The sequence below is a fragment of the Salinarimonas sp. genome (assembly GCF_046292825.1).
Classification (GTDB): domain Bacteria; phylum Pseudomonadota; class Alphaproteobacteria; order Rhizobiales; family Beijerinckiaceae; genus Salinarimonas.
This window is the reverse complement of the sequence record NZ_JBKBQG010000026.1, coordinates 1-49,942: the sequence shown is the minus strand read 5'-3', so window position 1 is coordinate 49,942 and position 49,942 is coordinate 1. Positions and strand designations below refer to the sequence as shown.

At 71.0% G+C, this 49,942-nt stretch carries 48 protein-coding genes and 1 pseudogene; 29 read left to right on the top strand and 20 right to left on the bottom strand.

Annotated elements, in window-relative coordinates; translation table 11 throughout:
- The first annotated feature begins 455 nt into the window (after positions 1 to 455).
- The 10 genes and pseudogenes from ACK4UM_RS13555 to ACK4UM_RS13510 all read left to right on the top strand — a co-directional run bounded on the left by ACK4UM_RS13555 (position 456) and on the right by ACK4UM_RS13510 (position 12,222).
- Positions 456 to 1,760 carry a TIGR04295 family B12-binding domain-containing radical SAM protein gene (locus ACK4UM_RS13555; protein WP_409799924.1) on the top strand — a complete coding sequence of 435 codons (1,305 nt, stop codon included), beginning with the start codon at positions 456 to 458 and terminating at the stop codon, positions 1,758 to 1,760.
- Complete coding sequence (locus ACK4UM_RS13550; protein WP_409799921.1) at positions 1,739 to 2,857, top strand: glycosyltransferase family 4 protein; 1,119 nt, start codon at positions 1,739 to 1,741, stop codon at positions 2,855 to 2,857. The genes ACK4UM_RS13555 and ACK4UM_RS13550 overlap by 22 nt, the downstream gene beginning before the upstream one ends.
- A gap of 2 nt (positions 2,858 to 2,859) precedes the next feature.
- Complete coding sequence (locus ACK4UM_RS13545; protein WP_409799918.1) at positions 2,860 to 3,999, top strand: glycosyltransferase; 1,140 nt, start codon at positions 2,860 to 2,862, stop codon at positions 3,997 to 3,999.
- Positions 4,000 to 4,498: 499 nt separating this feature from the next.
- A complete protein-coding gene (locus ACK4UM_RS13540; RefSeq protein ID WP_409799916.1) occupies positions 4,499 to 5,596 on the top strand; it encodes a glycosyltransferase in 1,098 nt (365 codons plus the stop codon).
- Positions 5,593 to 6,729, top strand: a complete 1,137-nt coding sequence (locus tag ACK4UM_RS13535; protein WP_409799913.1) for a glycosyltransferase — start codon at positions 5,593 to 5,595, stop codon at positions 6,727 to 6,729. The genes ACK4UM_RS13540 and ACK4UM_RS13535 overlap by 4 nt, the downstream gene beginning before the upstream one ends.
- Before the next feature lie 70 nt (positions 6,730 to 6,799).
- Positions 6,800 to 7,846 (top strand): UDP-glucuronic acid decarboxylase family protein, encoded by a 1,047-nt coding sequence (locus ACK4UM_RS13530; RefSeq protein ID WP_409799910.1) that lies wholly within the window; start codon positions 6,800 to 6,802, stop codon positions 7,844 to 7,846.
- Between the two features lie 416 nt (positions 7,847 to 8,262).
- A pseudogene (locus ACK4UM_RS13525) lies at positions 8,263 to 9,153 on the top strand (NAD(P)-dependent oxidoreductase); the annotation flags it as partial.
- Between the two features lie 638 nt (positions 9,154 to 9,791).
- The gene (locus ACK4UM_RS13520; protein WP_409799908.1) at positions 9,792 to 10,292 is read left to right on the top strand and encodes a YbjN domain-containing protein; all 501 of its coding nucleotides are present in this window, start codon (positions 9,792 to 9,794) and stop codon (positions 10,290 to 10,292) included.
- A 38-nt stretch (positions 10,293 to 10,330) separates the two neighbouring features.
- The gene (gene proC / locus ACK4UM_RS13515) at positions 10,331 to 11,155 is read left to right on the top strand and encodes a pyrroline-5-carboxylate reductase (RefSeq protein ID WP_409799905.1); all 825 of its coding nucleotides are present in this window, start codon (positions 10,331 to 10,333) and stop codon (positions 11,153 to 11,155) included.
- The gene (locus ACK4UM_RS13510; protein ID WP_409799903.1) at positions 11,152 to 12,222 is read left to right on the top strand and encodes a threonine aldolase family protein; all 1,071 of its coding nucleotides are present in this window, start codon (positions 11,152 to 11,154) and stop codon (positions 12,220 to 12,222) included. The genes proC and ACK4UM_RS13510 overlap by 4 nt, the downstream gene beginning before the upstream one ends.
- A gap of 489 nt (positions 12,223 to 12,711) precedes the next feature.
- On the opposite strand, the gene ACK4UM_RS13505 is transcribed toward ACK4UM_RS13510, so the two are convergent.
- Positions 12,712 to 13,539, bottom strand: a complete 828-nt coding sequence (locus ACK4UM_RS13505) for an alpha/beta hydrolase (protein WP_409799900.1) — start codon at positions 13,537 to 13,539, stop codon at positions 12,712 to 12,714.
- Positions 13,540 to 13,657: 118 nt separating this feature from the next.
- On the opposite strand from ACK4UM_RS13505, the gene ACK4UM_RS13500 reads away from it, so the two are divergent.
- Positions 13,658 to 14,182 carry an RBBP9/YdeN family alpha/beta hydrolase gene (locus ACK4UM_RS13500; RefSeq protein ID WP_409799897.1) on the top strand — a complete coding sequence of 175 codons (525 nt, stop codon included), beginning with the start codon at positions 13,658 to 13,660 and terminating at the stop codon, positions 14,180 to 14,182.
- 70 nt (positions 14,183 to 14,252) lie between these two features.
- Here the strand turns inward: ACK4UM_RS13500 and ACK4UM_RS13495 are convergent, their stop codons facing one another.
- The gene (locus tag ACK4UM_RS13495; protein WP_409799894.1) at positions 14,253 to 15,173 is read right to left on the bottom strand and encodes a flagellin; all 921 of its coding nucleotides are present in this window, start codon (positions 15,171 to 15,173) and stop codon (positions 14,253 to 14,255) included.
- Positions 15,174 to 15,358: 185 nt separating this feature from the next.
- The gene (locus tag ACK4UM_RS13490; RefSeq protein WP_409799892.1) at positions 15,359 to 15,913 is read right to left on the bottom strand and encodes a Fur family transcriptional regulator; all 555 of its coding nucleotides are present in this window, start codon (positions 15,911 to 15,913) and stop codon (positions 15,359 to 15,361) included.
- Positions 15,914 to 16,052: 139 nt separating this feature from the next.
- Between ACK4UM_RS13490 and ACK4UM_RS13485 the strand changes: the two genes are divergently transcribed.
- The 9 genes from ACK4UM_RS13485 (at position 16,053) to ACK4UM_RS13445 (ending at position 22,084) form a co-directional block, all read left to right on the top strand.
- On the top strand, positions 16,053 to 16,424 hold the full coding sequence (locus tag ACK4UM_RS13485; protein ID WP_409799889.1) for a hypothetical protein: 372 nt from the start codon (positions 16,053 to 16,055) through the stop codon (positions 16,422 to 16,424).
- Between the two features lie 76 nt (positions 16,425 to 16,500).
- Positions 16,501 to 17,370, top strand: coding sequence for a class I SAM-dependent methyltransferase (locus tag ACK4UM_RS13480; RefSeq protein WP_409799886.1), 870 nt, complete (start codon positions 16,501 to 16,503; stop codon positions 17,368 to 17,370).
- The gene (locus tag ACK4UM_RS13475) at positions 17,367 to 18,191 is read left to right on the top strand and encodes a TrmH family RNA methyltransferase (RefSeq protein ID WP_409799883.1); all 825 of its coding nucleotides are present in this window, start codon (positions 17,367 to 17,369) and stop codon (positions 18,189 to 18,191) included. Before ACK4UM_RS13480 ends, ACK4UM_RS13475 begins: the two co-directional genes overlap by 4 nt.
- 81 nt (positions 18,192 to 18,272) lie before the next feature.
- Positions 18,273 to 18,437: a hypothetical protein gene (locus tag ACK4UM_RS13470; protein ID WP_409799880.1), complete on the top strand. Its 165-nt coding sequence runs from the start codon at positions 18,273 to 18,275 to the stop codon at positions 18,435 to 18,437.
- Positions 18,438 to 18,472: 35 nt separating this feature from the next.
- A complete protein-coding gene (locus tag ACK4UM_RS13465) occupies positions 18,473 to 19,270 on the top strand; it encodes a glycosyltransferase family 2 protein (protein WP_409799962.1) in 798 nt (265 codons plus the stop codon).
- On the top strand, positions 19,257 to 19,991 hold the full coding sequence (locus ACK4UM_RS13460) for an AzlC family ABC transporter permease (protein ID WP_409799877.1): 735 nt from the start codon (positions 19,257 to 19,259) through the stop codon (positions 19,989 to 19,991). The genes ACK4UM_RS13465 and ACK4UM_RS13460 overlap by 14 nt, the downstream gene beginning before the upstream one ends.
- The gene (locus ACK4UM_RS13455; protein WP_409799874.1) at positions 19,988 to 20,353 is read left to right on the top strand and encodes an AzlD domain-containing protein; all 366 of its coding nucleotides are present in this window, start codon (positions 19,988 to 19,990) and stop codon (positions 20,351 to 20,353) included. Before ACK4UM_RS13460 ends, ACK4UM_RS13455 begins: the two co-directional genes overlap by 4 nt.
- Positions 20,354 to 20,605: 252 nt before the next feature.
- The gene (locus tag ACK4UM_RS13450) at positions 20,606 to 21,007 is read left to right on the top strand and encodes a hypothetical protein (protein ID WP_409799871.1); all 402 of its coding nucleotides are present in this window, start codon (positions 20,606 to 20,608) and stop codon (positions 21,005 to 21,007) included.
- Between the two features lie 180 nt (positions 21,008 to 21,187).
- Positions 21,188 to 22,084 (top strand): sugar kinase, encoded by an 897-nt coding sequence (locus ACK4UM_RS13445; RefSeq protein WP_409799869.1) that lies wholly within the window; start codon positions 21,188 to 21,190, stop codon positions 22,082 to 22,084.
- Between the two features lie 10 nt (positions 22,085 to 22,094).
- Here ACK4UM_RS13445 and ACK4UM_RS13440 read toward each other — a convergent pair whose 3' ends face one another.
- Together ACK4UM_RS13440 and ACK4UM_RS13435 are read right to left on the bottom strand one after the other, a co-directional pair.
- On the bottom strand, positions 22,095 to 22,883 hold the full coding sequence (locus tag ACK4UM_RS13440; protein WP_409799866.1) for an FkbM family methyltransferase: 789 nt from the start codon (positions 22,881 to 22,883) through the stop codon (positions 22,095 to 22,097).
- On the bottom strand, positions 22,880 to 23,968 hold the full coding sequence (locus tag ACK4UM_RS13435; RefSeq protein ID WP_409799863.1) for a glycosyltransferase family 4 protein: 1,089 nt from the start codon (positions 23,966 to 23,968) through the stop codon (positions 22,880 to 22,882). The genes ACK4UM_RS13440 and ACK4UM_RS13435 overlap by 4 nt, the downstream gene beginning before the upstream one ends.
- A 181-nt stretch (positions 23,969 to 24,149) precedes the next feature.
- Here ACK4UM_RS13435 and ACK4UM_RS13430 point away from each other — a divergent pair, with 181 nt between their 5' ends.
- Entirely contained in the window at positions 24,150 to 25,445 is a 1,296-nt protein-coding gene (locus ACK4UM_RS13430; protein ID WP_409799860.1) for a hypothetical protein, read from the top strand.
- 24 nt (positions 25,446 to 25,469) lie between these two features.
- Here the strand turns inward: ACK4UM_RS13430 and ACK4UM_RS13425 are convergent, their stop codons facing one another.
- Positions 25,470 to 26,417, bottom strand: a complete 948-nt coding sequence (locus ACK4UM_RS13425) for a ring-cleaving dioxygenase (protein WP_409799959.1) — start codon at positions 26,415 to 26,417, stop codon at positions 25,470 to 25,472.
- 458 nt (positions 26,418 to 26,875) lie between these two features.
- On the opposite strand from ACK4UM_RS13425, the gene ACK4UM_RS13420 reads away from it, so the two are divergent.
- On the top strand, positions 26,876 to 27,235 hold the full coding sequence (locus ACK4UM_RS13420) for a hypothetical protein (RefSeq protein ID WP_409799858.1): 360 nt from the start codon (positions 26,876 to 26,878) through the stop codon (positions 27,233 to 27,235).
- Between the two features lie 106 nt (positions 27,236 to 27,341).
- Here the strand turns inward: ACK4UM_RS13420 and ACK4UM_RS13415 are convergent, their stop codons facing one another.
- The 5 genes from ACK4UM_RS13415 to ACK4UM_RS13395 form a co-directional block, all read right to left on the bottom strand.
- Positions 27,342 to 27,785: a helix-turn-helix domain-containing protein gene (locus ACK4UM_RS13415; protein WP_409799855.1), complete on the bottom strand. Its 444-nt coding sequence runs from the start codon at positions 27,783 to 27,785 to the stop codon at positions 27,342 to 27,344.
- 397 nt (positions 27,786 to 28,182) lie between these two features.
- Positions 28,183 to 28,923: an ABC transporter permease gene (locus ACK4UM_RS13410; RefSeq protein WP_409799852.1), complete on the bottom strand. Its 741-nt coding sequence runs from the start codon at positions 28,921 to 28,923 to the stop codon at positions 28,183 to 28,185.
- Positions 28,920 to 29,867: an ABC transporter ATP-binding protein gene (locus ACK4UM_RS13405; protein ID WP_409799849.1), complete on the bottom strand. Its 948-nt coding sequence runs from the start codon at positions 29,865 to 29,867 to the stop codon at positions 28,920 to 28,922. Before ACK4UM_RS13405 ends, ACK4UM_RS13410 begins: the two co-directional genes overlap by 4 nt.
- Positions 29,864 to 31,069 (bottom strand): ABC transporter permease, encoded by a 1,206-nt coding sequence (locus tag ACK4UM_RS13400; RefSeq protein WP_409799846.1) that lies wholly within the window; start codon positions 31,067 to 31,069, stop codon positions 29,864 to 29,866. Before ACK4UM_RS13400 ends, ACK4UM_RS13405 begins: the two co-directional genes overlap by 4 nt.
- 20 nt (positions 31,070 to 31,089) lie before the next feature.
- Positions 31,090 to 32,001 (bottom strand): ABC transporter substrate-binding protein, encoded by a 912-nt coding sequence (locus tag ACK4UM_RS13395; protein WP_409799844.1) that lies wholly within the window; start codon positions 31,999 to 32,001, stop codon positions 31,090 to 31,092.
- Positions 32,002 to 32,504: 503 nt separating this feature from the next.
- On the opposite strand from ACK4UM_RS13395, the gene ACK4UM_RS13390 reads away from it, so the two are divergent.
- The 4 genes from ACK4UM_RS13390 (at position 32,505) to ACK4UM_RS13375 (ending at position 37,894) form a co-directional block, all read left to right on the top strand.
- Entirely contained in the window at positions 32,505 to 34,133 is a 1,629-nt protein-coding gene (locus tag ACK4UM_RS13390; protein WP_409799841.1) for a peptide chain release factor 3, read from the top strand.
- Positions 34,134 to 34,347: 214 nt separating this feature from the next.
- Positions 34,348 to 35,271: an alpha/beta fold hydrolase gene (locus ACK4UM_RS13385; protein ID WP_409799839.1), complete on the top strand. Its 924-nt coding sequence runs from the start codon at positions 34,348 to 34,350 to the stop codon at positions 35,269 to 35,271.
- 39 nt (positions 35,272 to 35,310) lie between these two features.
- Entirely contained in the window at positions 35,311 to 36,876 is a 1,566-nt protein-coding gene (locus ACK4UM_RS13380) for a phytoene desaturase (protein ID WP_409799956.1), read from the top strand.
- Positions 36,848 to 37,894, top strand: coding sequence for a phytoene/squalene synthase family protein (locus ACK4UM_RS13375; protein WP_409799836.1), 1,047 nt, complete (start codon positions 36,848 to 36,850; stop codon positions 37,892 to 37,894). Before ACK4UM_RS13380 ends, ACK4UM_RS13375 begins: the two co-directional genes overlap by 29 nt.
- Before the next feature lie 243 nt (positions 37,895 to 38,137).
- On the opposite strand, the gene efp is transcribed toward ACK4UM_RS13375, so the two are convergent.
- Entirely contained in the window at positions 38,138 to 38,707 is a 570-nt protein-coding gene (gene efp, locus ACK4UM_RS13370; RefSeq protein ID WP_409799833.1) for an elongation factor P, read from the bottom strand.
- 126 nt (positions 38,708 to 38,833) lie between these two features.
- Between efp and epmA the strand changes: the two genes are divergently transcribed.
- On the top strand, positions 38,834 to 39,880 hold the full coding sequence (gene epmA, locus ACK4UM_RS13365; protein ID WP_409799830.1) for an EF-P lysine aminoacylase EpmA: 1,047 nt from the start codon (positions 38,834 to 38,836) through the stop codon (positions 39,878 to 39,880).
- Positions 39,877 to 40,932, top strand: coding sequence for a lysine-2,3-aminomutase-like protein (locus ACK4UM_RS13360; protein ID WP_409799828.1), 1,056 nt, complete (start codon positions 39,877 to 39,879; stop codon positions 40,930 to 40,932). Before epmA ends, ACK4UM_RS13360 begins: the two co-directional genes overlap by 4 nt.
- Positions 40,933 to 40,963: 31 nt before the next feature.
- Here ACK4UM_RS13360 and ACK4UM_RS13355 read toward each other — a convergent pair whose 3' ends face one another.
- A complete protein-coding gene (locus tag ACK4UM_RS13355) occupies positions 40,964 to 41,194 on the bottom strand; it encodes a DUF1674 domain-containing protein (protein ID WP_409799826.1) in 231 nt (76 codons plus the stop codon).
- Positions 41,195 to 41,366: 172 nt separating this feature from the next.
- Between ACK4UM_RS13355 and htpX the strand changes: the two genes are divergently transcribed.
- Positions 41,367 to 42,353 (top strand): zinc metalloprotease HtpX, encoded by a 987-nt coding sequence (gene htpX, locus ACK4UM_RS13350; protein WP_409799824.1) that lies wholly within the window; start codon positions 41,367 to 41,369, stop codon positions 42,351 to 42,353.
- A 16-nt stretch (positions 42,354 to 42,369) separates the two neighbouring features.
- Here htpX and ACK4UM_RS13345 read toward each other — a convergent pair whose 3' ends face one another.
- The 7 genes from ACK4UM_RS13345 to ACK4UM_RS13315 form a co-directional block, all read right to left on the bottom strand.
- Positions 42,370 to 43,668, bottom strand: coding sequence for a TRAP transporter large permease (locus ACK4UM_RS13345; protein WP_409799822.1), 1,299 nt, complete (start codon positions 43,666 to 43,668; stop codon positions 42,370 to 42,372).
- A complete protein-coding gene (locus ACK4UM_RS13340; protein WP_409799820.1) occupies positions 43,668 to 44,177 on the bottom strand; it encodes a TRAP transporter small permease in 510 nt (169 codons plus the stop codon). Before ACK4UM_RS13340 ends, ACK4UM_RS13345 begins: the two co-directional genes overlap by 1 nt.
- Before the next feature lie 302 nt (positions 44,178 to 44,479).
- On the bottom strand, positions 44,480 to 45,607 hold the full coding sequence (gene alr / locus ACK4UM_RS13335) for an alanine racemase (protein WP_409799817.1): 1,128 nt from the start codon (positions 45,605 to 45,607) through the stop codon (positions 44,480 to 44,482).
- Positions 45,608 to 45,617: 10 nt separating this feature from the next.
- A complete protein-coding gene (locus ACK4UM_RS13330) occupies positions 45,618 to 47,111 on the bottom strand; it encodes a replicative DNA helicase (protein WP_409799815.1) in 1,494 nt (497 codons plus the stop codon).
- Between the two features lie 165 nt (positions 47,112 to 47,276).
- A complete protein-coding gene (gene dprA, locus ACK4UM_RS13325; protein ID WP_409799812.1) occupies positions 47,277 to 48,491 on the bottom strand; it encodes a DNA-processing protein DprA in 1,215 nt (404 codons plus the stop codon).
- Positions 48,488 to 49,099 carry a glycerol-3-phosphate 1-O-acyltransferase PlsY gene (plsY, locus tag ACK4UM_RS13320; protein ID WP_409799809.1) on the bottom strand — a complete coding sequence of 204 codons (612 nt, stop codon included), beginning with the start codon at positions 49,097 to 49,099 and terminating at the stop codon, positions 48,488 to 48,490. The genes dprA and plsY overlap by 4 nt, the downstream gene beginning before the upstream one ends.
- Positions 49,096 to 49,476 (bottom strand): endonuclease domain-containing protein, encoded by a 381-nt coding sequence (locus ACK4UM_RS13315; RefSeq protein ID WP_409799806.1) that lies wholly within the window; start codon positions 49,474 to 49,476, stop codon positions 49,096 to 49,098. Before ACK4UM_RS13315 ends, plsY begins: the two co-directional genes overlap by 4 nt.
- Positions 49,477 to 49,942 lie beyond the last annotated feature (466 nt).

Here is a 49,942-nt window from a genome sequence, read left to right as displayed (position 1 = left end):
CCCCGGCGCCCCCCCCCCCCCCCCGCCGCCCCCCGCGCCCCCCCCCCGGGGGGCGCCGCCCCCCCCCCCGCCCCCCCGCGGGGGGGGGGGGGGCTCGTCGAGATGGCACCGACACGCCAGATCCTGCACGACCCCCACCCCCGGCCCCTCCCCCAAGGGGGAGGGGAGACCGCCGAGTTCGTCGGAGACCTCGAGATCGTCCGACAATCCGATCGAAAGCAACGCGTGAACCGCGAAGCCGCGCGGGGAAGGAGAGCGGAGGCGCTCCCTACGACAGGCGATCCGAGACCCGTACCCCCGACATATCAGTCGCAGCCTACAGGCAGCGTTTCGCCGACGAACGACGCGGCGAGGTGGTGCGGCGAGCGCGGCATGCGCGCTCGGACATTCGTCGCGTTCATGGGTCCCGGGTCCGCTTCGCGGCCCGGGATGACAGCCTGGAGGAGACCCTCCTCATGAGAGTCGCGCTCGTCAATCCCGCCTGGAGCTACGAGGGCTCGATCTATTTCGGCTGCCGGGAGGAGCATCTGCCGCTCGAGCTCGGCTATGCCGCCGCGCTCTTGCGCGCACAGGGGCACGAGGCGACGATCCTCGACGGGCAGATCGAGGGGCGCGACAATTCGGCGCTCGCGCAGGCCGTGGCCGATCTCGCGCCCGACATGACGGTGGTGACCACCGCGCCAACCTATCTTTTTTGGCGCTGCGCGCCCCCCGAATTGCGCGTGCCGGCCGATTTCCTGCGCCGGCTCGACGGGCGCGGCGGGCGCACGGTGGCGATCGGCCCGCACGGCTCGGCGACGCCCGCGCCGACCCTGCGCAAGCTCGGCATCGACGTCGTGGTCCGTGGAGAGAGCGAGGAGGCGATCGCGGAGCTCGCCCGCGCCGACCACCCGCGCGAGGTCTCCGGCACCGCCTGGCTCGAGTCGGACGGGAGCCTCGCCACGCACGGGCCGAACCGCGCGAGCGCCTTCGTCGACCACGCGCCGCTCGCCTGGCCCGACCATTTCCTCGCCGGCCACCCCCATCACCACCATCGCTTCGACGATCGCCCGCGCGTGGGCTTCGGCGCCGAGGTCGAGGCCTCGCGCGGCTGCCCCTACGAGTGCTCGTTCTGCGCCAAGATGGATTATCGCGACAAATATCGTCGCCGCCGCGTCGAGCACGTGATCGCCGAGATCGACGCGCTGATCGCGCAGGGCGTCGGCTACGTCTATTTCATCGACGAGATCTTCCTGCCGCAAAAGCCGCTGCTCAAAGCCCTCGTCTCGCGAAACGTCGTCTTCGGCGTGCAGACGCGCATCGATCTGTGGAAGCCCGACATGCTGGAGCTCCTCGGGCGCGCGGGCTGCGTCTCGATCGAGGCGGGGCTCGAGAGCCTCACGGTCGAGGGCCGCGAGATGCTCGCCAAGCGCTGCCGGCTCGACACGCCCGAGCTCGCCGCCCTCCTGATCGAGGCGCGCCGGCACGTGCCCTTCGTCCAGGCGAACCTGATCGGGACGACGACCGACAGCCCCGAGCTCGTCGCCCATTGGCGCGGCCACCTCATCGACAACGGCGTGTGGGCGAACGACCCCGTGCCGCTCTATCCCTACCCCTCCTCGCCCGATTACCGCGCACTCTGGGGCCTGCCCGACGACGAGGCCTGGGAGCGCGCCCACGCGCATTATCTCGAAGCCTTCGACCGCTTCTCCGACATTCAGGACGAGCGCCCCCGCCCCTTGCGCGATTTGGAGGCGTCATGTTGCGGCCCGAGCGCGTGACGCCCCGCCGCGTCCTGATGACGCTCGATGCCGTCGGCGGCATCTGGCGCCAGGTGCTCGATTGCGCGCGCGGCCTCGCCGAGCAGGAGGTCGAGACGGTGCTCGTCGGCTTCGGGCCGCGCCCGTGCCGCGCGCAAATCGCGGAGGCGCGGGCGATTCCCGGCGTGCGCCTCGTCTGGCGCCCCGAGCCGCTCGATTGGATGGTCGAGGACGATGCCGCGCTCGACGCCATCGCGCCCGCGCTCGACGAGCTTGCCGCGCGTCACGCGGTCGATCTCCTCCACCTCAACCTGCCCTCCCAGGCGCGCGGGCTGACGACGCGGCGCCCGGTCGTCGTGACGAGCCATTCCTGCCTGCCGACCTGGTGGGCGGCGGTGAAGGGGGATGCGCTGCCGCCGGTCTTCGCCCGCCACCGGGCTCTCAACGCCGAAGGTTTTTCGCGCGCGGACCGGATCCTCGCCGTCAGCCGCAGCCATGCCGAGGCGCTGTCGCGCGCCTACGGCCCCCTGCCCCGGCTCGACGTGATCCACAACGCGGCGGCGCCTGCCGAGCGGGCCGATCGCGTCGGCGCCGTCCACGCGCTCGCGGTCGGGCGCTGGTGGGACGAGGCGAAGGGCGCGCGCGTGCTCGACGCCGCGTCCGCCGCTGCCGCGACGCCGATCCTCGCCATCGGTGCGACCGAGGGCCCGAACGGCGCCCGCGCCGGCTTCGCTCATGTCCGCCATCTCGGCCGGCTCGGCGGCGAGGCGACGCGGGCGGCGATGGCGCAGGCGGGGATCTTCGTCTCGCCCGCCCGCTACGAGCCCTTCGGCCTCGCCGCGCTCGAGGCGGCGAAGGAGGGCTGCGCGCTCGTCCTCGCCGACATCCCGACCTTCCGCGAATTGTGGGGCGGAGCGGCGCTGCTCGTGCCCGCCGAGGACGCGCACGGTTTCTCCCGCGCGGTCGATGCGCTCGCGCGCGACGAGGGCGCCCGCGCCGCGCTCGCCGCCCGCGCGCGGGCGCGTGCCGCCCGCTTCACGCCCGATGCGCAGATCGCGCGGCTCTTGGCGTCCTATGCCGCGCTCGGCGCGCAGACGCGGCCCCTCCTGGTGGATTGACGATGCGCTTCCTCTTCTACACCCACGCTCTGTCCTCGGACTGGAACCACGGCAACGCCCATTTCCTGCGCGGCACGATGCGCGCGCTCCAGGCCCGCGGCCACGAGACCCGCGCGCTCGCCCCCTTCGATGCCTGGAGCCGCGCCAACCTCGCCGCCGACCAGGGCATCGCCGCGCTCGACCGCTTCTCGCGCGACTTCCCCGATCTCGACGAGGCGCTCTACGGCCGCGATTTCGACCACGAGGCGGCGCTCGCGCAGGCCGACGTCGTGATCGTGCACGAATGGACCGAGCCGGATCTCGTCGCGCAGATCGGGCGCGCCAAGCGGGCGGGAGGGCGTTTCGCGCTCCTCTTCCACGACACCCACCACCGCGCGGTCTCCTCCGAGGACGACATCGCCGGGCTCGATCTGTCGGATTACGACCTCGTGCTGGCTTTCGGCGAGACGCTCGCGGAGCGCTATCGCGCGCAAGGCTGGGGGCGGCGCGTCGTCGTCTGGCACGAGGCGGCGGACGTGCGCCTGTTCCGGCCGATGCCGGAGGTCGAGAAGACGCACGACCTCGTCTGGATCGGCAATTGGGGCGACGGCGAGCGCGACCGGGAGCTGCGCGACTACCTCCTCGACCCGGTCGCCGATCTCGGCCTGTCCGCGATCGCCCACGGCGTGCGCTACCCACCCCATGCGCTCGAGGCGCTCGCGCGGGCGAAGATCCCCTATCGCGGCTACATCGCCAACGCCGACGTGCCCGCCGCCTTCGCCCGCGCGCGCATGACGGTGCACGTGCCCCGTCGGCCCTATGTGGAGAGCCTGCCCGGCATCCCGACGATCCGCGTCTTCGAGGCGCTCGCCTGCGGCCTCCCCCTCGTCTGCGCGCCATGGGAGGACGTCGAGGGGCTGTTTCGGCCAGGCGAGGATTTCTTGCGCGCGGAGGATCCCGACGGGATGCGCGCGGCGCTCGCGCGGCTTCGCGACGATTCCGACCGCGCCGCCGCGCTCGCCGCATCCGGCCTCGAGACGATCCGCGCCCGCCACACCTGCGACCACCGCGCCGACGAGCTCCTCGCCGCGCTGGCCGAAATCGACGCCGTGCCGTTCCCCAAGGACGAAACGCCGGAGCCGGCGTTGCAGGTGGGAGCATGAGCGCCGCGATCGCGCCATCCCCCTTCTCCCGAACGGGAGAGGAGCCGGGGGTGAGGGGATACGGGCGGGCAATAGAACGCCATTCCGTTCGCACATCTCCCCTTCACGCTCGTGACGAGGGCCACCCTTGTCCTTCCCCCTTGGGGGAAGGTGGCCCGGCGGCGAAGCCGACGGGTCGGATGGGGGTCGTCGTGAAGGCACCCTCACGTCAAATCCTGCACGACCCCCACCCCCGACCCCTCCCCCAAGGGGGAGGGGAGACCGTCGAGCTCGTCGCAAACCCCGACATCTCTAAGGAATCCGATCGGCCGGCATGTGTGAATGTCGTAGCCCGAACGAGAGAGGGGCCGGGGTTGGGCGCGTACGGGCGGGGATGCACCACCACCCCGCCGACGACGTCGCCGCCAGACCGCGAACCGTATTCCCTCACCCCTGCCCCTCTCCCATACGGGAGAGGGGGAGAACGCCCACGCACCCGAACCCGCCGGGAGACCGCCCGATGAAGATCGCCTTCTACGGATCGAGCCTCGTGTCCTCCTATTGGAACGGCGCGGCGACCTATTATCGGGGGCTCTTGTCGGCGCTCGCGGGGCATGGGCACGAGATCGTCTTCTACGAGCCCGACGCCTTCGACCGCCAGGCGAACCGCGACATCCCCGATCCGGACTACGCCCGCGTCGTCGTCTACGAGGCGAGCCCGGAGGGGCTCGCGCGGGCGGCGGCGCAGGCGGGGGAGGCGGATGTCGTCGTGAAGACGAGCGGGGTCGGCTATGCCGACGACGCGCTCATCGAGGCCGTGATGGCCGCGGCCCGGCCCGGCGCGATCCGGCTGTTCTGGGACGTCGACGCGCCCGCGACCCTCGCCGAGATCGCCGATGCGCCCGATCACGCGATCCGCCGCGCGCTGCCGTCGATCGACGCGGTGATGACCTATGGCGGCGGCGACCCCGTCGTCTCGCGCTACCGCGCGCTCGGCGCCCGCGCCTGCCACCCGATCTACAACGCGCTCGACCCCGCGACCCACCACCCCGTCGACCCCGATCCGCGATTCGCCTGCGACCTCGCCTTTCTCGGCAACCGCATGCCCGATCGCGAGGCGCGGGTTTGGGATTTCTTCCTGAAGCCCGCCGCCGGGCTGCCGGACAAGCGTTTCCTCCTCGGCGGGTCCGGCTGGAACCAGGCGGAGATGCCGGCCAACGTCGCGGCGATCGGCCATGTCGGCACGCGCGATCACAACGCCTTCAACGTCACGCCGACGGCCGTCCTCAACATCAACCGCGAGAGCATGGCCTCGATCGGCTTCTCGCCGCCGACCCGCGTCTTCGAGGCGGCCGGCGCCGGCGCCTGCCTGATCACGGATGCGTGGGAGGGGGTCGAGCTCTTTCTCGCGCCCGGCGAGGAGGTGCTCGTCGCCCGCGACGGGGCCGACGTCGCCGAGATCGTCGCGACGCTGACGCGCGCGCGGGCCGAGGAGATCGGCGCGCGGGCGCTCGCACGGGTGCGGGCGGACCACACCTATGCGCGCCGCGCTCTCGAGGCGGACGCCATTCTGCGCCGGCTCGCGGCGGAGAAGGCGGCGAAGGGGCAGGCGGCATGAGCGCGCCCCGCTCCATCGTCTTCCTCGGCCTCTCGCTCTCCTCCTCCTGGGGCAACGGGCACGCGACGACCTTTCGCGCGCTGATCCGCGGCCTCGCGAGCCTCGGGCACGCGGTCACCTTCCTCGAGCGCGACGTGCCCTGGTATCGCGACAATCGCGACCTCCCCGACCCCGATTTCTGCCGCCTCGTCCTCTACCCCGATCTCGCCGCGCTCGATTCTCACCGCGAGACGATCGCTACGGCGGATGCCGTGATCGTCGGCTCCTACGTGCCGGACGGGCCCGACGTGATCGCCCGCGTGCGGGACTGGGCGCGCGGCCCGCTCGCCTTCTACGACATCGACACGCCCGTCACCCTCGCGCGGATCGCCGCCGGCGAGCGGATCTCGATCGCCCCTGCGCAGATCCCCGATCTCGACCTCTATCTCTCCTTCACCGGCGGGCCGATGCTCGATCGGCTCGAGCGCGATTTCGGCGCGCGGGCGGCGCGGGCGCTCTACTGCTCCGTCGAGGCGGACCGCTACCAGCCCACCGGCGAGCCCTTCGAATGGGATCTCGGCTATCTCGGCACCTACAGCCCCGACCGCCAGCCGACCCTCGAGCGCCTCCTGATCGAGCCCGCGCGGCGCCTGCCGGAGAAAAGCTTCGTCGTCGCCGGCCCTCAATATCCGGCCGAGATCGACTGGCCGGACAACGTCGCGCGCATCGAGCACCTGCCGCCCGCGCAGCACCCGTCCTTCTATTGCCGCCAACGCTTCACGCTCAACGTCACCCGCGCGGACATGATCGCGGCGGGATGGTCGCCGAGCGTGCGGCTGTTCGAGGCGGGCGCCTGCGGCACGGCGATCGTCGGCGACGAATGGCCGGGCCTTGGCGAGCTCCTGCCGGACGGCGAGGCGATGCTCGTCGCCCGCGACGCCGACGACGTGGTGGCGATCCTCGCAGAGCTCCCCGCGATGCGCCGCGACGCGATCGCCGCCCGCGCCCGCGGGCGCATCCTCGCCGACCATACGGGCGAGGCGCGGGCGGCGCAGCTCCTCGATCATCTCGACGCGGCGCGCGCGCACGGCGCGTCGAGCGGGCGGAAAAAAGTCGTCGGGGAACGCGCCCGCCATGCATCTTCTTTCGGGTGAGCGCGTTTGCCCGCCGACGATGTTGCGCGCAGATGCGCGCTCTCCAATCCTCCAACGAAGGTTCGACGAGATGAGATCTGTTCGGTCTGCCAAGAACGGCGCAACCCGCTCGGTCCTCGTCGCCGGCGGCGCGGGTTTTCTCGGGTCTAATCTTTGCGAGCGACTCGTCGCTGAGGGCATGCATGTCTATTGCATGGACAACATGCTCACCGGCAGGCCGTCGAACCTCTCGGGCCTCTCCCGCGAGCCGCGCTTCACGCTGATCGAGCAGGACGTCTGCGATCCGGTACCCGCGCGGCTCGCCGTCGACCGGGTGATGAACCTCGCCTGCGCCGCCTCCCCGCCGCGCTACCAGGCCGACCCTGTCCACACGATGATGACGAGCGTCCTCGGCACGCGAAACCTCCTCGACCACGCCAAGCGCCACGGCGCCCGCTTCCTGCAGGCCTCGACGAGCGAGATCTACGGCGATCCCGAAGAGCACCCGCAGCGCGAGGATTACTGGGGCAACGTCAACCCGATCGGCCCGCGCGCCTGCTACGACGAGGGCAAGCGCGCCGCCGAGACGCTCTGCTACGATTATCGCCGCACCGAGGGCACGGACGTGCGCGTCGCGCGCATCTTCAACACCTACGGCCCGCGCATGCGCGCCGACGACGGGCGCATCGTCTCGAACCTGATCTGCCAGGCGCTCGCCGGCGAGCCGCTGACGATCTACGGCGACGGCGAGCAGACGCGCTCGTTCTGCTACGTCGACGACATGATCGCGGGCTTCCTCGCTCTGATGGAGGCGCCGCAGGCGCCGGACGGTCCGGTCAATCTCGGCAATCCGCACGAGTTCAGCATCCTCCAGCTCGCCGAACAGGTCCTCGACCTCGTGCCGACGCGCTCGCGCCTCGTGTTCGAGCCCCTGCCGCAAGACGACCCGAAGCGGCGCCGCCCGGACATCTCCCGCGCCGAGCGCCTTATCGGCTGGCGCCCGCGCGTCCCGCTCGCGGAAGGCCTGCCGCCGACGATCCGCTGGTTCGCGAGCGCGGAAGGCCGGGCGGGCGACGTCGCCACGCCGGAGACGACGCAGCGCACGCGCGCCGCGGCGGGCGTGTCGCCGACCCTCTGAGCCGTCCCCTGCCCCGCGGCGCCGCTTTCCTTCCCTCAGGGGCTGTCCTTCCCCCGAGAGCCTGTGAATCTTTCGGAGGTTGTCATCCCGGGCCGCGAAGCGGACCCGGGACCCATAGCCACGACGACCGTCCGAGCGCGCATGCCGCGCTCGCTGCTCGACCTCGCAGCAGCTTCGATCGTCGGAGAAACGCAGCCTACAGGCTGCGACTGACACGTCGTGGATATGGGTCCCGGATCGCCTTCGGCGTCCGGGATGACACCGCAACGAAAGATCTTCAAACTCTGAGGGGAAGGAGAGGGAGCCCGCGGCTTCCGACCCACGCCTACGAACCCTCCCTCGCGCCTGCCGTCGCGCTTCGGGTTTGACAAAGCCCGCCGCGACCCTAGAACGGGCGCTCGTCCGCGGCGCGTCGCGAGGGAGAGATCACCATGGCGAAGGTAGCGTTCCTGGGGCTCGGCGTGATGGGTTACCCCATGGCCAGGCACCTGAAGGCGAAGGGCCACGAGGTCACGGTCTACAACCGCACGCGCTCGAAGGCCGAGCGCTGGGTCGCCGAGAACGGCGGCGACTGGAAGCCGACCCCGCGCGAGGCCGCGGAGGGGCAGGATTTCGTGATGGCCTGCGTCGGCAACGACGACGACCTGCGCGAGGTCACCATCGGTGAGGACGGCGCCTTCAAGGGCATGGTCAAGGGCTCGGTCTTCGTCGACCACACGACCGCCTCGGCGGAAGTGGCGCGCGAGCTCTCGGCGCTCTCCTGGGAGAAGGGCTTCGGCTTTATCGACGCCCCGGTCTCCGGCGGCCAGGCCGGCGCCGAGAACGGGGTGCTCACCGTCATGTGCGGCGGCGAGGAAGCCGATTACGAGAAGGCCGAGCCGGTGATCGCCGCCTATGCGCGGATGTGCAAGCTGATCGGCCCCGCCGGCTCCGGGCAGCTCACCAAGATGGTCAACCAGATCTGCATCGCGGGCGTCGTCCAGGGCCTCGCCGAGGCGGTGCATTTCGGCAAGCGCGCCGGTCTCGACATGGAGGCCGTGCTCGACACGATCTCGAAGGGCGCCGCCGGCTCCTGGCAGATGGAGAACCGCTGGAAGACGATGGTCGAGGGCAAGTTCGACTTCGGCTTCGCGGTCGACTGGATGCGCAAGGACCTCTCGATCGTCCTCGCGGAGGCCCGCAACAACGGCGCCACTCTCGCGATGACCGCGATGGTCGACCAGTTCTACGCCGACGTCCAGAAGATGGGCGGCAAGCGCTTCGACACGTCGAGCCTCGTCGCCCGCCTCGAGCGCCAGGAGCGCTGAGAGAAGGACGCTCAGAGAAGGCGCACATCCCTCCCCGTAGGGGAGGGTGGCCCCTGAGCGAAGCGAAGGGGTCGGGTGGGGCCCGACGCATCACGCGCGCTCTCGACTTGCAGGTCCCCTGCGGTGTCATCCCGGACGCCGAAGGCGATCCGGGACCCATATCCACGACGTGTCAGTCGCAGCCTGTAGGCTGCGTTTCTCCGACGTTCGACCCTGCTGCACGGTGGTGCAGCGAGCGCGGCATGCGCGCTCGAACGGTCGTCGAGGTTATGGGTCCCGGGTCCGCTTCGCGGCCCGGGATGACAGCCCGCGAACTCTGAGCGGAAGGAGAGCGCCGTCGTCCCTCCCGCCCCCCTCCCCCGAGTCGTTTCGCCGCGGCGGGCCGTCCCGATCCCATGTGGACAAGCCTGGTTCCCGCGATTGTCAGGCAGGAGCGAATCTTCGACGGTGAAACCACTTTGCAGGAGGGGAGTCGGGCGGGATAAAGTCGTGTTGCAGGTGATTCGCGCCGACGGGGTCCGCATGAACCCTCATCGACGCCGTCTCCCTCGTCCACGTCGCGTATTCGCCGACCGTCCTCGCGTTCTCCTGTGGTCGAAATCCGTCACGAGCCCGCGTGTCGCGCAATCCGGAACGTCATGACTGAGCTTCTCCTCGATCACGAGCGTCGCGAGCACCCCCTCGACATGGTCGAGCGGATCGCCGCATCGCGGGACTGGGCCTTCGACCGCGGCGAGGTCGACGAGATGTCCATCTGCGTCGACGGCGTCTACGCGTCCTATCAGGTCGCCTTCACCTGGATCGAGGACGTCGAGGCGCTGCACATCGCCTGCGCCTTCGACCTGCGCGTCCCCGAACGCCGCCGCGGCGAGGTCCTGCAGCTCGTCTCGATGATCAACGAACAGCTCTGGGTCGGGCATTTCGACCTGTGGAGCCGCGAGAGCGTGGTGATGTTCCGCCACGCGCTCCTGCTCACCGGCGGCGCCGAGCCGAGGCGCGAGCAGTGCGAGATGCTGTTCAAGGCGGCGGTCGAGGCCTGCGAGCGGCATTATCAGGCTTTCCAGTTTATCGTTTGGGCCGGGAAATCCGCGCGCGAGGCCCTCGACAGCGTCCTCTTCGAGACCGAAGGTAACGCCTGACGCCGTCGAATGGGGCGTCGGTCTGGGAGGCGTATGGAATGAGCGACGGACTTGTGCCGCGCAGCCTCGCGCTCGTCGGCGCGGGCAAGATGGGCGGCGCCATGCTGGAGGGCTGGCTCGCGACGGGCCTGCCGGGGCCGGAGATCACGGTCGTCGATCCGGGCGTCTCGGACGCGATGCGCGCGCTCTGCGAGCGCTCCGGCGTCGTGCTCAACCCGCCGGTCGCCGCTCTCCCCGCCCCCGACATCCTCGTGCTCGCGATCAAGCCGCAGGCGCTCGCGGACGCCGCGCCCGGCCTCGCGCCGCTCGCCGGCCCCGGCACGCTCGTGATCTCCGTCCTCGCCGGAAAGACCGTGGCGAACCTGCGCGCGGCCCTGCCCGGCGCGGAGGCCGTCATCCGGGCGATGCCGAACCTGCCCGCGAGCATCGGGCGCGGCGCGACGGGCGCCTATGCCAGCCCGGAAGTGACCGATCTCCAGCGCGCGGCCGCCGACGGGCTCCTCTCGGCGGTGGGGCGCGTCGAATGGGTCGACGACGAGGGGCTGATCGACGCCGTCACCGGCGTCTCGGGCTCGGGGCCGGCCTACGTCTTCCACATGGTCGAGTGCCTCGCCCGCGCCGGCCGGGAGGCGGGCCTGCCGGAGGATCTCGCGATGCGCCTCGCGCGGCAGACGGTGGCGGGCGCGGGCGCGCTCCTCGCGGAGAGCCCGCTCGCGGCCGAGGAGCTGCGCCGAAACGTCACCTCGCCCGGCGGCACCACCGCCGCCGCGCTCGAGGTGCTGATGGGAGAGGGCGGTCTCGCGCCTTTGATGGAGAAGGCGGTCGCGGCGGCGGCGCGCCGGGCCGGGGAGCTGTCTGGATGAATTTCGCGAGCGACAACGTGGTCGGCGCGAGCCGGCCTGTGCTCGACGCGCTGATCGCGGCGAACGAGGGGGCGCGCGCCTCCTACGGCAACGACGACGAGACCCGCGCCGTCGAGGCGCGGCTGTCGGAGATCTTCGAGCGGGAGGTCGCCGTATGCCTCGTCGCGACCGGCACCGCGGCGAACGCGCTCGCGCTCTCGGCCTTCGTGCCGCCCTACGGCGCCGTCCTCTGCCACGCGAACGCGCATGTCATGGAGGACGAGTGCGGCGCGCCGGAATTCTTCGCGGGCGGCGCCAAGCTGATCGGCCTCGACGGCGTCGGCGCCAAGATCGCACCGCAAACGCTTGCCCGCGCGCTCGCCGCCTACCCCGCGCCGACGCGCCAATCGCCGCCTTTCGCAGTCTCGATCTCGCAGGCGAGCGAATGCGGCCTCGTCTACCGACCCGCGGAGATCGCGGCGCTCGCGGAGGTCGCGCGCGGGGCGGGGCTTTCGCTCCACATGGACGGCGCGCGCTTCGCCAACGCCCTCGTCGCGCTGGGCTGCAGCCCGGCCGACATGACCTGGAAGGCGGGCATCGACGTCCTCTCCTTCGGCGCGACCAAGAACGGCTGCCTCGCGGCCGAGGCCGTGATCGTGTTCGATCCCGCCCGCGCCAAGGCGCTGCCGATCCTGCGCAAGCGCTCCGGTCACACGCTGTCGAAGGGGCGGCTCCTGGGCGCGCAGCTCCTCGGCTATCTCGGCGACGACCACTGGCTCGCCAATGCCCGCCATGCCAACGCCATGGCGGCGCGCCTCGCCGACGGGCTCCGCCGCCTGCCCGGCGTGCGGCTCGCCTGGCCGGCGGAGGCGAACGAGGTCTTTCCCGTCCTGCCGCTTCCCGTCGCCGAGCGCCTGCGCGCGCAGGGGGCGATCTTCCATCCCTGGGCGCCGACCGCGCTCCCGGAGGAGTTCGTCCTCGAAGCCGGCGAAGGCGTCTTCCGCCTCGTCGCGTCGTTCGCGACGCGCGAGGCGGACGTCGAGCTCTTCCTCGCACGCGCGGCCGAGGCGGTCTCCGCGGCGGCGTGAGCGCTGCGTCGGGGCTGGAGATCCTTCCCAGGGGTGTCACCAAGTCAGTCGCGCCGACAGGGTGAGTGCTCCACCGGTGTCATCCCCGGCCGGAGGTCGCTTGCGACCGGAGGGGAAGGGGACCCAGCACGAGAATCGCTTGCGGAGCAAGCACTTGTAGCGGCGACGAGCCGCCTGGTCGGCGGCACCATAGTGTGCTCCGCACACGTCTTGGTGCTGGGTCCCCTTCCCCTGCGCACGCTACGCGTGCTCCGGCCGGGGATGACACGGGGGAGCAGCCCCGACGGTGTCATCCCGGACGCCGAAGGCGATCCGGGACCCAGACCCACGACCTGTCAGTCGCAGCCTATAGGCTGCGTTTTTCCGACCGTCCTTTCTTCTCGGCTGCGGAGAAAGCGCGGCATGCGCGCTCGGACTTGTCGTCGGGGTTATGGGTCCCGGGTCCGCTTCGCGGCCCGGGATGACAGCCTTCGATTCATTTGCAAACCCTCACTCCCCCTTCGCCAAAGCCGCGAGGCGCGCGACCATCGGCGAGGCGGGATCGGCGAGGGGGGCGATCGCGGTGAAATGGTTGGCCCCCGCCAGCATCTCGAAGCGGGTCGCGACGCCCTTGCCGCCCCAGGTCTCGACGATGGCGCGGCTCTGTCGGTGGTATTCCCCGCTCTCCTCGCTGCCGACGACCGCATCGAGGACGAGGCCGGGCTCCGGCTCCCAGAGGATCGGGCTCGCCCGGCGCGCTTCCGCGAGGTCCATCCCCAGCCGCGCGTTGACCTTGGTCTGGAGGAGCGGCTCGAGCTCGAACAGGCCCGATATCGCGTAGGCCGCTGGCACGAGCGCCGCCGGCAGCGCCTTGTCGATCGCCTTCCAATGCGTGGCGAGGAGGCAGGCGGCGAGGTGGCCGCCGGCGGAATGGCCCGCGACGACGAGCGGCCGGTCGAACCGCGCCATCTCCCGGGCGGCGCGGCGCATCTCCTCGACGATGTCCTCGATCCGCACCTCCGGGCAGAGCGTGTAGCTCGGCACCGCCACCTGCACCCCGTGCGCGAGAAGCCCCGCGGCGAGATGGCTGAAGAACGAGCGATCGAGCGCCTGCCAATAGCCGCCATGGACGAACATGACCGCCGCGCGCGCCCGGTCCTCCGTGGGCCGGAACAGGTCGATCCTCTGGCGCGCGCCCGCACCGTAGGCGATCTCGAGCGGGGGATGGCTCTCGCGGAAGGCGGCGGCGTCGCGCGCCCACGCCTCGAAGATCGCGGGATGCTCCGGCACCCGCGCGCGATTGTCGTATTCGGCCTCGTAATCGATCGCCCCCGCCATCCGACCCCCCTCCCTTCCTCGCTACGATCAGAGCCGAGGCGCGGGCCGGTGGCAAGAGCGGCGCAATCGGGATTTCCCGCGCTTTCGCGGCCGGGGCGGAATCGTGTAGACCTCTCTCATGAAGACCAGCGACTGCGAAATCCTGATACTGCCCGGGCCGCACGCGGCCGAGCCGGACCATTGGCATGCGCGCTGGGCGCGGCAGATCTCGAGCGCGCGGGCACTCGCCTGGGGGACGGGCGACGGCGTCCACGATCCGCGCGCCCTCGCCCCGCATGCCGAGCGCCTCGTCGAGGAGGTCGCGCAGGCGGAGAAGCCGGTGGTGCTCGTCGCCCACGACGGCGGCGCTCTCGTCGTGCTCGCCGCCGCGCCGGCCCTGACCCGCGGCGTCGCGGGCGCGATGCTCGTCGCGCCGCACGATCCCACCGACCTGATCGAGACCGCCCCCCTGCCCTTCCCGACGCTCCTCGTCGCGAGCCGCAACGATCCGATCGTCCCCTTCGAGCGGGCGGAGGGGATCGCGCGGGAGATCGGCGCGACGCTCGTCGATGCGGGCGAATCCGGCCATATCGATTCGCAAGCGGGCTTCGGGCCCTGGCCCGAGGGCCTGATGCGCTTCGCGGGCTTTCTCAAGAAGCTCTGAGAACACCGCTCTCGCCAACAAAAAAGCCCCGCACCGAAGTGCGGGGCTCGTCTCTCCCGTGAGGGAGCGGTCAGCGGAACAGCGAGAGGATGTTCTGGCTGTTCGAGTTGGCGATCGAGAGCGCCTGGATGCCGAGCTGCTGCTGGACCTGGAGGGCCTGCAGGCGGGTCGACTCGGCGTTCATGTCCGCGTCCACCAGCTGACCGACGCCGCGGTCGATGGCGTCCTTCAGGGCCTTCACGAAGTCCTGCTGCAGGCCGATGCGGTTCTTGATGGCGCCGAGGTTGGTGGCGGCATCGGTGATCGCGCCGAGCTGCGTGTCGACATGCCCGATCATCGCGTCGAGCTGGTCGAGATCGGCGGCCGAGTCGGTGAGCGCGCCGATGTTGAGGTTCGCGACGCTGAAGGCGCCACCGGGGCCGGTCGTCTCCGTGTCGAGGATGCCGGCGTTGCCGTTCGCATCGAACAGAGCGATGTCGCCCAGGTTGACCGTGATCGTCTGCAGCGTGACGCTGTTGTCGGCGGCACGGGTGAAGGACGACACGATCTCGCGGGTGTTGTTGAAGCCGGCCGCGGAGCTGTCGAACGAGAGCCAGTTCTGGCCGTTGAACACGGCGCTCGCGCCGATGTTGCGCAGCTGGTTCTGGAGCTCGCCGATCTCGTCCTGGATCTTGCCGCGATCGACGCCGGGCTGACGCGCGGCGGTGAGCTTGGCCTTGATCTCGGACACGACGTCCACGGTCGAGTTCAGCGCGGTATACATGACGTCCACCGTGGCGGCGCCGAGGCCGAGCGCGTCCTGGACGGCACCGAGCGCCTTGTTGTCCGACCGCATGGTCGTCGCGATCGACCAGTAGGCCGCGTTGTCGGCGGCGCTGGAGACGCGCATGCCCGTCGCGATGCGGTTCTGCGTCACCTCCATCTTCTTGTTGGTGGCGGTGAGCGTCTGCAGCGCCGTCATCGCGGCGGAGTTGGTGAGAAGGCTCGACATGGTGATGTCCCTTTCGATTGGATTGCAGGGACATACCGGGCTTTTCTACCGGTTCGACGGAGCGGCGTCATGCCTAGGAGACCGTGGGCTCGCCGTGCGGTCTCCATCCGTCGTGCAGGAGCACCTTCGCAGACGAATCTTGCGCGAGGCTTGCGCGATCGTCGCAAAACCGAGCGACCTTGCGATCAGCCCTCGCCGCGGCAATGGCCGCAGGTGCCGGTGATCTCGAGCACCTGCTGGCGCGGCGAGAAGCGCTCGCGCGAGAGCATGGCGCCGATCGCATCGGCGAGGGGGCGCGTCGAGAGCTCGTCGACGCCGCCGCATTCCTCGCAGATCAGAAAGGCGACGAGATCGTGCGGCGCGTGGCCGTGCGGGCAGGCAGTGAAGGCGTTGCGGCTCGCGAGCTTGTGGGCGAAGCCCTGCTCCATCAGGAAGTCGAGCGCGCGATAGACCGCGATCGGCGCCCGCGCCCGCCGCTGCCGCTCCTGCACGTCGAGCTCCTGCTCGTTGAGCCGCTCGAGCAATTCGTACGCGCCCATCGGCGCATGGCTGCGATAGAGCGCCTCGAGCACCGCGCGCCGGATCGGGGTCAGCCGCACCCCGCGCTCCACGCAGACGCTCTCGGCCGCGGCCATCGCCTCGTCCACCGATTCGAGCCGCGCCCGCGCATGCGCGCAGGGGGCGTCGTCTTCGTGGTGATGATGGTCGTGGGTATGGGAGTGGGGATCAGCGCCGGCCATGGGGGAGATATAGCAAGCGGGGGGTGGCGGGGGAAGGTCGGTCGACCCTGCATCGCCGTCGGCGCCGCTCTTGAAGCGTTGCCGCGCCGCTGCCAATCTGCCGCCGATCGCACGATCGCCGCTCGCGCAGGAGGCACGCATGGTCTGGAGCAAGGCTCTCGGGCTTGCGATCGCGGAGACGGGCGGGCTCGTCCGCCCCATCCCGCAGAGATGGCGCCGCACGTTGTCCGTCGCCGCTTTCGCCGCCGCGACGATCGCCTTCGCGATCTATGCCGACACGAGCCTGTTCGTCGCCGCATGCGTCGTGCTGATCGGAGTGTCGTTCCTGAGCCTCACCGTCTTCACCATGCTTCTCGTCCACCATCTGCTCAGATTGCAGTTTCGGATTCGGGAGATACGTGTCACGACGGGTATGGGGGTCGTCGTCGGGGTGTTCCTGTGCTGGCTCATCTTCGCTTTGCTCCTGATGCTGCCCGTCATCGGGCCGCAGCTCGGGGCGCTGCTGCGGTAGCGCGCCTCGTCGAACTCCACCCTCCCCTCCCCCGACGCGATCTGCTACACCCCGCCCCATGCGCGAAGCCAATCTCTTGATCACGGACGGGTGGGACGAGTACGCGCTCCTCGACACGGGCGAGGGGCGCAAGCTCGAGCGGTTCGGGCGCGTCCTCATGGACCGGCCGGAGCCGCAGGCGATCTGGACGAAGGGCGACCCGGGCCTGTGGGCCCGCGCCGACGCGATCTTCGACGCCGCCGAGGAGGCCGAGCAGGGCGCCTGGCGCTTCGCCAAGGGGCGGCTCGGCGATTGGCCGGTGCGCGTGCGCGATCTCGAGATCCTCTGTCGTGCGACCTCCTTCCGCCATGTCGGCATCTTCCCCGAGCAGATCGTGCACTGGGACTGGATGGAAGAGCGCATCCGGGCCGAGCGGCGGCCGATCTCGGTGCTCAACCTGTTCGGCTATACGGGCGTCGCGAGCCTGATCTGCGCGCGCGCGGGCGCCGCCGTCACCCATGTCGATGCCTCGAAGAAGGCGATCGCCTGGGCGAAGGAGAATCAGTCGGCGTCGGGCCTCGACGATCGCGGCGTGCGCTGGATCCTCGACGACGCGGTGAAATTCGCCCAGCGCGAGATCCGCCGCGGGCGCACCTACGATGCGGTGCTGCTCGACCCGCCGCGCTACGGGCGCGGGCCGAACGGCGAGGTCTGGCACCTGTTCGAGCATCTGCCGATGCTCATGGACCTCACGCGCCAATTGCTCTCCAACGAGCCGAGCTTCGTCACGCTCACGGCCTATGCCGTGCGGCTCTCCTTCATGACGCTGCACGAGGTGATGCGCGACGCGTTGGAGGATCGCGGCGGCGCGATCTCGTCCGGCGAGCTCGTCACCCTCGACCAGGCGAAGGGGCGCCACCTCTCCACCTCGCTCTTCGCGCGCTGGACCCCGGAGGCGGCCCCTTGAGCGACCCGCATCCGCGCGTGCGGGAGGTCACGAGCCTCTCGAACCCGACCGTGAAGGCTTTGCGTGCGCTCCACGACCGCAAGGGCCGCCGCGAGAGCGGCCTCTTCCTCGCCGAGGGCGCGCGCAACGCGATCGAGGCGCTCGACGCCGGCCGCGCGCCGGAAATCCTCGTCTATCATCGCGAGGGCCGCGGGCGCGACGTCGTCGTGCGGCTGCGCGCGGCGACGCTCGCTTCGGGCGGGGAATGCCTCGAGGTCGACGAGGACGTGCTCGCCAAGATCGCGCGCAAGGACAACCCCCAGAGCGTCGTCGCCGCCTATCGCTGGACGCGCCGGCCGCTCTCCGAGATCGATCCGGGACGCGCGCGCGTCTTCGTCGCGCTCGACCGCGTGCGCGACCCCGGCAATCTCGGCACGATCGTGCGCACGGCGGACGCGGTCGGCGCGGGCGGGGTGATCCTCGTCGGCGAGACCTGCGATCCGGCCTCGGTGGAGGCGGTGCGCGCCTCGATGGGCTCGATCTTCGCGGTCCCGGTCTTCGAGGGCACGCTGTCCGATTTCCAGGCGCTCGCGTCCCGCTGGCCGGGCGCCATCGTCGGCACGGCTCTGCACGCCACCGATCATTACCGCCGCACGAACGCCCCCTCCCCCATCCTCCTCGTGATGGGCAACGAACAGGCCGGCATTTCCCCCGAGATCGCCTCCACCTGCACCCACCTCGTGCGCATCCCCATGAAGGGCCGCGCCGACAGCCTCAACCTCGCGATCGCGACGGCGGTGGCGTTGTACGGGTTGGCGGAGCCGGACGACGCCGCCCCATGATCCGCACCGCGCGCTCGCGCGTTGACGCGCGGCCCCGGTTGGCCTAACCGCCATCGGCTCAGGGACTGCCGGGAGAGGCCGATGACCAAAGCCCAGATCGCCGCCGCCATCGAGATGATCGTCAAGCGCCAGCTCGACGATTGCGAGCGGGCGATCAAGTCCGGGCAGCGCACCATCGCGTTGAACGAGCTCGCCGACGCCGTGCAGAAGCTCAAGACCATCGCCGGGCTCGTGAAGAAGCTCTGAGCCCCTCCCCCGCCGGTGCCGCAGCCGTGGACGTCCTGCCCCTCCCCCTCTCCCTCTTCCTGATCGTCAAGAACGAGGCCGACCGCATCGGGGACACGCTCGACGCGGTCGCGGGGCTCGCGCAGGACGTCGTCGTCGTCGATTCCGGCTCGAGCGACGGCACCCAGGAGATCGCGCAGGCCAAAGGCGCGCGGGTGATCTTCCATCCGTTCGAGGGCTACGGCCCGCAAAAGCGCTTCGCCGAGGACCAGTGCCGCCACCTCTGGCTCCTCAATCTCGATGCGGACGAGGTGATGCCAAAAGAGACGGTGGCGGCGATCCGCGCGCTGTTCGCCGCCGGCGAGCCGCCGCTCGACGCCTACGAGACCCGCATCGCCGAGGTGTTTCCCGGCGAGCGCGACGTCCACCCTCTCGCCTACGCCCTCGTTCCGGTGCGCCTCTACCGGCGCGACAAGGGCCGCTACTCGGCCTCGATCGTCCACGACCGGGTCGAGCTTTCGCCCGGCGCGAAGGTGGGGCGCCTGCCGGGCACGATCCGCCATCGCTCGGTGCGTTCGCTCGGCGACCAGATCACGAAGCTCAACGCCTATTCGGACCAGCAGGCGCGCGATCTCGATCTGCGCGGCGTGCGCATCCCCACGCTCCGCATCCTCCTCGAATTCCCCGGCGCCTTCCTGAAGGCCTATGTCGGCCGGCGCCATTTCGTGCGCGGGGTCTACGGCTTCCTCACGGCGATGAACTACGCCATCGCGCGGCATCTGCGCGTCGCGAAGCACTACGAGCGCCGCGCCCGCCGCGCCGCCGGGGAAGATCCGGGCGATGGCAGAGGGTGAGCCGAAAGAGCGCCGGGGCGCCGCCCGGTACTGGCTCGCCGGGGCGCGCGACGCCCTCGCGCTTCCGGCTTGGGTCGTCGGCTTCGGCCTCCTCGGCATCGGCTCGCTGGCCCACGACGTCGGCCACCCGATCGGCGCGGCCGTGCTCTCGACCGTGCTGATCTGGGCGGGGCCGGCGCAGGTCGTGTTCTACGGCTCGATCGCGGCGGGCGTATCGCTGCCCTTGATCGCGGTCGCGATCTGCCTCTCCTCGATCCGCTTCCTGCCGATGACGATCTCGCTGCTGCCGCTCTTGCGACGGCCCGGTCAGACGATCCCGATGCAGATCCTGATCGCCCATTTCGTCGCGGTCACCGTCTGGGTCGAGAGCCTCAGGCGCCTGCCGGGCGTGCCGGGGGAGGCGCGGCTGCCTTACTATTTCGGCTTCGCCAATGCCTGCGTCGCGGTGAGCGCCGCGCTGACCGGGCTCGGCTGGGTGCTCTCGGGCGCGCTCCCCTTCCCGCTCGCGGCGGGGCTCCTCTTCATCACGCCGATCTATTTCACGGTCGCCCTCGTCGCCGGCGCGCGCGAGGCCATCGACAAGCTCGCGATCGCGCTCGGCTTCGCGCTCGCGCCGATCGCGACCGCGCTCGTGGGGCGCGATCTCGATCTCCTCGCGGTGGGGCTCGTCGGCGGCACGCTCGCCTATCTCGTCGGCCGAAAGAGAAGGCGTGCGACATGAGCGCGCTGGAGGACGCCCTCGGCACGGCGCTCCTGCCGCTCGCGCCCTATCTCGCGCTCGTGGTGTTCGCCTTCCTGCCGAGCGAGGTGTGGCGCGTGCTGGGCGTGTTTCTCGCCCGCGGGCTCGACGAGCGCTCGGAGGTGCTCGTCTTCGTGCGGGCGGTCGCGACCACGCTCCTCGCCGCCGTGGTCGCGAAACTCCTCCTCACCCCGACGGGCGCGCTCGCTCTGGTGCCGCTCGTCGGCCGAATCGGGGCGATCGTCGCGGGTCTCGCGGCGTTCTTCGCCTTCCGCCGCTCGGTGATCGCGGCGATCGCGGTCGGCGAGGTCGTTCTCGTGGCGGCGGCGATGACCATGGCGTAGTTTTACGGCCCACCTTGTCGCGAGAACGCCTCATAATCGGGCGTTCTCCCGCCGGATCTTTCAGCGACCTTCGTCGTTCATCTTGAGCGCCGAACTTTCGCCGTATGGCACATGTGAGATTCCTGGCCCGCAACGGAGGTCGGCGTCCCGAAACGGACCGAACCGTCGCCATAGGAGAGTTCGATGGAACACAAGCGTGTTGATCAACTCCGTAGCGTAGCCGACATTGCGTACACCCCCCCGCGCGAGGCCATGACGCGCCGCGAGCGCCTCGAACGGTGGGTGCAGCTGCTCGAGACCGATCCGCGTCGGCGTCTCTATTCGTTGGGCGATATCGAGTTCCAGCCCCGCGACACGCGCCACCTGATGCGCGCCGACGACAGCCCCCTCACGATCGCCTACAACGACCCCGTCCTGCGCGAGCAGGGCCTCGAGAGCGATCGTCTCGGCGACGGCGTGGCCTTTTTCGGCCTCTCCGACGGCGATGCGCACCGCATCCTGTGCTCGTGCCTGAACGGTCGCACGATGGAGGCGGCGACGGCCGCCCGTCGCGTGCGCGCCGCGATCAATCAGCGCGGCCAGAAGATGCTCGCGATCGGCATCACCACCGGGCTCGTCTTCGCCGTGCCGGCGATGGCGATGCTGATGGGCTGAGCGACCGAAATCTCCGGGACGCCGCGCCTCCCCCGAGCGGCGTCCCGACCGAGCAACCGACCCCGATCGCGGACCGACCACGGAGCGGCCGCGGCGCTTTTCCTGTTGCGCCTGCCCGCCACCCGTGATCCATAAGGCGCCTCACCCCGATCCCAGCCGATCAAGACCGGGAGAGCGGCCTTGGAAGCCTTGTTCGTCGGGCAAGCCTATATCGACGTCACCTTCATCACCGATCGCATGCCGGAGGGCGACGAGAAGACCGTCGCGCAGGATTACGCGATCTCCTTCGGCGGCAACGCGGTCAGCGCGGCCTTCTGCTGCGCCCGGCTCGGCATCGCGCCGGACCTGCTCGCCTCCGTCGCCGACGATTGGCTCGGCCGCATGTTCATCGACATGGCGGCGAAATACGGGATCAGCGTGCACCACAGGAAGGTGCGCGAGAGTTCGCTGTCCTTCATCATGCCCAAGGGCGGCAAGCGTGCCATCGTGCGCTGCCGCGACGACGAATATCTCCATCCCTTCCCGCCGCTGAACCTGCGCGGCTGCCGGGCGCTCCATCTCGACGGCCACCAGGCCGACGCCGCCCTGCATTACGCGAAGACCTGCCGGGAGGCGGGGATCCTCACCTCGCTCGACGGTGGAGGATTGCGCGCCAACACGCACGAATTGATGGAGTTCATCGACGTCGCCGTCGTGGCCGAGCGCCTCTGCGAGCAGATGAGCCTCTCGCCGGGAAACATGCTCGCCTATCTCAAGGGCCGCGGCGTGCGCGTCGGCGGCGTCACCATGGGCGAGCGCGGCATGCTCTGGTTCGACGAGACCGGCGCCGAGCGCTTCCTCCCCGCGCTCGCGGTGCCGCCGGAGGCCGTCGTCGACACGAACGGCGCGGGCGACATCTTCCACGGCGCCTATGTCTACGCCTACCTCGCCGATCCGTCGGGGAGCTGGACCGAGCACTTCACCTTCGCCCGCGCGGCCTCCGCCCACGCGATCCAGCGGCTCGGCAACGAGGCGAGCCTGCCGACCGTCGCCGACATTCGCAGGGTCATCGAGGCCTACGGCGAACGCGCGGCCTGAGCGGCGGGCCTCAGGGCGGCGGGTGCGTCCCGCCCGCCGAACCGCCCACCCAGTAATGATCGTCGGCGATGCTCCCGAGATGGGTGTAGCCGAGCGCCTCGAGCGCGCCGACATGCCCCGTGCCGAAAGCCTCGACCTGCAGCAGGCACCGGTTCTCCGACAAGGTGCGCGTCGCGCCTTCGATCACGTCGCGCTCGTGCCCCTCGACGTCGATCTTGACGAGGAGCACGGCGCCGCGGATGGCGACGACGTCGTCGAGGCGCCTCACCGGGACGCGGTAGCGCTCCACCCCGCTCGCCGCGTCGTCCGCGACGCCGCCGACGAGCCGGGACGTGCCGCGATTGGAGCGCGGCCCCTCGACGAGCACGGCCTCTCCCGTCGCGGCCCCGAGCGCGCAGGCCTCGATCCGGATGCGCTCCGCCAATCCGTTGAGGGCGATGCTGTCGGCGAGCGCCGCCCGATTGTCGCGATCCGGCTCGAAGGCGATCGCTCGGGGGACGTGTCCCGCGCCGACGAGCACGCAGGAATAGAGCCCGAGATTGGCGCCGATATCGAGGAAGAGCGTCGGCCGCTCGCGGCGCGCCCAGGCGATCAGCCGTGAGAGCTGTCGATGGTCGTAGGTGTTGGCGGCGATGCCTTTGCCGACGCCGTCGGCGAGGCGGACGCGGAAGCGGGCCGCGAAATACGACACGACGAACGCCGCCGACCCGTAGCGCAGGTGAAATCCGGCCTTGCGCACGCTGCCGATCTGCCGCCGCGCCCAGGAATGCGTCCGCCTCGTCCGATGCCGCACCGTCACCGTCCCCTCCCCGAACCCGCCGCCGCGACGATTCCCTCGACGGCGCGATCGTGTGCGCGGGCGAACGCCTCGATCGTGTAGCGGGCCTCGAAGCGCGCGCGGCCGCGCCGGGCGAGATCGGCCCGCAGACCTTCGTCCGCCAAGAGCCGACGCAGAGCCGCCTCGATCTCGTCCGCATCCCCGCGCGCGAGCGGCAGAGCGCAATCGCCGACCACCTCGCCGAGCCCGTCCACGACCGTCGAGATCAAGGCGTTGCCCGCCGCGAAAGCCTCGATCGCGACCCGTCCGAACCCTTCGCGTCGCGAGGCGACGATCGCGATCTCGGCCTCGAGGCCGATCGCGCGCACGGCGTCCTGCGACACAGGTCCATCGTACGCGATCTGCGGCGCGGCGGCGATGATCTCGCGAAAACGGCTCGCAAAAACCTTGTCCGGGGCGAGCGGGCCGACGAAGCGCGCCCGCCAGCCGGGATGATCGGGGAGAACGCGGGCGAGCGCCTGTGCGATCTCGAGCGAGCCCTTGTGCGGATCGACCCGCCCGACGCTGACGATCTCCGCGCGCCGCGCGCCGTCGCCGCGCCACGCAACCGCGTCGAGGCCGTTCGGGACGACGAAGCGGGGCAGCGCGACGTCCGGATAGAGCTCCGCGAAGGCGCGCTCGGCCGCCTCGCTGACGAAGACGAGGCCGGCAAGCGGGCCGTGCCGGCGCGCCTTCAGCGTCCGCCGCACCCCCCGCAGCACCTTCGGCATGCCGTGCATTGCGAGGGCGACGGGCGTCCGCCGACACAGGCGCGCGATCGCCGCGGCGCTCGGCAGATGCTGGTGGACGAGGATCAGGTCGACGGGCCGCGCCCGCACGTGCCGGGCGACGTCGATCGCCCGCCCGAGCGGCGTGCGCGCGAGCGCCGAGGTGCCGAGCGGCGCCGTGCGACAATCGGAGAACGGGCGCGCGACCGGCTCGCACAGAATCGTCGCGTCCGCGCCGTGACGGGAATGGAGCCCGCTGTCGCGGGCGTAGAGATCGATGGAGGTGGCGGCGTCGGGTCCGAAATGCATGTTGCGCGGCAGGACGATCGCGAGACGCATGAAGACTCCGACGCGAAAGACGCTCGACGGCCTCGTAGGGGCGCGCAGCGCACCCGACCGCACCCGGACCATACGTGAAAGCGCAGCCGCCCGCGATACGGCTCGGCGCGAAACGGGCGCGCTTTTCCGCCGCCGCTCCCGCCTCTATCCTGCGCCGGCCGAGTGGGAGAGTCGACACGCGATGGAAGCCGCAGACGAGAGCGACGGCGTGCGGGTCGGGGAGGGCTATGCCAGCGTCGTCGGCTCGCTCGGCGTCCAGCACCTCGCCTTGAGCCTCGCCCGCGGTCGCGAGCGCTTCGCGGCGATCGCCTCCGTGGTCGAGGGTGTGGGCATCGACCATCTGGAGATCGTCCGCTTCGCGCGCGTCCGCGCTCAGAGTGAGGCTCTGGACGAGTTCCGGGAGCGCACAGGCACGTTCGCCGTGCCCGGCGCCTTCGTGCTGCGGCGGCTCGGGCAGGCTCTCGCCGACGGCAGGCGATCTCCCCCGGATCTGCTCGTGCTCGAAGCGCTTCTCGGCACGCCGATCGTGCCGACGCAATGGGCGACCGAGGAGGCGATCGCGCCGGTCCTCGCGACGCTGCGCGGCGACCGCAGCCGAGCGACGCTCGACGCGCTGCGCGAGCACGTCGCCACGCCGGAGGGCGCGCGCTGGCTCACGTGGCGCGAGAGCGACCCGGACGTCCTCGATGCCGCCGTGCGGAGGGGCGACGCGGATGCGATCATGGCGGACGTCGCGCACGCGATCGATCGCGATCGCGAAAGGTGGGCGCGGTTGTGCGCGATCGCGGCGGCGACGAGCGACGCATCGACGGCGGGGTTCGGCAAGCCGCCCGCCCTGCCCTTCGCGCTCGCCGCGCGCGACCTCCTCGCCGGGCGGTCGATCCTCGACATTCCGGTGATGCGCGTCGTCGCCGAGAACACCGTCCGCACCGCTCGTCCGCCCCTCCGAAGACCGAAGCGGCCGCGACGCGAGACCGTGCGGATCGAGGGCGCGGTGGAGCCGGGCGATCCGGCCCTCCTGCGCCGGCAACTTGAGCGAGCGGGGCTCGGCGAGGCCTGGCTCGACGGCTATCTCGTCGCGCTCGCCGCCGCGCCGAGACTGCCTGCGCCCGATCGCTGGCTGAACCCGCTCGTCGCCCGGCTGCGGCCGGAGAACCGGGAGGGGGTCGTGGCGATCGTGGAGGCGGTGCTCGCGCGCGCGACCCTGCTCGACGAGACCTGCGCCGACGCGGCCGCCCTGCGCAGGCTCCTCGGCGGCTATGACGGCGCGGCGCTCGACGCGTTCGGCCGCGGCTTCGCGGCGCTCGCGGAGGCGATCCCGAGCGCCTTCGCGGCCAAAAGCTTCGGCGATGCCGGGCGGCGGATGCTGCGCACGCTCGCGGCCGGCAATGCGGGAGGCGCGGTCGAGGCCGTGCGCCCGCTCCTCCCCGCATGGATCGCCGGTCTCAGGGCCGCGCGCCGGACGGACGCGGCCTGAGTCGCGCCCGCTCGGCCCGCCCCGTCACAGGGGCTTCAGCTCGGCCTCGATCTGCGCGCGACGCGGCTCGAGGAAGGGCGGCAGCGCCAGACCCTCGCCGAGGGTCTCGAGCGGCTCGTCGACGGCGAAACCCGGGCCGTCGGTCGCGAGCTCGAACAGGATGCCGTTCGGCTCGCGGAAATAGAGGCTCTTGAAGTAGAAGCGGTCCACCGGCCCGCTCGACGGGACGCGGAGGCGGCGCAGCCGCTCGGCCCACGCCTCGTAATCGGCATCCGGCACGCGGAAGGCCACGTGGTGGACGCCGCCGGCGCCGGGGCGGGCGGGGGCTCGGCCCGGCTCGACGGAGACGTGCAGTTCCGCCGCGGGACCGCCCTCCCCCATCGCGAACACGACGGTCTCGCCGCCGCCTTCCGGCGTCGGATAGCTGCGCTCGCGCCGCATGCCCATCAGAGCGGTGAGCACCGTCTCGGTCGGCGCGAGGTCGGGCACGCTGATCGTGATCGGGCCGAGCCCGCGGATCTGGTGCTCGGCCGGCACGGAACTGCGGTCCCAGGGATGCGCCTGCCCGTGGCCGCCATCATCGACGAGGGTGAGGCGCTGGCCCTCCGGATCCTCGAAATCGAGGACAGCACGCCCGTCGCGCTCGACGATCTCGCCGACCGTGACGCCGGCCTCCCGCAGGCGCGCCTGCCAGTAGCGCAGCGTCGCCTCGCCCGCGACGCGAAGGCCCGTGCGGGTGATGCTGTGCGTGCCGCGCCGCTCGCGCTCGACGGGCCAGTCGAAGAAGGTCAGATCCGAGCCGGGCGTGGCGAGGCCGTCGGCGTAGAAGAGGTGATAGGCGCTCGTGTCGTCCTGGTTGACGGTCTTCTTGACGAGCCGCATGCCGAGAACGCGCGTGTAGAAGGCATGATTGCCGGCCGCATCGGCGGTGACGGCGGTGAGGTGGTGGATGCCGGTGAGGTGCATGGGGATCTCCCCCTCGAAGAGCTGTGCAAGGAGCTTGTGATTGCGCCATATTATCGCGCTTCGAAGTCGAAGTCTCTTGCGTTCGTGCAAGTTCGCTTTGGCGGTGGGGAGGCGTCGAGATAGCAAGGGGCCGACACGGATCCTGGGCGCCTCTTGTCCTTCCCCCTTGTGGGGAAGGTGGCTCCGGGCGGCGCCAGCTGACCGGAGACGGATGAGGGTTGTCGGGTGAAGAGCACCGCGGCGACTGAAGGACACCCCGGCACCCCTCACCCACCAACCCGCATCCGACCGGTCGGCTCCGCCGCCGGGCCACCTTTTCCACAGGGGGTTAGGACGCGTGCGAGCGCGCATCGGCATGCGACCGCAGGGCTTGGCGCGCGCCCCGGACTTTGCGAGGGTCCGGGCACGCACCTGCCGAATCCCAGACCCCAGATCCGGACCCGAAACCCCCGAGGAGAACGCCCTTGCTGTCGAAGACCGCCTCGCCGCTCGCCCCGATCGCCCTCGCGATCGCGACGACCCTCTCGCTCGGCGCCTGCACGCCGACCGCAGGCCCGAACGCCGCCGCCGCCATCGGCGCGAGCGCGGTGCCGGTCGCCGCCGCGAGCGTCGACGTCTCGCGCACGAGCGCGTGCGGACGCGAGATCGGCACCTTCGTCGACCTCCTCGACCGGGACCTCGCCACCGGCTTCGTCTCGCCGCGCGTGCACGAGGCGGCGACCCGCGAACTCGAGCCGGCCATCGCGGCCTGCCGTGCGGGCGACGACGGCCGGGCGCGCGCGACGCTGCGCGCCGTGCGCACGCGCCACGGCTATCCCGCCTGAGGCCAAACCCGCGCGACGCGCTGCGTCGACGAGCTTCTACCGTCGAGCCCCGACGTCGCCCCCGGCAATCGGCCGATGCGATGCGGCCGTGCGGAGGGCTCGCGTCTCAGCTGTTCGGCGGTCGGCCGCGGCGCGGCCGCCGCACGGCGACGAGCGCGTCGGCGAGCTCCATCAGCTTCTGGCGCACGGCCTGGTCCTCGATCGAGAGGAAGGCGCGCACGAGCGCACGGCCCTCCTCCGTCGCCATGATCCTCTGCGCGTCGATACCCGCGTCGTAGGCCGCACCCGGCTCGCGGAGGTGGCCGGAATCGCTGTCGTAGAACTCCGAAATGTCGGAATTCAGCGCCTTTGCGATCATATACAACCGGCTCGCGCCCACACGATCCGTTCCGTTCTCGTATTTCTGTACCTGCTGATACGAGACGCCGATCCGCTCGGCGAGCATCTGCTGGTTCATTCCGAGCTGATTGCGCCGTGTCTTGATACGGCGTCCGATCTCCCGATCGATCTCCGTCGGTGTTTTCTTGTTGTCGCTGCTGTCCGTACTCATCAATACCCCCCGTGCACCGAATTGAGATCCCGAGCGCCGAGCAGACAGCCCGCCCTTCTCTCCGTACGAAGTTGCTGCCCGAGCGAAATCAGACGCGGACGGTCCATTTCTTTAGGGAGCGCGCTCACCCAGGGACGTGAACGGAGACCCCGGACGTGCATATCTCTCGGATGCGCGCGCTGACCTGTTCGAGTTCTGGACGAGCACCCCAGGGGTGTCAAACGGAAAAAGTGTATTTATGCGGTTATATAGCACATTTACCGACCAATATTATACCTAATGAAAGTTTTCTCGCGAAAGTGGTACTTGTGTTCGCACGCCGACACGGATTCCGGCGCGAGCGCATTGCAAGAATCCCCGTCCGCCGCCGTGGGGGCCCGAAAACCCGGGCGAGCGCTCAATCGACTCGGCCGACGCGCCGCGCAAGACGACGTTCGAGGGCGACGAGCCCGTCGTGGACGAGCACCGCCAGGACGGCGACGACGAGCCCGCCCTGCAGCACGAAGGCGATGTTGTCGGTCAAAAGCCCCGCGATGATGACCTCGCCGAGGGTGCGCGCGGCGACCGTCGAGCCGATCGTCGCGGTGGCGAGCGCGATCACGGTCGACAGGCGGATGCCGGCGAGGATCACGGGTGCCGCGAGCGGCAATTCGATCCGCAGGAGGCGCTGCAGCGGCGTCATCCCCATGCCGCGCGCGGCGTCCTGCACCTTGGCCGGCAGCGTCGAGAGCCCGGTGAGCGCGTTCTCGAAGATCGGCAGGAGCCCGTACAGGAACAGCGCGACGAAGGTCGGCGCAGCCCCGAAGCCGAGGGCGGGGACGGCGAGCGCGAGCACCGCGATCGGCGGAAAGGTCTGGCCGATATTGGCGATCGACCGCGACAGCGGCAGGAATTCCGCGCCGAAGGGCCGCGTCACCAGGATCGCGAGCGACACCGCGACGATCGCCGCCGCCGCCACCGCCGCGGCGACGAGGCCGAGATGGGAGAGCGCGAGGCTCATCAGGTCGCCCTGCGTGTAGATCGCCGGCGCCCCGCGTCGCGTCAACGGCGCGAAGAAGAAGGCGAAGCGCTCGGGCATCGCGAGGAAGGCGACGACGAGCGCGAGCGCGACGAGCCGCAGGACGTGCCCCGGCCTCATCGCGCCCCCTCCGCCGGCCGGCTCGCCCGCCGCTCGAGCGCGGCGCGGGTGACGCGGCCGACGATCGCCCCGTCGCGCACGATCGGGACCGCGTCCCGGCCGGACCACAGGCAGGCGGCGAGCGCATCGCGCGCGCTCGCCTCCGCCGGCAGCGGCTCGCCAGGCGCCTCGCCCGGCTCGACGAGATCGGCGACGCGGGTGAGCGCGAGCAGGCGGAACGGCCGCTCCCCCTCCCCGATCAGAGCGGCGACGAAGGGGTTCACGGGCCGCGCGACGATCTCCGCGGGCGGCGCGAATTGCACGACGCGGCCTTCGTCCATCACCGCGATCGCGTCCCCGAGCCGGATCGCCTCCTCCATGTCGTGGGTCACGAGCACGATCGTCGTGGAGAGCCGCCTCTGAATGGCGAGCAGATCCTCCTGCGCCTTGGCGCGGATGATCGGATCGAGCGCGCCGAAGGGCTCGTCCATCAGGAGCACCAGCGGCCCCGCCGCGAGCGCGCGCGCGACGCCGACGCGCTGCTGCTGGCCGCCGGAGAGCTCGTGCGGATAGCGGTCGCGATAGGCGTCCGGATCGAGCTGGAACAGCGCGAGCAGCTCGTCGACCCGCGCCGCGATGCGCCCGCGCTCCCATCCGAGGAGCCTCGGCACCGTGCCGATGTTCTGGCCCACCGTCCGGTGCGGGAAGAGGCCGTGGCCCTGGATCACGTAGCCGATGCGTCGGCGCAGCAGATAGCCGGGGACCGTGCGATGGTCCTCGCCGTCGAAGCGGATCGTGCCGCGCGTCGGCTCGACGAGGCGGTTGATCATGCGCAGGAGCGTCGTCTTGCCCGAGCCCGAGGTGCCGACCACCGCCGCGATCGTGCCCGAGGGGATGGTGAGGCTCACGTCGGCGACGACGTCGACCCCGCCATAGGTCTTCGTCAAACCCTCGATCTCGATCATCGCGCCGCCCCCGTTCCCCCTGCCGCCGCCCCGCTCGAGGCTCCCGGCCGCTCGCTGAGCTCGACGAGCGCGTCGAGCACGATCGCCGAGGAGACCGCGAGCACCACCGTCGGCAGCGCGCCGAGCAGCACGAGGTCGCTCGCCGTCTGGCCGATGCCCTGGAACACGAACACGCCGAAGCCGCCGCCGCCGATCAGAGCCGCGATGGTCGCGAGCCCGATGTTCTGGACGAGGACGATGCGCACGCCCGTGAGCACGACGGGAAAGGCGAGCGGCAGCTCGACCTGGGCGAGGCGCTGCACCTGCGTCATGCCCATGCCGCGCGCCGCCTCCCGCGCCTGACGCGGCACGCCGTCGAGCCCCACGAGGGTGTTCGCGACGACGGGCAGGAGCGAATAGGCGAACAAGGCGACGAAGGCCGGCGCGACGCCGATCCCCGAAATGCCGAGGGCGGAGGCCCCCGGCACGCTCGCCGCGATCCAGGCGAGGGGCGCGATCAGGAGGCCGAACAGCGCGATCGAGGGGATCGTCTGGATCATGTTGAGGACGTTGAGCACGCCCGCCCGCAAAGCCGGCGCGCGCGTGAGCGCGATGCCGAGCGGGATGCCGACGAGGCTCGCCGCCCCGAGCGAGCCGAAGGCGAGGAGGACGTGCCGGCGCGCCTCCGCCCAGAAGGCGTCGGCGCGCACCGCGTATTCGCGCAGGACCGAGAGGTCGCTCCAGATGCCCGACAGGAGGAGGCCCGCGAGCGCGACCGCGCCCGTCGCGAGCGCCGCGATGCGGCCCTGCGGCGAGAGCCTCAGCCGCGTCAGCGCGTCGGCGAGGAGGAGCCCGAGCCCGGCGAGGATCAGCCAGAAGCCGCTCCCCGGCCCGACGCGCGCGAAGGTATCGCCCTCCGGCGTCAGCACGTCGGCGGCGCGGCCGATCGCGATCGCGCTCGCGAGGAGCCCGATCGCCGACGCCGCGAGGCGCGCGCGTGGCGGGCTGCGCAGGAGCGCGACGATCCCCGCCGCGGCGACCACGATGCCGAAGAGCGCGGCCTCGGGCGCCGGCAGCGCCTCGACGAGCGAGCGCGGCTCGCCGAGCAGGATCCGCGTCGCCCGGAAGCTCGCGAAGGGCAGGAGCGCGCCCGCGACGAGGAGCCCGGCGACGAGGACGCCGAGCTTGTCTATACCCGTCACGCTCGGTCGTGCGGCGCGCATGGCCGCCGCGCTGCGACGCTTCAGTTCACGAAGCCGTTTTCGGCGAGGAAGTCCCGCGCCACCGCGCTCGCCGCCTCGCCGCCGACCTGGACGCGGCCGTTGAGCGTCTGCAGCGTCTCGAGGTCGAGGCGCTGGAACACGGGCTCGAGGATCTCCGGCAGCTCGGGATATCGCTCGAGCACGCTCGCGCGCACGATCGGCGCGGGGGCGTAGACGGGCTGCACGCCGAGATCGTCCTCCATCACGACGAGGCCGGACGGCGCGATCCCGCCGTCCGTGCCGTAGACCATGGCGGCGTTGACGCCCGACGTCTGGCGCGCGGCGGCCGCGATCGTCGCCGCCGTGTCGCCGCCCGACAGGATCACGAGCTGGTCGGAGGAGAGCGCGAAGCCGTAGGCCTCCTGGAAGGCCGGCAGCGCGGCGGGCGAGTTCACGAACTCGGCCGAGCCGGCGAGGATGATCTCGCCGCCGCCCGCGACGAAGCGGCCGAAATCGCTCATCGTCGAGAGGTCGTTCGCCTGCGCGATCTCGGAACGCACCGCGATCGCCCAGGTGTTGTTGGCGGGCGCAGGCGCGAGCCAGACGATGTCGTTCGCCTCGCGGTCGAGCTCGGCGGCGCGGGCGTGGCCGGCCTCGAGATCGTTCCAGACCTCGCTGTCCGCCTCGTTGAAGAAGAAGGCCGCGTTGCCCGTATATTCGGGATAGAGGTCGATCTCGCCGGCCGTGATCGCCGCGCGCACGATCGGCGTGCCGCCGAGCTGGGTGCGATCGACGGTCTCGATGTCGTTCGCCTGCAGCACCTGCAGGATGATCTGCCCGATGACGCCGCCTTCGGTGTCGATCTTCGAGCCGACCACGACCTGGGCGGACGCGGCCGTGCCGGACGCCGCGACGAGAGCCGCCGCCGCGGCGATCTTGAGCGTTTTCAACATGATCGATCTTCTCCCCGCTGCGCCCGTCGGCGCCAGAATGCGGCCCGCCGCCGCAGATGCGGGGGAGCCGTCTCGACAACGCACGAGCCCGAGCTTGGGTTTAGCGCGTCGGGCGAGAGATTCAACGGGCAGGGGAGCGCGGGCGTTCTCCTTCCCCGCAGAGTTTGGAAATCTATCCCCTGTCGTCATTCCGGGGCGCGAAGCGAGCCCGGAACCCAGAAGCCCTACGTTGGTTCGAGCGCGCATGCGCGCTCGCCCTTCAACAAATGAAAGATGACGCCAGGAAGGACGCAGCCTACAGGCTGCTAATCCATGGTCGGGAGTCTGGGTTCCGGGCTCGCTTCGCGCCCCGGAATGACGGCGTTGTGGTACGAGGCGCACGAGTCACGAACTGCAAGGGAAGGAGGCCGACGTCGCGCGAGCGATTTGCGTTCTGCCGCGTTCTGCCCCATCTGAAGGGCCGACCCCGTCCGCAGCCCCTCGAAGAAGCGCTCTTGCCCACGATGACCGACGCCCCCCTCGCGCCGCCGACCGATGCCGCCGAAATCGATCCCACGAGGGCCGACCCCGTCGCGGTCCGGCGCACCTTCGCCATCATCTCGCACCCGGACGCGGGCAAGACCACGCTGACCGAGAAGCTGCTGCTCTTCGGCGGCGCGATCCAGCTCGCCGGCGAGGTCAAGGCCAAGCGCAACCGCGTCTCCACGCGCTCGGACTGGATGGCGATCGAGAAGAGCCGCGGCATTTCGGTGGTCACTTCGGTGATGACCTTCGAATATGGCGGCCACGTCTTCAACCTGCTCGACACGCCGGGCCACGAGGACTTCTCCGAGGACACCTACCGCACGCTCACAGCGGTCGATTCGGCCGTGATGGTGATCGACGCGGCCAAGGGCATCGAGGCGCGCACGCGCAAGCTGTTCGAGGTCTGCCGCCTGCGCGACATCCCGATCGTCACCTTCGTCAACAAGATGGACCGCGAGACGCGCGATCCGTTCGATCTGCTCGACGAGATCGAGAAGACGCTCGCGCTCGACACCGCGCCCGTCACCTGGCCGATCGGGCGCGGGCGCTCCTTCGCGGGCTCCTACGCGCTCGCCGAGAACGCGTTTCGCCGCTCGGACGAGGAGGAGGCGCGCATTCCCGTCTCCGGGCCGGACGATCCGCGCATCCTCGAGATGCTCCCGGAAGGCGAGCGCGAGGCCTTCGCGGAGGAGGTCGAGCTCGCGCGCGAGGGGTTGAAGCCCTTCGATCTCCAGGCTTTCCGCGAGGGTCACCTGACGCCGGTCTTCTTCGGCTCGGCCTTGCGCAATTTCGGCGTCCGCGACCTCATCGACGCGCTCGGCGCCGTCGCGCCCCAGCCGCGCGCGCAGGAGGCGGACGGGCGGGCGGTCGAGGCGCGCGAGCCGAAGATGACGGGCTTCGTCTTCAAGATCCAGGCGAACATGGACCCCAACCACCGCGACCGCATCGCCTTCATGCGCGTCTGCTCGGGGCGGCTCCAGCGCGGGATGAAGGCGAAGCTCGTGCGCACGGGCAAGCCGATCACGCTCTCGGCGCCGCAATTCTTCTTCGCGCAGGATCGCGCGGTGGCTGACGAGGCCTATGCCGGCGACGTGGTCGGCATTCCCAATCACGGCACTCTGCGCATCGGCGACACGCTCACTGAGGGCGAGGATCTCGTCTTCCGCGGCGTGCCCTCCTTCGCCCCCGAGATCATGCGCCGCGTGAAGCTGTCGGACGCCATGAAGGCGAAGAAGCTGCGCGAGGCGCTCCAGCAGCTCGCGGAGGAGGGCGTCGTCCAGCTCTTCGTGCCGCACGACGGCTCGGGCGCCATCGTCGGCGTCGTCGGCGCGCTGCAGCTCGACGTGTTGAAGGAGCGCCTCCAGGCCGAATACGGGCTGCCGATCGATTACGAGCAGACGCGCTTCTCCGTCTGCCGCTGGATCGCCTCGGAGAACGAGAAGAAGATGGACGAGTTCATGACGGCCAACCGCTCCGCGATGGCCGACGATCTCGACGGCGCGCCGGTCTTCCTGTCCCCCTCCGCCTTCCAGCTGCGCTACGATGCCGAGCGCTGGCCCGACATCCGCTTCACCGACGTGAAGGATTATCAGAAGAAGGCGGCGTGACACTCCCTCCCCGTAGGGGAGGGTGGCCCCTGGAGCGTCAGCGACAGGGGTCGGGTGGGGCCCGGGTGGAGATTTTTCTCCGCGCGTCGCACCCCACCCGACCTCGGTCGCTCCGCTCCCGAGGCCACCCTCCCCTTCAGGGAGGGATGAAGAGGACCCACCTCCCCTCCCCGCGCGTTCACGCGACGCGAAGAGGCAGAGAAAGGCGCAGAGGATGGCCGAAACCACGACGATCACCCTGCCCCCCGCCCAGCCCGGCGAGCGGCGCGAGACGGAGCGGCGGGCGGGGCGGCTCTCCTATTACGTCGCGGGATCGGGGCGCCCGCTCCTCCTGATCCATTCGATCAACGCCGCCGCCTCCGCCTACGAGATGCGTCCGCTCTTCGAGCGCCTCGCGCGGCACCGGCGCGTCTACGCCCCGGACCTGCCGGGCTACGGCTTCTCCGACCGCTCGCCGCGCGATTACTCGATCCGCCTGTTCACCGACGCGATCCACGACATGACCGACGCGATCGTCGAGGATGTCGGCGAGGGGCCCGTCGACGCGCTCGCGCTCTCCCTGTCGGCCGAGTTCCTGGCGCGGGCCGCGCGCGAGAACCCGGCGCGGTTCGCCACGCTCGCCATGGTCACCCCGACGGGCTTCATGAAGGGCTCGCACAAGAAGCGCGGACCCGCCGGCTCCTCGCGGGAGGTGCCGGGCGTGCACCGGGTTCTCTCGGCTGGCTTCGTCGGCAGGAAGCTCTTCGACGCGCTGACCTCCAAGATCTCGATCCGCTACTTCCTGCAGCGCACCTTCGGCCGAAAGGACGTGCCGGAGGATATGGTCGCGTACGATTGGGCTTCCGCCAAGCAACCGGGCGCGCGCTACGCGCCCTTCGCCTTCCTGTCGGGCAAGCTCTTCGCGGCGGACGTGCGCGACCTCTACGAGGGGCTGACGCTGCCGACTTACGTGCTGCACGGCACCAAGGGCGATTTCCGAGACTTCTCGGAAGCGGACTGGGCCATCGCGCGCGACAATTGGCTCTTCTCCGCCTTCGACACCGGCGCGCTCGTCCATATGGAAAAGCCCGACGAGTTCCTGGGCGCCTACGAGCGGTTCCTTACGGACAATTCCCAGGCACGCCACGCGACTGGCTGACGAAGTGTCCAGGCGGTGTTACGCTCCGCACCGATGGACATGCTGACACACCCCGCAGCGCCGCGCGCGCACAACCCGCCTCCCACGGACGCCCCGCACGCCGTCGTGATCGGCTCGGGCTTCGGCGGCCTCGCCGCGGCCGTCCGGCTCCTGGCGCGCGGTTACCGCGTCACGGTGCTGGAGCGGCTCGATCAGCCGGGCGGGCGGGCGCGCGTCTTCCGCGAGGGCGGCTTCACCTTCGATGCGGGCCCGACCCTGATCACCGCGCCGCATCTCTTCGCCGAATTGTGGACGCTCGCCGGGCGCCGCATCGAGGACGACGTCGAGATCGTTCCGCTCTCGCCCTTCTACGACATCCGCTTCGACGACGGCGAGACCTTCACCTACAGCGGCTCCTCGGAGGCGATGCGCCGGGAGGTCGCGCGCTTCTCGCCCGGCGACGTCGCCGGCTACGAGCGCTTTCTGGAGGTCAGCCGCGAGATCTGCCGCGTCGGCTTCGAGGAGCTCGGCCACGTCCCCTTCGGCTCGCTGCGCGACATGCTGAAGGCCGCGCCCGATCTCGTGCGCTTGGAAGCCTATCGCAGCGTCTACGGCCTCGTCGCCAAGCACATGAAGGACGAGCGGCTGCGCACCGTCTTCTCCTTCCACCCGCTCCTCATCGGCGGCAACCCCTTCTCGACGAGCGCCGTCTACGCGCTGATCCACCATCTCGAGAAGCATTGGGGCGTGCATTACGCCAAAGGCGGCATCAACCGGCTCGTGTCGGGCATCGTCTCGCTGATCGAGGGGCTCGGCGGCCAATTGCGGCTGAACGCGCCCGTCGCCGAAATCCTCTGCGAGGGGCGGCGCGCCTGCGGCGTGCGGCTCGGAAACGGAGAGCGGATCGCGGCGGATATCGTCGTCTCGAACGCCTGTTCGGCGGTGACGCACGGGACCCTCGTCCCCGAGCCGCTGCGGCGGCGCTGGACGGCGCGAAAACTCGCCCGCTCGCGCTTCTCGATGGGGCTGTTCGTCTGGTATTTCGGCACGCGCCGCCGCTACGAGGACGTGCGCCACCACACGATCCTGCTCGGGCCGCGCTATCGCGAGCTCCTCGACGATATCTTCGCGAGAAAGCGCCTCGCGGCCGACATGAGCCTCTATCTCCACCGCCCCTCCGCCTCCGATCCGAGCGTGGCGCCCGACGGCTGCGACGCCTTCTACGTCCTCTCGCCGGTGCCCAATCTCGCAGGCGACGTCGATTGGGAGACGCAAGCCGAGGCCTACCGGCAGCGGGTCGAGGCGCGGCTCGCGCAGACCGTGCTGCCGGGGCTTTCGGACGAGATCGTCGTCTCGCGCATGCTCACCCCGGCCGATTTCGCGAACGACTACGCCTCCTATCTCGGCGCGGGTTTCGGGCTCGAGCCCGTGATGTGGCAGAGCGCCTGGTTCCGGCCGCACAATCGCGCGGAGGACGTCGAGAACCTCTTCATCGTCGGCGCGGGCACCCATCCGGGCGCCGGCATGCCCGGCGTCCTCTCAACCGCGCGCGTGCTCGATCGCGTGGTGCCCGACCCCCGAGATCTGCCGAGACCGCATGCACGCGCCAGCACAGCGACCTCCTGAGGAGCACCCCTCGGCGGATGCCGACATCGCGGCCTGCGCGCTGCTCCTGCGCGGCGGCTCGCGCTCCTTCCACGCCGCCTCGCGGGTGCTGCCGCGGCGCATCGCGGAGCCGGCGGCGGCGCTCTACGCCTTCTGCCGCGTCGCCGACGACGCCGTCGATCACGGCCACGACCGCCACGCCGCGCTCGCCCTCCTGCGCGAGCGGCTGGAGCGCGTCTACGAGGGGCGCCCGGCGAACCAGGCGATCGACCGCGCCTTCGCGGCGGTGGCGACGCGCTATCGGCTGCCGCGCGCGCTCCCCGAAGCGCTGCTCGAGGGCTTCGCCTGGGATGCGCAGGAGCGCGTCTACGAGACCCTGTCGGAGGTCGCCGCCTATGCCGCGCGCGTGGCGGGCACGGTCGGCGCGATGATGGCGCTCCTGATGGATCGCCGCGAGCCCGACGTGCTCGCCCGCGCCTGCGATCTCGGGGTGGCGATGCAATACACCAACATCGCCAGGGACGTGGGCGAGGACGCGGCGAACGGGCGGCTCTATCTGCCCCGTGCCTGGCTGCGCGAGGAGGGGGTCGATCCGGACGCCTTCCTCGCCGATCCGCGCCCCTCGCCGGGCCTCGCGCGCACGATCGCGCGGCTCGTGCGCGAGGCGGACATTCTATACGACCGCGCGCTGCCGGGGATCGCCGCCCTGCCCGCCGATTGCCGGCCCGGCATTCTCGCCGCGCGCGCGCTCTATCGCGAGATCGGCCACGCGGCCGTGCGGCGCGGCGGCGGGCACGCGCTCGAACGCGCGGTGGTGCCCCCCGCCCGTCAGGCGCTGATCGTCGCGGGCGCGCTCGGCCGCGCCTGGCTGCCGCTCGGCGCGACGGGCGGCGACGCGCCAGCGCTGCCGGAAGTCGCCTTCCTCGTCGACGCCGCCGCCGACCCCGCCGGGCGCCTCGTGCGCCCGACGCTCGAGGCGCGGTTCGTGTGGGTCATCGATCTGTTCGAGCGGCTGGAGCGGCGCGACCGGCGCGGGTGAGCCGTGCGATGATCGGTGCTCGCGAGCAGCGAGGGAACGCTGTCATCCCGGGCCGCGAAGCGGACCCGGGACCCATGCGCGCCGACGTCCGTCCGAGCGCGCATGCCGCGCACGCTCCTCGACCGATCAGCGGCTTTCGTCAGCCAAACGCAGCCTACAGGCTGCGACCGAAGCGTCGAGGGTATGGGTCCCGGATCGCCTTCGGCGTCCGGGATGACACGCTCGTGTTGCAGATGCGCGCGATCAATCCTTCGCGCGCTCGACGTAAGACCCGTCCTCGGTCATGACCACGATGCGGGTGCCGGCCGAGATGTGCGGCGGGACCATCGAGCGCACGCCGTTCGAGAGCATCGCCGGCTTGTAGGAGGAGGAGGCCGTCTGGCCCTTGACCACCGGCTCGGTCTCGACCACCTCCAGCGTGACGCGCTGGGGCAGCTCGATCGCGATGGCGTTGCCCTCGTGCAGCTTGAGCATGACGGCCATGCCCTCCTGCAGATAGGCGGACTGGTCGCCGATGTCGTCCTTCGCCATGGTGACCTGGTCGAAGGTCTCCGGGTTCATGAAGTGGAAGCCCTCGCCGTCCTCGTAGAGGAAGGTGTGCTCGCGATCCTCGACGGTGGCGCGCTCGACCTGCTCGGTCGTGCGGTAGCGCTCGGAGATCTTGGTGCCGTCGGAGATGCGGCGCAGATCGAGCTGCGTGACCGGCGTGCCCTTGCCGGGATGGATGTTCTGTGCGGTGAGAACCACGTAGAGCTTGCCGTCGATGTCGACGACGTTGCCCTTGCGCAGGCTGCTCGCGATGACCTTTGCCATGTTTCGTCCACTTCGTCTCGCGCCGCGCCGTGCGCGGCCTTGAACCGGCTCGGCAAGCCGATTAACCCACCACGGCAGCCGGGTCTAGTCGCCCCGCGTCGAACCGCCTCGAAGAAAGCACGCGTGATGACAGCCCCCCGCATCTCAGACCGCGCCGCCCATGCCGACAAGCGCCCCTTCCTCGTGGCGCGCGCGGCCGTGACCGCGGCGATCCGCGGGCATTTCGCGCGCGCCGATTTCGTCGAGGTGGAAACCGCCTGTCTCCAGGTCTCGCCCGGCAACGAGGCGCATCTGCACGCCTTCGAGACGACTATCCGCGCGACCGACGGCGCGAGCGCGCCGCTCTACCTCCACACCTCCCCAGAATTCGCCTGCAAGAAACTGCTCGCGGCGGGCGAGGAGCGGCTCTTCGCGCTCGCGCGCGTGTTTCGCAACCGCGAGCGCGGACCCCTCCACCACCCCGAATTCACGATGCTCGAATGGTACCGCGCCCGCGCGCCCTACACCGCTCTGTGGGCGGATTGCGCGGACCTCCTGCGCCTCGCGGCGGACGCCGTCGGCACCGATCGGCTCGCCTGGCGCGGCATCGTGATCGATCCCTTCGCCGAGCCGGAGGTGGTCACCCTCGCGGAAGCCTTCGCGCGCCATGCGGGGATCGATCTCCTCGCGAGCGTGGCGCCGGGCGGGGAGACCGACCGCGAGACCCTCGCCGCCGCCGCCCGCGCGGCCGGAATCCGCGTCGCGCCGGACGACACCTGGGCGGACGTGTTCTCGAAGGTGCTCGTCGAGCGCGTCGAGCCGAAGCTCGGCATGGAGCGTGCCACGATCCTGTGCGAATACCCCGTCTGCGAGGCCGCCCTCGCCCGCGTCGCGCCCCACGAGCCCCGCGTGGCCGAGCGCTTCGAGCTCTATGCCTGCGGCGTCGAGCTCGCGAACGGTTTCGGCGAGCTCACCGACGCCGCCGAGCAGCGCCGCCGCTTCGAGGCGGAGATGGACGAGAAGGCGCGGGTCTATGGCGAGCGCTACCCGCTCGACGAGGATTTCCTCGACGCCCTCCCCCACATGCCCGACGCCGCCGGCTGCGCGCTCGGCTTCGACCGGCTCGTGATGCTGGCGTCCGGCGCGCGGCGCATCGAGGACGTCCTGTGGACGCCCGTCGCGGAGCTGCCATGACGGCCCCCTCCCCCCGCACCCTGCGCAACCTCGACGATCTCGCGCGAGCCGGCCTCCTGCCCGCGGACGCCGCGCCCGAGGCGCTGCGATCGGTCGCCGCGCGCTACGCGATCGCGCTCACGCCGCACGTCGCCGGGCTGATCGATCGCGACGACCCTGCCGACCCGATCGCGCGACAATACGTGCCCGACGCCCGCGAGATCGTCACGACCCCGCAGGAGCGCGACGACCCGATCGGCGACGAGGCCCATTCGCCCGTGCCCGGCATCGTCCACCGCTATCCCGACCGCGTTCTCCTGAAGGCGGTCAGCGTCTGCCCGGTCTATTGCCGCTTCTGCTTCCGCCGCGAGATGGTGGGGCCCCAGCATGGTGGGCTCCTCCCCCCCGCCGATCTCGAGCGGGCCTTCCGCTACATCGCGGACCATCGCGAGATCTGGGAGGTGATCCTCACCGGCGGCGACCCGCTCGTGCTCGCGCCCCGCCGCCTGGCCGCCCTGATGGAGCGGCTCGCGTCGATCGCGCACGTGCGCATCGCGCGCGTCCACACCCGGGTGCCGGTGGTCGATCCCGGCCATGTCGACGCGGACCTCGTCGACGCGCTGATGGCCTGCGGCAAGAGCGTCTACGTCGCGATCCACGCCAACCACCCGCGCGAGCTCGGTTCGGAGGCCCGCGCCGCCCTCGCCCGGCTCGCCGATGCGGGGATCGTCCTCGTCTCGCAGAGCGTGCTCCTGCGCGGCGTCAACGACGACGTCGAGACCCTCGCCGCCCTCATGCGCGCCTTCGTCGAGGCGCGGGTGAAGCCCTACTACCTCCACCACCCGGATCTCGCGCCGGGCACCGGCCATTTCCGGCTTCCCGTCGAGGAGGGGCAGGCGCTGGTGCGGGCTCTGCGCGGGCGGCTCTCGGGCCTGTGCCAGCCGACCTACGTCCTCGACATCCCCGGCGGCGCCGGCAAGAGCCCGATCGGACCGACCTATCTGGGGGCGGACGAGATCGAGGATTGGCAGGGGCTGCGGCACCCGCTCCCGCGAGCGCCGTCCGCGGACTGACGTTCTCGCGCGCGCACGGCCCTCGCCGCCCTCACGAGAAGTCGGAGGCGAGCCCCTTGATCTCCCAATCGGAATAGCGCACCGGCTCGAGCCCCCCGCGGCCGTACACCTCCTTCTCGGCGGCGATCTCGGCGGCGCGGGCGTCGATCTCGGCGCGGCGGGCGGCCGCCTCTTCGAGGGCGCGGCGAGCGGCCGGCGAGAGCGGCTTTCCGGGGGCAGCGCCCGGCACGTCGGCTGAGTGGTCGCGCGTCTCGTCCGTCATCGTTCTCCCCTCGCTCCGGCTCGGGGACGGCGCGACAGCGGCGACGTCGCCGTCGATCTTGCCGTCACCCTCCCTGAGAACCCACATATGGTCGAGATCGTCATATAGGCCGAGCGGCCCGGCCCCGGGAGGCCCGCCGCTCGCCGAGCACCTATACGAGGACGGCACCACGATGAACATGGTCAAGACCGGCATTCTGCTCGCGGCGCTCACCGCGCTCTTCGGCGTCGCCGGGCTCGTCATCGGCGGCGAGGGCGGCATGCTGATCGCGCTCGGCATCGCCGCGGCGACGAACCTCTACGCCTATTGGAATTCGGACACCCTCGCGCTCAAGGCCTTCAACGCGCGGGAGGTGAACGAGGCGCAGGCGCCGGAGCTGCACGCCATGGTGCGCGACCTCGCGCGCAACGCGAACATGCCGATGCCGCGCGTCTACGTCATCGACAACCCGCAGCCCAACGCCTTCGCGACGGGCCGCAACCCCGAGAATGCCGCGGTCGCCGCGACGACGGGCCTCATGAACATGCTCTCGCGCGAGGAGCTCGCCGGGGTGATGGCGCACGAGCTCGCCCACATCAAGAACCGCGACACGCTGATCATGACGGTGTCGGCGACGATCGCGGGCGCGCTCTCGACGCTGGCGCAATTCGGCTTCCTCTTCGGCGGGATGCGCGGCAACGATCGGCCGGGCGGGCCGCTCGTGATGATCGCGATGATGATCCTCGCGCCGCTCGCGGCGATGATCATCCAGATGGCGATCAGCCGCTCGCGCGAATACGCCGCCGACAAGGAAGGCGCGGACATCTGCGGCAATCCGATCTGGCTCGCCTCCGCGCTGCAGAAGATCTCCGGCGGCGTCGCCCGCGTGCCGAACGGCGACGCCGAGCGTCATCCGGCGGCGGCGCACCTGTTCATCGTCAATCCCCTCAAGGGCGGGGCGGTGGACAACATGTTCGCCACCCACCCCGCGACCGAGAACCGCATCGCCGCGCTCATGGACTATGCCCGCGAGCGCGGCGCCGGTCCCGGCAGCGGCGGCATCGGCGCGGGCGGGGTGGGGCCCGGCCTCGCGGCGGAGCGGCCGACGCGCGCCCGCGGCGCCTCGCCGACGCCCACGATCGGCGGCGCCCCCCGCCGCCCCCGCGGCCCCTGGGGATGATCGCGAGGCGCCCTCCTCAGGTGATCCGATAACCGAGCGCGCGGGGCAGCCACAGAGCGAGTTCCGGGAACACGATCACCGCGAGGAGCGCGCCGAGCATCGACAGGATGAACCAGCCGACCCAGCGGAAGGTCGATTCCAGCGGCACGTTCGCGATCTTCGCCGTCACCATGAGATTGACGGCGACGGGCGGCGTGAACTGGCCGATCGCGATGTTCATCGCCATCACGATCCCGAACCAGACCTGCGACCAGCCGAAGGCCTGCATCACCGGCACGAGCAAGGGCAGCGTGATGAGGTAGATCGACACCCCGTCGAGCACCATGCCGGCGAGGAGCAGCAGCAGCATGACCACGAGGAGCACGATCCATTCGCGCTCGCCGATGGCGAGGATCGTGTCCGCGGCGGCGCGGAAGGCGCCCATGGTCGAGCCCGCCCAGGCGAAGATGCCCGCGAGCGAGATGATCAGCAACAGGACGCCCGAGATCTTCGCGCTCTCGACGAGCGTGAGGTAGATCTCCTTCACGCCCATCGTGCGGTAGAACACCGTGCCGACGAGGAGGCCGTAGAAGACGGCGACGACGGCGGTCTCGGTCGGCGTGAACAGGCCCGAGCGCAGGCCCCCCAGAATGATCACCGGCGCCATCAGGCCGGGCAGCGCGCGCCGGAAGCTCGGCCAGAAGGGTGGGCGCTTGTGGCCCTCCTCCGCGCCGAAATCGTGCACGCGCGAGAGGATCACGGTCGGGATCGCGATCGCGAGGCCCACCAGCAGCCCCGGCACGAGCCCCGCCGCGAAGAGCGCGCGCAGATCGACGCCCGGCACCAGCACCGCGTAGACGATCAGCGCGATCGAGGGCGGGATCAGGATCGCGGTGGAGGCGGAGGCCGCGATGACGGAGGCCGAGAAGGGTTTGGGATAGCCCGCCTTGAGCATCGAGGGCAGCATCACGGTCGCGACCGCGGCGGCGTCGGCGGGGCCGGAGCCCGACATGCCGCCCATGATCAGGCAGACCAGGATCGCGACGAGGGCGAGCCCGCCGCGGCGCGGCCCGACGATGGCCTGCGCGAAGACGACGAGCCGCTCGGCGACGCCGGAGCGCTCGAACACCATGCCCGTGAGGATGAAGAGCGGGATGGCGATCAGCGGGTATTTGGCGACGCCGTTCCAGGTATTGGTGCCGATCGTCGCGAGCGACGTGAGATCGAGCCCCACCAGGATGCCGATCGCCCCCGCGAGGCCGAGCGCGACCGCGATCGGCGTGCCGATCAGCATCAACCCGACGAAGACGAGGAGGAGGACGAGATTGGCCTCCATCAGACCGCCCGCCCGCGCCAGACCGCGATCGCCCGGCCGATCACCCGCCCGATGATGGCGAGGCAGAGGATCGGCAGCCAGATCGTGTACATCCAGGTCGGGTTGCCGAGCCCCGGCGACGTCTCGCGCCAGAACCACTCGTCGTAGGTGACCTGCGCGCCGTAATAGACGATCAGCGCGAACATCGCGGTGGTGGCGAGAAGCGTGATCGCGTCCGCCACGCGGCGCATCGCCGGTCCCATCCGGTCGCGCAGGACGGTGATGCGAATGTGCTCGCCGGTGGCGAACGCCGCGGACGCGCCCACGAAGGTCATGAAGACGAGGAGCACGACCGAGAATTCCTCGGTGAAGGCGAAGGACGAGCGCGTGACGTAGCGCGCGACGACGTTGCCCATTGAGATCAGACAGATCGCCGCCATCGCCGCCGCCCCCAGCGCCTCCTCGATCCGCACCGGCACCCGCACATGGGCGGCGCGGTTCTGGCGGGGGTCCTCGGCGGGTTCGGGCATGGCTTCGTCTCGGCTCTAGTGGAGAACCCCTCTCCCGAAAGGGAGCGGGGCAGGTTTGAGGGAACACGGCTCGTCGTCGAGCGACGAGCGCTGCATTTCCCGTCCGCACGATCTCCGCCCGTCGACGAAGGCCGCAACGGTGTCCCCTCCCCCTTGGGGGAGGGCAGTGGGACTCCTCTGGGGTGGGGGTCGTGCAGGAGGAACCGCGACGGTGCCCCCTCGATGCCCCCCATCCGTCTCCGGTCGGCTGACGCCGCCCGGAGCCACCTTCCCCACAAGGGGGAAGGACAAGCCTGCATCCTTCACCCGCCCCCGCGAAACACCCGCCGGTAGCGGCGGCCGAGGGATGTCAGGATCTCGTAGCCGATCGTTCCCGCCCGCGCCCCCACCTCGTCGATTTCCAAGCCGTCGCCGATCAGCACGACCGCCTCCCCGCGGCGGACGCTCTCGGGGGGCGCGTCGGTCACGTCGAGGATGACGAGGTCCATCGAGACCGTGCCGACGAAGGGACAGCGCACGCCGCCGACGAGGGCCATCCCCGCCGCCACCCCTGCTCTCGCCTTCGCGTCCGTCCCGCTCGCCGCGCGCGGATAGCCGTCGGCATAGCCGAGCGCGATCGTCGCGAGGCGCCGCGGGCCGGGCGCGATCCAGGTCGAGCCGTAGCCGGCGCCCTCTCCCGCCGACACCTCGCGCACCTGCAGGATCGGCGTCTCGAGCCGCACGACCGCGCGCATCGGATTGGCGGCGCCGGGCGTCGGGTTGCCGCCGTAGAGCGCGTAGCCGGGCCGTGCGAGGTCGCAGGCGGGCGCGCCCGCGAGATAGATGCCGGACGAATTCGCGAACGAGGTCGGCCAGCCCTCGAACGCCTGCGTCAACCGCGCAAAGGCGGCGATCTGGGCGGCATTCACCGGCGCCTGAGGCGCTTCCGCAGAGACGAGATGGGTCATCAGGAGGGGCGTGCCGAGCGCCGCGAGAGCCCCCTCCGCGCGCATCGCGAGCGCCTCCTCGACCGGCAGCCCGAGGCGGCTCATGCCCGTGTCGACGTGCAGCGCGCAAGGCAGCGCCGCCCCGCCGCAGGCGGCGATCCATTCCGCGACCTCCTCGGCGCCGTTGAGGACCGGCCGCAGGCCCGCCGCGACGAGCGCGCCCGCCGCGCCCGGCTGGAAGCCGCCGAGGACGTAGACGCTCGCCTCGCGGCAGGTGCGCAGCACGCGCAGCCCCTCGGAGAGATGGGCGACGAAGAAGGTGCGGCAGCCCGCTCGCGCGAGCGCGGGCACCGCCGCCTCGATGCCGATGCCGTAGGCGTCCGCCTTGACGACGGCGGCGCAGGCGCGGTCGCGCGCGTCCGCCGCGAGCCGGCGCCAATTGGCGCCGAGCGCGTCGAGGTCGATCGTGAGGGTGCCCGCGTCCGGGCCCGGCTCGATGGTCACGCGCGTCTCCTCAATCGCCGATGCGCTCGGGCAGCTTGTCCTCGTCGGCGAGATTCGTGAAGCGGGTGATGTCGGCGATGAAGGCGAGCTGCACGGTGCCGGTGGGGCCGTGACGCTGCTTGCCGATGATCACCTCGGCCTTGCCGTGGGCGGCGTCCATCTCCGCCTGCCACTTGAAGTGCTCTTCCGTGCCGGGCTTCGGCTCCTTGTTCTTGAGGTAGTATTCGTCGCGATAGACGAACATCACCACGTCCGCGTCCTGCTCGATCGAGCCCGATTCGCGCAGGTCCGAGAGCTGCGGCCGCTTGTCCTCGCGCGATTCCACCTGGCGGGAGAGCTGGGAGAGGCCGATGATCGGCACCGACAATTCCTTGGCGAGCGCCTTCATGCCGGTGGTGATCTCGGTGAGCTCCTGGACGCGGTTGTCGCTCTTCTTGCCCGAGCCCGAGAGGAGCTGGAGATAGTCGACGACGAGGAGGTCGAGCCCCCGCTGGCGCTTGAGCCGACGCGCGCGGGCGGTGAGCTGCGCGATCGAGATGCCGCCGGTCTGGTCGATGTAGAAGGGGATCGACTGCATCTCGCGGGCGGCGTCGGTGATCTTGTAGAACTCGTCCTCGCGGATGTCGCCGCGGCGGATCTTGTAGGAGGGGATGCCGGATTGCTCGGCGATGATGCGGGTGGCGAGCTGCTCGGCCGACATTTCGAGCGAGAAGAAGCCGACGATACCGCCCGAGACCGTCTCCATCGTCCCGTCCGGCCGCTTCTCGGCCTTGTAGGATTTGGCGATGTTGTAGGCGATGTTGGTTGCGAGCGAGGTCTTGCCCATGGCCGGGCGGCCCGCGAGGATGATCAGGTCGGAGGGCTGCAGGCCGCCCATCATGCGGTCGAGATCGACGAGCCCGGTCGAGATGCCCGAGAGCGCCCCCTCGCGCTGATAGGCCTTCGCCGCCATGTCGACGGCGGAGGTGAGCGCGTCGGCGAAGCGCTGGAAGCCGCCGTCGTAGCGGCCCGTCTCGGCGAGCGCGAAGAGCTTGCGCTCGGCGTCCTCGATCTGCTCGCGCGGGGTCGATTCGACCGGCGCGTCGTAGGCGACGTTGACCATGTCCTCGCCGACCTGGATCAGCTGCCGGCGGATCGCGAGATCGTAGATCGTGCGCCCGTAATCGAGCGCGTTGATGACCGTCGTCGCCTCCGCCGCGAGGCGGGCGAGATATTGCGAGACGGTGAGCCCGCCGAGATCGGCGTCGCCGAGATAGGTCTTGAGCGTGATCGGGGTCGCGACCTTGCCCGCCTTGATGAGGCTCGACGTCACCTCGAAGATGCGCCGGTGCAGGTCCTCGAAGAAGTGCTCCGGGGCGAGGAAGTCGGAGACGCGGTAGAAGGCCTCGTTGTTCACGAGGATCGCGCCGAGCAGTGCCTGCTCGGCCTCGATGTTGTTGGGCGCCATGCGGAGTTCCCGCTCGCCGTGATCGAGCCGTGCGACGAGCGCGGTGGCCGTGGACATGGTGTGTGCGTTCCCGAATCGTTTCCGTCTCCAGGACACCCTAGGCCATGCCGCGGGCCGCGTGAAACGCCCGCGCGTCGCAGGGCGCGCTATCCCCGTTGTCAACAGGACGGCGAAGAGCCGCGCCGCGCCCGCCGCCGAGACCCCGCTGCCGAGACCCGCTTCTCAGACCCTCTCCGGCACGAGCGACACCGCGTCCCCGCCATGGCGCTCGAGCCGGCCCTCGAGCTCGAGCAGGAACAGCACCTCGCGCACGGTGCCGACCGGCAGCCCCGATTGGCGGGCGAGGTCGTCGGTCGCGATCGGCGCCGGACCCATCAGCCCGACGAGCCGCGCGCGGGAATCCTCGTCCGCATCGGGCGGGTGGGCGCTCTCGTCGTCGAGGAGGACCGGAACCGCCGGCGCGGGCGGCAGCGGCACGCCGAAATCGAGCCAATCGAGCTCGTCCCAGAGCGATTCGGAGGGGATCGCGAGCGGCGCCTCCTCGGCGTTGAGGCTCTCGATGTAGCCCTGCTCGACGAGGGGCGCGAGGGCGGCGATCACGTGCTCGGCCGCCGCGCACAGGGTCGCGCCCTCGCGGATGAGGTCGTTCGTGCCCTCCGCGCGCGGATCGAGCGGCGAGCCCGGCACCGCGAAGACGAGGCGGCCCTGCTCGTTGGCGAAGCGTGCCGTGATCAGCGACCCCGAGCGCCGCGCGGCCTCGATCACGACGGTGCCGAGCGACAGCCCCGAGACGATCCGGTTGCGGCGCGGGAAGTCGCGCGCCTTCGGCTCCCAGGCGATCGGCATCTCGGACAGGATCGCCCCGCCCTCCGCGACGATCCGCTCGGCGAGGCTCGCGTGCTCGGGGGGATAGATCCGGTCGTGCCCGCCGGCGAGGACCGCGATCGTGGCCGACGGCACCGCCTTGTGGGCGGCCGCGTCGATGCCGCGCGCGAGACCCGAGACGACCGCGAAGCCGGCCTCGGCGAGATCGCGCGAGAGCCGCGCCGCGAAGGTCAGCCCCGCGCCCGACGCGTTGCGCGAGCCGACCATCGCGACCGCCGGCCGCGCGAGGACGTCGCCCGCGCCCCGCAGCGCGATCACAGGCGGCGCGGTGTCGATGGCGCGCAGCGCGCGTGGGTAATCCGGCTCGCCCGCGCAGACGAAGCGCGCCCCGATCCGCCGCGCGGCCTCCACCTCGCGCTCGACGTCGGCGCGGCTCGCGATGCGCAGGCGCCCGCGCCCGGCCTTTCGCGCGAGATCGGGCAGCGCTTCGAGCGCCGCGCCTGCGCCGCCGTACTGGTTCACGAGGGCGCGGAACGTGCGGGGGCCGACGTTCTCGCTGCGGATGAGCCTGAGCCAGTCGAAACGCTGCTCGTCGGTGAAGGCTGCGGTCATGACCTCCCGATCCTGCTCTCGGTGCCGGCGAGCAACCTCTTGAGGTTCTCGCGATGCTTCCACCAGAGCAGAATCGTGAGGAGAATTGCAAGCTCCGCGATCTGACGCTCGCCCACCCACCACAGGGTTGCGGGAGCGACGAGGCTCGCCACGAGCGCCGAGAGCGAGGAGTAGCGGCTGACGAAGGCGACCGCGAGCCAGGCGGCGCAGAAAGCGAGCGCGACGCGCCAATCGAGGCCGATCAGGACGCCGATATAGGTCGCGACCCCCTTGCCGCCCTTGAACCCCAACCACACGGGGTAGCAATGCCCTGCAAACGCGCCGAGCGCGGCGAGGATCGCGGTATTGGGCCCGAACTGCCAGGCGAGGAGAACGACGATCGTGCCCTTGAGCGCATCGAGCACGAGGGTCGCCGCCGCGAGGTCCTTGCGGCCGGTGCGCAGGACGTTCGTCGTGCCGATATTGCCCGAGCCGATCTTGCGCACGTCCCCGAGGCCGGCGGCCTTCGTGAGGAGAAGGCCGAAGGGGATCGAGCCCGCGAGATAGCCGATCGCGAGCGCGCCGAGATAATAGGGCCAGGCGAGCCCCCAATTCATGCTCTCGATCATGGGCTCGGCCCCTCCCCTACCCGTTCCTTCACGCTGTCGAGAATCGCCTCGACGATTGCGCCGACATTGCCCCGAACGTGCGCATTCGTGAAGCGCAGGACGCGATAGCCCTGGGATTCGAGATGTTCGGTGCGCTTCGCGTCGTAGGCGAGGCCGTCGTCGCGGCCGTGCTGGTCTCCGTCCACCTCGACGACGAGCCGCAGGCCGTGATGGGCGAAATCCGCGAAATAGGGCCCGATCGGGACCTGTCGGCGGAAATGGCCGGAGGGGAGCTCGATCGCCCGCAATTGCGCCCACAGGAGCCGCTCCTCCCGCGTCGCCTCGCGCCGCAGCCGCCGCGCGCGCGGCACGCGCGGATCCTTGCGCTCGCCGGGCATGGGAAGCCTCCTCGGGGATGGGGGTGGGGGTGGGGGTGGCGGGGGTGGCGGGGGTGGCGTTCGCGTCGAGTAGATCCCTGCGCCGATGGTCACGCAAGACCGAATTGCAGTTCGCGACGGGATTCCCCTCCCCCCGCGCAGCGGCGGGGAGGGGTTAGGGGTGGGGGGTGGTGGGGCTTGTGGTGTGGTTCGTGGTCATGCTCCGGCGAAGAGGCCGAACACGCCTCCCCACCCGCTCCACACGCCCCACCGCCCCCCACCCATACCCTCCCCGCCGCTGCGCGGGGGGAGGGGGACGTCGGCGTCGAGTCGATCCTCGCGCCGATCGCCTAGCACGACCGAATTGCAGTTCGCGCCGGGATTCCCCTCCCCCCCGGGGGCGGGGGCGCGGGGGGGGGGGGGGGGGGGGGGGGGGGGGGGGGGGTGAGGGGGGGGGGGGGGGGGGGGGGGGGGGGGTGGGGGGGGG

Coding starts and splice junctions, on each gene's coding strand:
- ACK4UM_RS13555 (WP_409799924.1), top strand. CDS start 456: ATGAGAGTCGCGCTCGTCAATCCCGCCTGGAGCTACGAGGGCTCGATC.
- ACK4UM_RS13550 (WP_409799921.1), top strand. CDS start 1,739: ATGTTGCGGCCCGAGCGCGTGACGCCCCGCCGCGTCCTGATGACGCTC.
- ACK4UM_RS13545 (WP_409799918.1), top strand. CDS start 2,860: ATGCGCTTCCTCTTCTACACCCACGCTCTGTCCTCGGACTGGAACCAC.
- ACK4UM_RS13540 (WP_409799916.1), top strand. CDS start 4,499: ATGAAGATCGCCTTCTACGGATCGAGCCTCGTGTCCTCCTATTGGAAC.
- ACK4UM_RS13535 (WP_409799913.1), top strand. CDS start 5,593: ATGAGCGCGCCCCGCTCCATCGTCTTCCTCGGCCTCTCGCTCTCCTCC.
- ACK4UM_RS13530 (WP_409799910.1), top strand. CDS start 6,800: ATGAGATCTGTTCGGTCTGCCAAGAACGGCGCAACCCGCTCGGTCCTC.
- ACK4UM_RS13520 (WP_409799908.1), top strand. CDS start 9,792: ATGACTGAGCTTCTCCTCGATCACGAGCGTCGCGAGCACCCCCTCGAC.
- proC (WP_409799905.1), top strand. CDS start 10,331: ATGAGCGACGGACTTGTGCCGCGCAGCCTCGCGCTCGTCGGCGCGGGC.
- ACK4UM_RS13510 (WP_409799903.1), top strand. CDS start 11,152: ATGAATTTCGCGAGCGACAACGTGGTCGGCGCGAGCCGGCCTGTGCTC.
- ACK4UM_RS13505 (WP_409799900.1), bottom strand. CDS start 13,539: ATGGCGGGGGCGATCGATTACGAGGCCGAATACGACAATCGCGCGCGG.
- ACK4UM_RS13500 (WP_409799897.1), top strand. CDS start 13,658: ATGAAGACCAGCGACTGCGAAATCCTGATACTGCCCGGGCCGCACGCG.
- ACK4UM_RS13495 (WP_409799894.1), bottom strand. CDS start 15,173: ATGTCGAGCCTTCTCACCAACTCCGCCGCGATGACGGCGCTGCAGACG.
- ACK4UM_RS13490 (WP_409799892.1), bottom strand. CDS start 15,913: ATGGCCGGCGCTGATCCCCACTCCCATACCCACGACCATCATCACCAC.
- ACK4UM_RS13485 (WP_409799889.1), top strand. CDS start 16,053: ATGGTCTGGAGCAAGGCTCTCGGGCTTGCGATCGCGGAGACGGGCGGG.
- ACK4UM_RS13470 (WP_409799880.1), top strand. CDS start 18,273: ATGACCAAAGCCCAGATCGCCGCCGCCATCGAGATGATCGTCAAGCGC.
- ACK4UM_RS13460 (WP_409799877.1), top strand. CDS start 19,257: ATGGCAGAGGGTGAGCCGAAAGAGCGCCGGGGCGCCGCCCGGTACTGG.
- ACK4UM_RS13455 (WP_409799874.1), top strand. CDS start 19,988: ATGAGCGCGCTGGAGGACGCCCTCGGCACGGCGCTCCTGCCGCTCGCG.
- ACK4UM_RS13450 (WP_409799871.1), top strand. CDS start 20,606: ATGACGCGCCGCGAGCGCCTCGAACGGTGGGTGCAGCTGCTCGAGACC.
- ACK4UM_RS13435 (WP_409799863.1), bottom strand. CDS start 23,968: ATGCGTCTCGCGATCGTCCTGCCGCGCAACATGCATTTCGGACCCGAC.
- ACK4UM_RS13430 (WP_409799860.1), top strand. CDS start 24,150: ATGGAAGCCGCAGACGAGAGCGACGGCGTGCGGGTCGGGGAGGGCTAT.
- ACK4UM_RS13415 (WP_409799855.1), bottom strand. CDS start 27,785: ATGAGTACGGACAGCAGCGACAACAAGAAAACACCGACGGAGATCGAT.
- ACK4UM_RS13410 (WP_409799852.1), bottom strand. CDS start 28,923: ATGAGGCCGGGGCACGTCCTGCGGCTCGTCGCGCTCGCGCTCGTCGTC.
- ACK4UM_RS13405 (WP_409799849.1), bottom strand. CDS start 29,867: ATGATCGAGATCGAGGGTTTGACGAAGACCTATGGCGGGGTCGACGTC.
- ACK4UM_RS13400 (WP_409799846.1), bottom strand. CDS start 31,069: ATGCGCGCCGCACGACCGAGCGTGACGGGTATAGACAAGCTCGGCGTC.
- ACK4UM_RS13395 (WP_409799844.1), bottom strand. CDS start 32,001: ATGTTGAAAACGCTCAAGATCGCCGCGGCGGCGGCTCTCGTCGCGGCG.
- ACK4UM_RS13390 (WP_409799841.1), top strand. CDS start 32,505: ATGACCGACGCCCCCCTCGCGCCGCCGACCGATGCCGCCGAAATCGAT.
- ACK4UM_RS13385 (WP_409799839.1), top strand. CDS start 34,348: ATGGCCGAAACCACGACGATCACCCTGCCCCCCGCCCAGCCCGGCGAG.
- ACK4UM_RS13380 (WP_409799956.1), top strand. CDS start 35,311: ATGCTGACACACCCCGCAGCGCCGCGCGCGCACAACCCGCCTCCCACG.
- ACK4UM_RS13375 (WP_409799836.1), top strand. CDS start 36,848: ATGCACGCGCCAGCACAGCGACCTCCTGAGGAGCACCCCTCGGCGGAT.
- efp (WP_409799833.1), bottom strand. CDS start 38,707: ATGGCAAAGGTCATCGCGAGCAGCCTGCGCAAGGGCAACGTCGTCGAC.
- epmA (WP_409799830.1), top strand. CDS start 38,834: ATGACAGCCCCCCGCATCTCAGACCGCGCCGCCCATGCCGACAAGCGC.
- ACK4UM_RS13360 (WP_409799828.1), top strand. CDS start 39,877: ATGACGGCCCCCTCCCCCCGCACCCTGCGCAACCTCGACGATCTCGCG.
- ACK4UM_RS13355 (WP_409799826.1), bottom strand. CDS start 41,194: ATGACGGACGAGACGCGCGACCACTCAGCCGACGTGCCGGGCGCTGCC.
- htpX (WP_409799824.1), top strand. CDS start 41,367: ATGAACATGGTCAAGACCGGCATTCTGCTCGCGGCGCTCACCGCGCTC.
- ACK4UM_RS13345 (WP_409799822.1), bottom strand. CDS start 43,668: ATGGAGGCCAATCTCGTCCTCCTCCTCGTCTTCGTCGGGTTGATGCTG.
- ACK4UM_RS13340 (WP_409799820.1), bottom strand. CDS start 44,177: ATGCCCGAACCCGCCGAGGACCCCCGCCAGAACCGCGCCGCCCATGTG.
- ACK4UM_RS13330 (WP_409799815.1), bottom strand. CDS start 47,111: ATGTCCACGGCCACCGCGCTCGTCGCACGGCTCGATCACGGCGAGCGG.
- dprA (WP_409799812.1), bottom strand. CDS start 48,491: ATGACCGCAGCCTTCACCGACGAGCAGCGTTTCGACTGGCTCAGGCTC.
- plsY (WP_409799809.1), bottom strand. CDS start 49,099: ATGATCGAGAGCATGAATTGGGGGCTCGCCTGGCCCTATTATCTCGGC.
- ACK4UM_RS13315 (WP_409799806.1), bottom strand. CDS start 49,476: ATGCCCGGCGAGCGCAAGGATCCGCGCGTGCCGCGCGCGCGGCGGCTG.